We start from the raw sequence: 57,671 nt of genomic DNA on the forward strand, positions 1-57,671 counted from the left end.
CACCCCACAGATACTTCAGTCCGCGCTTGCCTTCCGGCGTCGCGCGCAGCCAGGTGTACAGAATGCCCACCACCAGCATGGCTTCGACGCTTTCGCGCCAGACGATGAAAAGAACCTGTTCCATGTAGTGCGGCCGCCTATTCCTTGGGCTTGACGATCAGGATGCCTTTGACCGCCTGGTGAAAATCATCGAAGAACGGATACTCGCCGGGGCGCGAGATGGTGATGACCACGAACGACTTGACCCCGGGACCGAGCACCTTCTCCTTGCGCAGCGGAATGCTTTCGAATTCCACCGGCTCGTTGCTTTCGTTGATCAGTTCGATCTTGAAGCGGCCGGCCGGGACTTCCAGCGTGGCCGGTTCAAAGGTGCCGTCCGGCTTGAACGTCAAGGTGAAGGTAGGCAGTTCGTCCGCCTGCGCGGGCGCCATGCCGGCCAGGCCAGCCAGGCTGATCAGCAGCGCGGTGATGACGCGGGACAGGCGACGCACGATCAGTAACCGCCCTTCTTGCCGGTGCCGGCGTAGACGAAGTCATATTCGAGTTCGATCGGCTTGAACCAGTCGCCCACTCCGGTTTCCTTGTCGATGTGGCGACCGAAGTGGTTCATCTTGTTGGCCGTCGGCGGCAGGATGGTGTACTTGAGCTTGTACTTGCCCGGGCCTTCGAGCTTGATGTTTTCGCCGTAGTGCGGGCCATCGTTGGCCACCATGGGCATGAGCTCGCCCTTCTGCACGTTCTGGCTGCCGACCTTCTGGATCTCGTAGTTCACGACCAGGTAGGGCATCCATTCGCCTTCCGGGAAACCGGTGGGGTTGCCGGCGGTGGCGTGGATGTCGGCTTCCAGGTGGACGTCGGAATCCTTGGCGGGACGCATCATGCCCGGCGGGTCCATTTCGATCGGCTGCAGGTAGACCGCGCCGATTTCCATGCCGCCTTTTTCCACGGGCTTGCCGATGGGGTATTCGGCCGCTTGGGCGGCGGACACGCTCAAAGCGACAATGGCCAGGGCCAAGGCTTTCTTCATCATGTGGGTCATCCTCAAAGCTCGATTGAAACGACGGCGTTCAAAACATAAACAAGAACCGTTTGCATTAATGTAACGAAAAAATCTGACATCCCCCTGAATCGGAATAGTCCGAAACAAGAGGATGCTTGCGTCCGGTCAAGCCAAAAGAAAGCCGGCGGCGCAATCGCGCCGCCGGCTGGCCGGTGTTCTGGTCCGCGGCCAGGCCGCGGTCCGGAGGATCCGCTACGGCTTGCGGCCGCCGCCCTGCGAACCGCCCGGCGTGAACGGGAAGTTCGAGAACATGGCGCGGGTCTGGTCTTGCATCTGGTCCTGCATCTGCACGAACAGGTTTTTGCTCTGGTCGATGTAGTTGTTCATCATGTTCTGCAGCATCGGCGTCTGCACGTTCATGAACTGGGTCCAGGCCTCGGGGCCGAACTGGCTGCCGTACAGGCCCTTGGACTGCTCGGCCATGCGTTGCTGGATTTCCATGAAGGCCTGGATGTTCTTTTCCAGGTACGAGCCCATGATGCCCTGCATCGCGTGGCCGTAGAAACGGATGATCTGCGACAGCATGTTCGACGAGAACATGGGCATGCCGCCGCTTTCCTCTTCGAGGATGATCTGCAGCAGGATGCTGCGCGTGAGGTCCTCCGCGCTCTTGGCGTCGACGACCTGGAATTCTTCATTGGCCAGGACCAGTTGCTTGACATCCGCGAGGGTGATGTAGGTGCTGGTCCGGGTGTCGTACAGACGACGGTTGGGGTACTTTTTAATCAGGCGCAGGCTGGCGCCGGTTTGTGCTTGCGTCATGGTTGTCCCCGGATCGGGCGATCTCTAAGACTTCGAATAGGGTGAAGTGTAATGCCGCGGCGCCTTCTCCCCGAAGCGCCGCGGCCTGGAAAGGCCACCCCGCGGGCGGCCCGCGATGCGTCAGCCCATGTGCAGGCCGCCGTTGAGCGAGAAGTCCGCGCCGGTGGAAAAGCCGGATTCGTCGGAAGCCAGCCATGCCGTCATCGACGCGATTTCCTCGGGCGTGCCGAGGCGGCGCACCGGGATCGTGGCGACGATCTTTTCCAGCACGTCCGGGCGGATGGCGCGCACCATGTCGGTCCCGATGTAGCCGGGCGAGATGGTGTTGACGGTGACGCCCTTGCTCGCGACTTCCTGGGCCAGCGCCATGGTGAAGCCATGGATGCCGGCCTTGGCCGTGGAGTAGTTGGTCTGGCCGAACTGGCCCTTCTGGCCGTTCACCGAGCTGATGTTGATGATGCGCCCCCACTGGCGCTCGACCATGCCGTCGATGACCTGCTTGGTCACGTTGAAGAGGCTGTTCAGGTTGGTGTCGATGACCGCGCGCCAATCGTCGGCGGTCATTTTCCGGAACAGGCCGTCGCGGGTGATACCCGCGTTGTTGACCAGCACGTCGACCTGGCCGAGTTCCGCCGTGATGCGCTCGAAGGCGACGACGGTGGAATCCCAGTCGGACACATTGCCGACGGAAGCATGGAAGGTATATCCCTGCGCCGCCTGTTCATCCAGCCATTGCTGGTAATTGCGGCTCGGGCCGCAGCCTGCCACGACGCGAAAGCCCTCTTTGGCCAGGCGTTGGCAAATAGAGGTGCCGATCCCGCCCATCCCGCCTGTAACGTAAGCCAGTTTTCCGCTCATTGGACTTCCTCCTGTGTGCGACGGACGCCTCGTTGATTGACTTCTACTTCTTATTGGCCTGGGACCCGCCGCAAGCGCGGCTTCAGGCGGCCCTGACCTTCACATACCTGCCAGGCGCCGGCTCGATCGGCCGGTAGCTGGCGTTACCTGATTTTGCCCGAGCCTTGACCTGCTTGCCGGAATGCCCGGCCAGCCAGCCCGCCCAGTCGGGCCACCAGCTGCCCGGTTTTTCCTGCGCCTGCGCCAGCCAGGCATTGGGATCGCCTGGCAGCGGCTGGCCCGCGCCGCCCATATTGTCCGCCACCCAGTAGCTGCGGCGCTTCTTGGCCGGCGGATTGACCACCCCGGCGATGTGGCCCGATGCGCCCAGCACGAAACGCTGCGGACCGCGCAGCACCTGGGTCGAGGCGTAGGCCGAGACCCACGGCACGATGTGATCTTCGCGCGAACCGAAAATATACGCCGGCATCGTCAGACGCGTCAGGTCCAGCGGCAGGCCGGCGGCCTGGGCCCGGCCCGGCACCTTGAGATTGTTCTCGAGGTACGTGTTGCGGAAGTACCAGGAAAAGAACGGACCCGGCAGGTTGGTGCTGTCGCCGTTCCAGAACAGCAGGTCGAAGGCCGGCGGCTTCTGGCCCTTGAGGTAGTTGCCGACGACGTAGTTCCAGACCAGCTCGTTGGGCCGCAGGAACGAAAAGGTGGTGGCCAGGTCGCGTCCGGGCATCAGCCCGCCGGCGCCCAGCTGATGGTCGCGCAGCAAGGCGTGGGCCTCGTCGACGAAGACGCCCAGGATGCCGGTGTCGTGGAAATCGAGCAGCGAGGTCAGCAGCGTCAGCGCCGCGACCGGATGTTCGCCGCGCGCCTCGGCCAGCGCCAGCGCCGAGGCCAGCATGGTGCCGCCGACGCAGAAACCGAGGGCGTTGACCTGCGGCTGGCGCGTGATGTCGCTGGCCACGCGCAGCGCCTGCAGCACCGCGTCGTCGAGATAGTCGGACCAGGTAGCGCGATCGACGCCGTCGGTATCGCTGGTCAGCGGATTGCGCCAGGAGATCAGGAAAACGGTGAAGCCCTGCTCGACCGCGTGGCGCACGAACGAGTTGTCGGGCTGCAGGTCGAGGATGTAGAACTTGTTGATGTTCGGCGGCACGATCACCAGCGGCACCTCGTGCACCGTGGCGGTGGTGGGCGCGTACTGGATCAGCTGGAACAGCGCGTTCTCGAACACCACCTCGCCGGGCGTCACCGCCACGTTGCGGCCGATCTCGAACTGGGTCTCGTCGGTCTGGGTGATGCGGCCTTTCTTGACGTCGCCCAGCAGATTGGCCAGGCCCTCGTTCAGGGCGCGGCCGGCGCTTTCGACGATGGACTGCTGGGCGTCGGGATTGAGGGCCAGGAAGTTCGAGGGCGACAGCGCGTCGACCCACTGCATGATCGAGAAGCGCAGCCGGTCGCGCATCGGTTCACTGACCTGGGCGGCGTCGACCATGCGCGACATGGCGCGGGCCGACAGCAGATAGGTATGGGCCATCAGCAGGTGCTGGCCATTGGCGGCCCAGGCCTCGCCGGCAAAGCGCCGGTCGGCCAGCGGGGTCAGCGCGCCGCGGCGGGCGTCGTCGCACAGCCGCTGCCATTCGCGCGAGAATTCAGCCTGGATATCGGCCAGGACGTCCGGAGCCACGCTCACCGGAAGGGGCCCTGAGGCGGAGAGATTGGCATTCACTTCGACACCTTGTTATCGAGACTTCCCGATTGATGTTGCATGTCGGGTTCAGCGCTGTCAATGCGGGTATTCAATGAGGCCAGCAAGGCTAGCCGCCCGCGCGTGCGGCCGCTTTGCGCTGGATCAGTCCGGATCGAGCCAGGCCAGCAACGCCATCCTGCCGGTCTCGCTGTCGCGGCGGTAGGAAAAGAAGCGCCCGGCGTCCGCCACCGTGCACAGGCCGCTCAGCGTGACGTCCTGCACGCCGGCGCGCCGCAGGCGGAATTCGGCCAGGCCGGCCAGGTCGGCCAGCCATTTGCCCGGCACGCCCGGCCGCGGCCGGAAATAGCGTTCTGCGGCGGGATCGTCCGCCATGAAGGCGTCCAGCACGTCGCGGCCGACCTCGAAGGCGTCCGGCCCGATGCCCGGGCCGACCCAGGCGCGCCAGGCGCTTGCGTCCGGCGCCTTGGCGCGCATGGCGGCCAGGGTGTTTTCCAGCACGCCGCCGGACAGGCCGCGCCAGCCGGCGTGGGCCGCGCCCAGGACACGGCCGTCGGCGTCGGCGATGACCACCGGCAGGCAGTCCGCCACCATCACGGCCAGCACGCGGCCCGGCTGGGCGGTGACACTGGCGTCCAGCGCCGGCTCGTCGGGCAGGTCAGTGGCGTCGGCGTCGATCACGTCGCTGCCGTGCACCTGGCGCAACCACAGCGGCTCGGCCGGCAGCGCCGCGCGCAGGCGGCGGCGGTTCTCGGCCACGGTGTCGGGATCATCGCCGGCGCGGCGGCCCAGGTTGAGGGTGTCATGCGGCGCCACGCCCACGCCGCCGGCGCGGGTGGTGCAGAAGTAGTTGACGCCGGCCCAGGCGGGGCCGGTCACCACGGGCAAGCCTTCAATCACGCGTTCCATGCGATCACTTCCTGGACCAGGGTCATGTCCGCCGGCACCGGCGCGGCGAACTGGACCTCGCCGCGCCCGCCCGGATCGTCGAAATGCAGGGCGCGGGCGTGCAGCATCTGCCGCTGCGCGCCCGCGATGTTCTTGCCACCATAGATGGTGTCGGCCAGCAACGCATGCCCGAGGCTGGCCAGGTGCACCCGGATCTGGTGAGTGCGGCCGGTTTCCAGGCGACAGACCACCTCGGTGACGCGGCCGCCGGGATCGACCTGGCCGCGGCGCGCGGGGGCATAGTGGGTGATGGCGGGCTTGGGCGCCACCGGCCGCTCGACGCTCATGCGCACCGGCACGCGCGGATCGCGGCCGATCGGCCGGTCGACCTTGCCGGCGGCGGCCAGCCAGCCATGCGCCAGGGCGACGTATTCGCGCCCCATGCTGCGCGCCTGCAGCTGGCGCACCAGGTGGGTCTGCGCGATTTCATTGCGCGCCACCACCATCAGTCCGGAGGTGTCCTTGTCCAGCCGGTGAACGATGCCGGCGCGGGCCACCTGCGCCAGTTCCGGGTAGCGGTGCAGCAGGCCATTGAGCAGCGTGCCGCTCCAGTTGCCGGCGCCGGGATGCACCACCAGGCCGGCGGGCTTGTTCACCACGATCCAGTCGGCGCTTTCGTCCACCACGGGGAAATCGATCGGTTCAGGGGCGAAAGCCAGGGTTTCGGGCGCCGGTTGGGCCCAGACCGTGATTTCGTCGCCAGGCCCCACCGTCTGGCGGACCTTGCCGGGCGCGCCGTTGACGTGGACGTTGCCGGCCTCGATCCAGCCTTGCAGCCGGCTGCGGGAATGGTCCGTCAACAGCCCGGCCAGCACCTTGTCCAGCCGGTCGGCGCGGGTGCCCGCGGGCACCGTTACAAGTTGCGGTTCGCCGCGCGGATTTTCGCCGGGAAGGCTCAGGAGTTCATCGTCGGAAACGAGATCTGCGCTGATGGCTGTATCAGACATGGAGACAAATCATATAATCAGCCTGCCATGCTAACACCAAGGATACGATTCTCGTGATTCACCACTCCGCAGCTCCCTTGAACCCCGCCTCCCGAAGCGGGTCGGTTTTGCGCGTGGTTATCGCGCTATTTGCCGTCATCGCGATCGCTGGTTGCGGTTCGACCAACAGCAAGTACGACAAGACCACCAACTGGAGCGCCGAACAGCTCTACGCCGACGCCAAGGCCGAAATCTCCTCGGGTGGCTGGAAAGAAGCGCGCGAGCGCCTGACCGCCATCGAGAGCCGCTATCCCTTCGGCGTCTACGCCCAGCAGGCCCTGCTCGAGCTGGCCTACGTCAACTGGAAGGACGGCGAAAACGAACAGGCGCTGGCCGCGATCGACCGCTTCCAGCAGCTCTACCCGAACCATCCCGGCACCGACTACGCGCTGTACCTGAAGGGCCTGATCAACTTCACGCCGGCCAGCGCGTTCATGAGCAACATCACCGGCCAGGATCCGGCCGAGCGCGACCCCAAGGGCCTGCGCGCGTCCTATGACGCGTTCAACGACCTGATCAAGCGCTACCCGGACAGCAAGTACACCCCGGACGCCATCAAGCGCGTCGCCTGGCTGGTCAACACCATCGCCATGAACGAAGTGCACGTGGCCCGCTACTACTACGAGCGGGGCGCCTACATCGCCGCCGCCAACCGCGCGCAGACCGTCATCACCGACTTCGAGGGCGCCCCCGCCACCGAAGAAGCGCTCTACCTGATGGTGCAGTCCTACGACAAGCTCGGCATGACCGAACTGAAGAACGATTCGCAGCGCGTGTTCGACAAGAACTTCCCCAACAGCTCGTTCAAGGGCAAGGGCCTGAAGGCCGACAAGAGCTGGTGGAATCCGTTCGACTGAACACCGCCCGCATGGGAAAAGCCCCTCGATCTCTCGAGGGGCTTTTTTTGTCCGCCGTCCTGGCGTCCGATTCTTGCGGCGTGACGCGCCGCCGTCCTATTCCTGCTTGCGGCGGTAGAAGGCCAGCACCTCTTCCAGCTCGCGCGTCCGCGCGAACGGCGGCAGGCCGCGCCACAGGCGCTTGCCATAGGGCTTCTCGACCAGGCGGGCATCGCCCACCATCAGCACGCCCCAGTCCGATTCCGTGCGGATCAGGCGGCCGGCGCCCTGCTTGAGCGAGATCGCGGCCTCGGGCAGCTGGTATTCCGAGAACGGATTGCCGCCGTGGGCGCGACAGGCCCGCAAGCGCGCCTCGATCACTGGATCATCGGGCGGCGCGAACGGCAGTTTGTCGATCGCCACCAGCGTCAGCACGTCGCCGGGCAGGTCGATGCCCTCCCAGAAGCTGGCGCTGCCCACCAGCACCGGGTGCGTCAGCTTGCAGAAGCGGTCCAGCAGGTCGCGGCGCGTGCCCTCGCCCTGCTTGAGCAGCGGCCAGTCGTGGCCGGCGTCATCGAAGGCGTCTGCCAGCAGATTGGCGACCTTGTCCACGGCGCGCAGCGTGGTGCACAACACCAGCGTGCCGCCCGGGCTGGCTTCCAGCAGCGGCAGCAGCGTCTGCACGAAGCGCTCCAGGAACTGCGGCGATTGCGGCTCGGGCATGCCGCGCGGCACGAACAGCAGCGCCTGCTCGGGGTAGTTGAAGGGCGACTCCCACTTGCCGGTGCGGGCGCGATCCAGGCCCAGCTGGCCGGTGAAATGGGTGAACTCGCCGTTCACCGACAGCGTGGCCGAGGTCATGATCCAGGCCTGGCCCGGCTTGCGGTATTTGGAGAACGCCTGCGCCACCGACAGCGGCGCGGAATGCAGCCGCACGTGATGCTGGCCATGCTCGACCCAGCGCACCGCCGGGCCGGTCCATTCCACCGCCGCGGCCGCGCCCTCGAGAATCGCGGCGGGCGTGGCCAAGCCGTCGCCCAGCGCCGATTGCGGCGCCGGCGCGGGCGCCTGGTCGTCGCGGCCCCAGCCTTCGTCGTTGAAACCGGCGCCATCGCGGCCTGGCGTGGCCCAGCGCTTGAGACGCACGGCGATCTCGGCGCCGCTGCGGGTGGCGGCCACCAGGTCGGGATGGCGTTCGGCGACCGAGCCCAGCGCGTTGGTGGCGATGTCCACCGCTTCGCGCAGCACCGCCAGCGCGGCATCGAACTCGTCGGCGTTGGGAATGGCCTCGAACGTGGCCTTGCGGCCCGGGAGCCGCTCGAGCGGCGCACAGGCCAGGCGCAACTCGCGCGTGGCCGTTTCCAGGTGGCGCGCCACATCGCTCCATTTGGTGGCTTCACGCGCGTACGCCAGGCCGGCGGCCTCGAGCGCGCGGCCGAAGTCCAGCAACTGGTGGGTGGACACGCTGCTGCCCAGGAAGCGGGTGGCCGTGTCGGGCAACTGGTGCGCTTCGTCGAAGATGACGGTGTCGGCCTCGGGCAGCAGGTCGGTGACGCCCTCTTCGCGCAGCACCAGGTCGGCCATGAACAGGGCGTGGTTGACCACCACCACGTCGGCCTCCTGGGCCTGGCGGCGGGCCTTGACCACGAAGCAGTCGCGGATGCGCGGGCACTCCTGGCCCAGGCAGTTCTCGCGCGTCGAGGTGACGCGCTGCCAGATGTCGGCGTCTTCGGGCACCTGCGCCAGGTCGCCGCGGTCGCCGGTCTTGGAAATGCCGGCGAACACCTGGATCTGGCGCAGTTGCTGGATCTCGGTGCGCGACTTCAAGGCGCGTTCGTCGCCCTGCAGGCGTTCCAGGTGGTAATGGCAGACGTAGTTGCCGCGGCCCTTGAGCAGCGCGGCGGTGACCGGCGCGGCCAGCGCCGCGCGCACCCGCGGCAGGTCGCGGGCGAACAGCTGATCCTGCAGCGTGCGCGTACCGGTGGAAATCAGCACCTTGCCGCCCTGGATGAAGGCGGGTACAAGGTAGGCCCAGGTCTTGCCGATGCCGGTGCCGGCCTCGGCCACCAGCGTGGCGCGATCCTGGATGGCCTCGCCAATGGCCTGCGCCAGTTCCACCTGGGACGGGCGCGGCTTGTAGCCGGGCATGGCCGACGCGAGCGGGCCGTCCTCGGCGAAGAATTCGGAGATGTCCAGGTCCAGCATTGAAACAGCCTGGCGTCGCGATCGACCGCGCGGGTCGACGGTCGGGACGCCAAGCCCTGAGTAGGGTGGGAAAGGACCAAATGATACCCGCTGGCGCCGCCCTTTTCCGCCGATCGCGTCGCAAACGCCACCTCCCATGGGGACGGATGTGTCCCGCCTGGCACGTTCTGTAACAGCGGCTTATGGCACAATCCGCCCCTTGTTTTTCCTTTTTTGCCGTCGTATCGAGATGTCTGAAACTTCCGTTATCACGAACGTCGCCGCCGGCGTCGACAATGCCCGTATCGTTGCCCAGCTCGCCACCGAGCTCGGCGCACGCGCCTCCCAGATCGCCTCCGCGGTGGAACTGCTGGACGATGGCGCCACCGTGCCCTTCATCGCGCGCTACCGCAAGGAAGCCACCGGCGGCCTGGACGACACCGTCCTGCGCAACCTGGAAGTGCGCCTGGGCTACCTGCGCGAGCTCGAAGAACGCCGCGGCTCGATCCTCGAATCGATCTCGCAGCAGGGCAAGCTGACGCCCGAACTGCAGCAGGAAATCGCCAGCGCCGATACCAAGCAGCGCCTGGAAGACTTGTACGCGCCGTACAAGCCCAAGCGCCGCACGCGCGCCCAGATCGCCCGCGAGGCCGGCCTGGAGCCGCTGGCCGACGCCATCCTGGCCGACCCGGCCTGCGATCCGGCCGCGCTTGCCGCGCAATACCTGAATCCCGAAGCCTCGATCAACGACGCCAAGGCGGCGCTGGACGGCGCCCGCGACATCCTGGCCGAGCGCTACGCCGAGAACGCCGACCTGCTGGCCGACATGCGCGAGCACCTCTGGTCCACCGGCTATCTGTATTCCAAGATGGTCGACGGCAAGGAAACCGAAGGCGCCAACTTCCGCGACTGGTTCGACTTCAACGAGCCGCTGCGCACGCTGCCATCGCACCGCATCCTGGCGCTGCTGCGCGGCCGCCAGCAAGGCGTGCTGGAAATCCGCCTGGGCCTGGAAACCGAGCTCGAAGCGCAACTGCCGCACCCCTGCGTGGCGCGCATCGCCGGCTTCCTCAAGCTCGGCAACGGCCTGTTCGCGCTGGACGCCTCGCCGCGCGCGCGCTGGCTGGGCGAAGTGTGCCGCTGGACCTGGCGCGTCAAGCTGGTGACGGCCTTTGAAAGCGAACTGGTCGGCCGCCTGCGCGAGACCGCCGAGGCCGAGGCCATCCGCGTGTTCGCCGCCAACCTGAAGGATCTGCTGCTGGCCGCGCCGGCCGGCCCCAAGGCCGTGCTGGGCCTGGATCCCGGCATCCGCACGGGCTGCAAGGTGGCCGTGATCGACCAGACCGGCAAGGTGGTCGATACCTCCACCGTCTACCCGTTCGAACCGCGCCGTGACCGCGAAGGCACCATCAATACGCTGGCCGCGCTGGTCGCGCGCCACAAGGTCGACCTGATCGCCATCGGCAACGGCACCGCCTCGCGCGAAAGCGAGAAGCTGGTGGGCGACATGCAGGAACGCTTCCCCGACCTGAAGGTGACGCGCGTGGTCGTGTCCGAGGCCGGCGCCTCGGTGTATTCGGCCTCGGAAACCGCTGCGCTCGAATTCCCCGATCTCGACGTGACGCTGCGTGGCGCCGTGTCGATCGCGCGCCGCCTGCAGGATCCGCTGGCCGAACTGGTCAAGATCGATCCCAAGGCCATCGGCGTCGGCCAGTACCAGCACGACGTCAACCAGCGCGAGTTGGCGCGTTCGCTGGACGCGGTGGTCGAGGATTGCGTGAACGCCGTGGGCGTCGACGTCAACACGGCCTCCGCCGCGCTGCTGGCGCGCGTGTCGGGCCTGAACTCGCTGCTGGCCAAGAACATCGTGGCCTGGCGCGACGAGAATGGCGCCTTCCCCACCCGCGAACTGCTGCGCAAGGTGCCGCGCTTCGGCGACAAGGCCTTCGAGCAGGCCGCCGGCTTCCTGCGCATCCCCAACGGCGACAACCCGCTGGACGCCTCGTCGGTGCACCCGGAAGCCTATCCGGTGGTCGAACGCATCGTGGCCAAGATCAAGGCCGAGGTCAAGCAGATCATCGGCCAGCGCGATGCGCTCAAGGGCGTGTCGCCGTCTGACTTCACGGACGAACGTTTCGGCCTGCCGACGGTGCGCGACATCTTCGCCGAACTGGAAAAGCCCGGTCGCGATCCGCGCCCCGAGTTCAAGACCGCCCAGTTCAAGGAAGGCGTCGAGACGCTCAACGACCTGTATCCCGGCATGGTGCTCGAAGGCGTGGTGACCAACGTCGCCAACTTCGGCGCGTTCGTCGACATCGGCGTGCACCAGGACGGCCTGGTCCACATCTCGGCGCTGGCCGAGAAGTTCGTGAAGGATCCGCGCGACGTGGTGCGCGTGGGCCAGACGGTCAGCGTGAAGGTGCTGGAAGTGGACGTGGCGCGCAAGCGCGTGGCACTGACCATGCGCATGAACGACGCCGCCGTGCCGGCCCGGCGCGGCGCCGACGCCGCCCCCAAGGGCGGCGATCGCGGCGGCCGCCGCCCGCAAGGCGACAGCGGCCGCGGCAACGCCGGCGGTAGCGCCGCGATGAACAGCGCCATGGCCGACGCGTTCGCCAAGCTCAAGCGTTGAGTCCCCTCCCCTGGCCGCTCCCCGCGGGAGCCGGCCAGGCGGCATCCGCAAGTCCCTCCAACCGGCGCCCAGGCGCCGGTTGTCATTCAGGGTTGTCATTCAACTAAGGACTTTCCCTCAAAGCCTCCCCTTCCTTGCGTTGCCTCAAGCCGAACGCAACAAAAACAAGGGAAAATATCGAATTGTGTCCAAATAATAATAAGCCGGCGGATCGGGCATGCACGGCGGAAGCAAACCCATGATCAGGCGAGCTGCGGCGCAAGCGTCTATCGGGTCGAAGCACAAGAAAAACAGCGCCATACCTGAGAGACCGGAGATCCGCCCCGCCATGCGCAACACGATTACGCTTGCCGCCAACGAAACGGCAATCATCACCGAGAAAGAAGCCAGCCTGAGCGGCGCCTACAACGAAGTCACCCTCGGCCAATATGCCCACCTGACCGTGGACGGCGCCGAAGTCACCTTCAAGCACATCACCCTGGAACGCCTGGGCAGCCGGATCATCGAACTGGCCAACGGCGCGCAATTGCACGTCGGCGCGCTGGGATTCGCCAGCATGGGCGCCAGCATCATCTACCGCATCGGCGCCGGCTGTGCGCTGACCTTCGACGCCAGCCAATGGGATCCGGAAGTCGTGGCCAACACCACGTTCGATTTCGTCAGCCAGGGCAGCGGCACGCTCAAGTACTTCCCGTTCATCAACCCCGAGTGGCTCGACTGCCCCACCGTGACGGGCTATTCGGAAGGCGACATGCTGGAAATCGCCGGCCAGGGTAGCGCGCAACGATTCCAGGTGCGCGACGGCCGTATCGTCTCCGCCAACGCCCGCTAGGCGCGGCGCCCGACGCATGGCAAGTTTTTCCGCAGCACAAACGACAAGGGCGGCGCGATGGCGCCGCCCTTGCCTTGCTGCCTGCGCGGCGTTATTCCTGCGCCATCGAGCGCAGCGCGTCACGCGCCTTCGTCAGCTGCGCCTGGACGTCGCCCTGGGCGCCGGCGGGCGCCGTCGCCACGGTGGCGCCGTCCAGCACCGCCGCCAGGCCTTCGGCCGTGGCTTGCAGCAGGGTCTCGGGCGATTCCGCCTGCAGGCGACGCATCAGCGCGCCGGCTTCCTTGGGATCGGCGAAGCGTTGCGACAGCAGCAGTTCCTCGCCATCGGCGGCCAGGAAGCGGAAACGGAAGCCGCCGTCCTCGTCGCGGAAGCTGACGAAACGCGCGCCCTTGCCCTTTTCCTTCTTGGCCGGCGCGTCCTTGCCCGGCGCCTGCGCATTCAGGTTGCGCAGGCCCACGGCCTCGCGCAGTTCGCGCATCATCGGCACCGCCAGCTTGCGCGCCTTGGCGGCGCCGGCCTGCAGCACGTCCTCGATGCGCCCGGGGTTGGCCATCAGGTCGAAGTAGCGCTCGCGCATCGGCGCCAACAGGTTCTCCAGGTGGTCGTAGAGCGCCTGCTTGGCCTCGCCCCAGCCCAGGCCTTCCTCGAGCTGCTTGCGGAACGCCGCGGCCTGTTCGTGCGTGGCGAAGGCGCGGTAGATGGTGTACAGGTGCGAGCCCTCGGCGTCCTTGGGTTCGCCCGGTTCGCGCGAGTCGGTGACGATGCGCATGATCGAGGCGCGCAGCGCCTTGGCGCCGCCCTCGAACAGCGGAATGGTGTTGTTGTAGCTCTTGGACATCTTGCGGCCGTCCAGGCCCGGCAAGGTGGCCACGTCTTCCTCGATGGCGACCTCGGGCAGCGTGAAGTACTCGCGGCCGTACAGGTGATTGAAGCGCTGGGCGATGTCGCGCGCCATTTCCAGGTGCTGGATCTGGTCGCGGCCCACCGGCACCTTATTGGCGTTGAACATGACGATGTCCGCGGCCATCAGCACCGGATACGAGAACAGGCCCATGGTCACGCCGTCGTCGGGATCCACGCCCTTGGCCACGTTCTGGTCGACCGAGGCCTTGTAGGCGTGCGCGCGGTTCATCAGGCCCTTGGCCGTGACGCAGGTCAGCAGCCAGCTCAGCTCCGGGATCTCGGGGATGTCCGACTGGCGGTAGAAGGTCACGCGTTCGGGATCGAGGCCCACCGCCAGCCAGGTGGCGGCGATTTCAAGCCGCGAGCGGGCCACGCGGGCCGGATCGTCGCACTTGATCAGCGCGTGGTAGTCGGCCAGGAAGAAAAACGCGTCGACACCCGGTTGCGTGCTGGCCTGGACCGCCGGGCGGATCGCGCCAGCGTAGTTGCCGAGGTGAGGGGTTCCAGAGGTGGTGATGCCAGTAAGGACGCGGGTGTTCATGGACGATGCAGGCGTTTGCTTGGTGAAACGCCCAGTGTAACGTGCCACGCGGGCGCCGCGCTTACAGGACGGCCAGCAGCGGCGCGGCCAGCGCGCACAGCCCGCCGGCCGTCAGCGCGGCGCGTGGCCGGAAGGTCAGGAACCAGATCAGCAGCAGGCCGGCGATGCTGAGGATGCCGATCCATTCGATGGTGCCGTAGCTCCAGCCCCAGACCGCGGCCGAGGCGCACAGCGACAACGCCAGCGCCAGCCAGCCGAAGGTGCGCAGCGGCACGCGGTGGCGGCGCGGCAAGGCGCGGTCGAACAGGTCCTCGTAGTGACGATCCATGCCCAGGCACAGGGCGGAGAATCCCGCGTAGGCAAGGCAGAAGGCGGCGAGCGTCATGGCGTATCACCTCGGTTCATAGGCGGCTTCGGAAGGGGAATGCGAGGGCGTCAGGTCGGGCGTGGCGGGACGGGTCCGAGCCTGCGCTTGCGCTTGCACCGGGGCGGGCGTTTCGGCGGCCGTCGCGGCGCGGGCGCGGGCTGGCGCCTTGGTGGCGCCCTTGGCCGGCGCCTTGCGCGCGCGGGCGGCCTTGCGCGCCATCCAGCCCAGGAGCAGCGCGCCGGCCAGGCAGGTCAGGTCGAAACCGGCCATGACCCAGTCGCCCGCCGGCAGCGACACGCCGAGGTGGCGCGACGTGGTCAAGGCGTTGACCACCGGCACCAGCGCCAGCGAGGCCGCGGCCAGCGTCAGCAGGTCGACCCACTTGCGCTTGTGGAACAGGAACGCGTACACCAGCGACAGGCCCCAGGCGCTGAAGAACGCGCGCACTTCCCACAACTGGCGGCCCGGCAGGTCGGCCGGCACCAGGCGGTTGGTCCAGAAGAACGCGGCGACCGCGATGAAGAGGCCGGCGATGGTGCCGGCGTTCAGGCCGTCCACCAGGCGCAGCGAGAAGGCCTCGCGCGCGCCGGGTCGCGCCTTCTGGCGGCGCTTGGCGATCCACAGCACCAGGCCGGAACCGACCATGCCCGTACCCGCCAGGCTGACCAGGAAATAGAACCAGCGCAGCAACGGCTCGGCGAACAGCCCCAGGTGCAGTCCGATGACCACGCCGGCGGTGCGCATGGTGGGAGTCAATTCGTCCTGCCCTTCCTGGAAGGCGCCGGTGACGCCGTCGAACCTCGCATACGGCGCGAGCCGGCCGTAGGACACGCCGTCCGCCGCATCGCGCGCCAGGGTCACCGTGGCGCCAGCATCGCCAGGATTGTTGACCGTGACGCGGCCGACCCGCCCATGCCAACGCTGCTCGACCTGTTCGACCAGCGGAGCAAGCGCCACCAACGGCGCCGGCTCATTGCGAGGCGGCGAGACCTTGAAGCCCGGGAACATGTCGTCGGCGTACTGGCGCGGGTTTTCGTAGGCGGCCAGGATGCCGGCCGGCAGCAGCATGCTGGCGAACAACAGCAGGCCACTGAACGTGATCATCAAATGGAACGGCAACCCCAGCACCGACAGCGCGTTGTGGCCATCCATCCAGGCCCGCTGGCCGCCCTTCTTCGGGCGGAAGGTGAAGAAGTCGGCGAAGATCTTCTTGTGCGTGATGATGCCGCTGATGATGGCCACCAGCATGAACATGCCGGCGATGCTGGCGAGCCAGCGCCCCCACGGGAACGCCGTCTCGAGTTCGAAATGGAAGCGGTAGAAGAAGTCGCCGCCGCGCGTCTCGCGACCCTCGACGGCCTGGCCGGTCAGTGGGTCGAGCTTGGCGCGCACGAAGCCGCGCTCGCCCGGCTTGGGTTTCTGCACCTGGTACAGCAGCAGGATCTCCGGTTCGCGGTCGGAGGGCGGCGTGATGAACCAGCGCTTGGCGTCGGGCGCGTGCTCGGTCAGGTAGCGCTGCGCCATGGCCACGGACTCGAGCGTGGGGGCGGCCTTCACCTGGATCTCGGGCTGCATCCAGCGGGTGATCTCGGGACGGAAGAACGACAGCGTGCCGGTCAGGAACATCGCGAACAGCACCCAGCCGAGGATCAGCCCCGACCAGGTGTGCAGCCACGACATGGATTGGCGCAGGCCTTCGCCTTGCGCTTTTCCGGTACTCGGTTTCATGCGCCCCCCACCATGCGGCCGATCAGGAACAGGCCGCCGAACAGCGCCGCCGGCAACAGAATGCCGGCCCAGGCGCGCCAGGCGTTGCGGGTGGCGAACACCCAGATGACGCCACAGGTGTAGACCACGAAGGCCGACATCTGCGCCGCGACGACGGCGTCGGCGCGCTGCATGGGCAGCCAGACGGCCAGGCAGGCCGCAGCCGCCGAGGCCAGGCCGTAGCCGCCGAGGATGGCGGCCAGGGCCCGCGAGGCCACGGCCAGACGGTAGCGCATCATGCCTGCGCCGGCTGCGGGAGCTTTCACTTGGTCACGTTGAAGGTCAGGGTGGAAACGTAGCGGATCTTGGTATAGGCCTTGCCGTCGGCCTCGCCGGCCTTGTCCTCGACGTGGGCGGCTTCCAGCACGTACTGGCCCGGCCACGGCGTGGTGATCTCGATGCGGCCGTTCTCGTCGCTGTGGAAACGCTTTTCCCACTTGGGCGGGCCGAACACGGTGACTTCGGTCTTGGCGAGCGGCTTGCCCTTGAAATGCAGCACGAAGGTGTTGCTGCCCGCGGCGGCCGGCACCAGCTCCAGGTCGAGCTTGCCCTGGGTGTCTTCGCGGCCGGCCTTGGCGCCGTACTGCATCAGCGTGTCCTTGAACTGGATCGGCTGCGACAGGCGCACGTCGCCCTTGCCGCTGGTGGCGAACTCGACGAAATCCGCGCCCTCGGCCGACGCCTTGAGTGCCTTGCCGTCAGCGCCGGTCACCACCGGCGCCACCAGGACCTTGCCCAGGAGGCCGTCGCGCTTTTCACGCAGGTCGTCCGCCCATTCGCCGAAGTACGCCTTTGCCGGCCCCTGGTCGGCCCGCTCGAGCCAGACGAAGTGCGCCTGCGCCGCGCCGGCGCTGCCCAACAGCGCGATGGCTGCCAAAGTCCTTGCGAATTTCATTGTCGATCTTCCTGTTATGAACGCCGGTCCGGAACCGCCCCCGCGGCGGTTACCGTATCGGCAGGGTCTGAATTATAACCATTCTCACTACGATGTGAGGCTTTGCGTGCCTGCCCGCCCACGGCCGCGCCGCGAACGGGCAGTCTGATTTACCAGCGATACCGCAGGCTGGCCTTGATCGAGCGCTGGTAGCCGTACCAGCACCAGGAATCGCCCGAGCACGAGGCGATGTATTCCTTGTCGAACAGGTTCTGCACGTTCAGCGCCACCTGCATGCCCTTGAGCGACGGCGACACGCGGCCCAGGTCGTAGTCCAGCATCAGGTCGAACAGCGTGACCGACGGCACCTTCATGGTGTTGGCCTCGTCGCCGTACGACGACCCGATGTAGCGCACGCCGCCGCCCACGCCCAGGCCGGCCAGCGGGCCGCCCTGCAACTGGTAGCGGGCCCAGGCCGAGGCCTGCTGCGACGGCACGCCCACCGGCGCCTTGCCCTTGAGGTTCAGTCCCGTGGTGCCGGGATTGGCCTTGGAATAGGCGTTGTCCAGCAGCGAATAGCCGGCCATCAGCGTCAGGCCGCGCAGCGGTTCGGTCTTGGCCTCGAGTTCGATGCCCTGCGTGCGCAGCTCACCGGACTGGATCTGGCAGCGCGCATTGGACGTGCCGCACAGGTGCGTCGGGTCCGGATCGGTGGTCAGCATGTTCTCGCGGCGGATGTCGAACGCGGCCACAGACAGCAACGTCTCGCTGCCCGGCGGCTGGTACTTGATGCCGACCTCGTACTGGTTGCCCTCGATCGGCTTGAACGGCGCGTTGTTCCAGCCGGTGCCCGACTGCGGCTCGAACGATTCGGAATAGCTGAAGTACGGCGCCACGCCGTTGTCGAAGTTGTAGATCACGCCGAAACGGCCGGTGAAGGCCTCGGCGCGCAACGACGAAGGCGTGGTGCGACCGGTGGCGATGGCGGTGCTCTCGCCGACGTTGCGCGACCAGTCGTAGCGGCCGCCCAGCAGCACCGAAAGGCGGTCGATCTTGATCTGGTCCTGGAAGTACAGGCCGGCCTGGTACTGCGTGGTGGTGGCGTCGGTGGAGAAGGCCGGCGCCGGAATGTTCTGGTGGTTGTCCGGGTTCATCACGTCCAGCGCGGGCGCGTTGCCGAAGCCCGACAGCGTGTCGGTCTTGACGTGCTGGTAATCGAAGCCCAGCAGCACCGTGTGGCCGAAGGCGCCGGTGTCGAAGCGCGCCTGCAGGTTGTTGTCGATGGTCAGCGCGCCGACCTCGACGTCGGTCGCGATCGCGGCGCGCTGCTGGTAGAGGTAGCGGCTGTCGGTGTAGCCGTAGAAACGGCTGGACGCGCCGTAGATGCTGCGGTACTTGGCATCGGAATGAGTCCAGCGCAGGCTCTGCGTCGCCTTCAGGCTGTCGCTGAAGCGGTGGTCCAGCACATAGCCGAGCGAATAGCTCTTGCGGTCGCTCTTCTCGAAATTGGCGTCGCCATCGTAGTAGCTCGGCGACAGGCGGATGCCATCCGGGGCCGACAGCAACGAACGCATCGGCGGCACGGCGCCGTAGGAACCCATGTCGGGATCGCGCTGGAAGTTCGTCAGCACGGTCAGCGACGTGTCGCCATTGGGCTTCCAGGTGAACGCCGGCGAAACGAAGTAGCGACGCTCCTTGGTGTGGTCGATCTGGCCGTCGGCCATGTAGCCCGATCCCGCCAGGCGGTACAGGTACTTGCCGTCCGCATCGAGCGGGCCGCCGAAATCGAAGTTGGCGCGCCGGTAGTCGTAGTTGCCGACCTGCAGCTCGACTTCATGCAGGGCTTCTTCCAGCGGCCGCTTGCTGACCTGGTTGACCACGCCGCCGGGGCCGCCCTGCCCGTACATCACCGAGGCCGGCCCCTTCAGCACGTCCACGCGCTCCAGGCGGTAGGCGTCCACCTGCGGCAGGGCATCGCGCCCGCCGAACACCCGCAGGCCGTCCAGGTAGGTCGACGCGGAAAAGCCGCGCACGCTGAACTGGTCCAGCCGCGTGGCGGTGGCGCCGCGCGTTTCGGTCGCCACGCCGGGCGTGTAGCGCAGCACCTGGTTCAGCGTCTGCGCGCCCTGCTCGGCGATCTGCTCGCGCGTGACCACGGACACCGATTGCGGCGTCTCGATCAGCGGCGTGTCGGTCTTGGTGGCGCTGACGCTGGCGCCGGCCACATAGCCCACGGTTGGCGCCAGCGCGCTGAGGGAATTGCCCGACACCGTGACCGGCGCCAGCGTATGCGCATCGCCCGCCTGCGCGGCCGGGGCCGCCACCAGCGTCCAGGTGTTGCCGGACTGGGCGCGCGCCTGCAGGCCGCTGCCCGCCAGGATGCGGGCAAAGCCGGCGCCCACCGAATAGGCGCCGTCCAGGCCGCCGGAACGCAGACCGCGCACCTGGGCCGGATCGAACGACAGCACCACGCCGGCGCTGCGCGCGAACTGGGTCAAGGCATCGCCGAGCGGACCGGCGGCGATCTGGTAGGTGCGCGGCGCCTGGGCGGCGGCGGGCGAGGCTTGCGCCCAGGCGGCGGGCGCGGCGGCCAGCCAGGCGCCGGCGCAGGTCGCGGCAAGCACGGCCAGGCGGCCGGCGGTCAAGGTCGCGCGAGGGCGCGGGCAGGATGAAGCGGACACGAAAAACTCCCTGTACGTAGGTCTCTATCTCTGCCTTTCCGTACCGGGAACAAAAACCTGCAATGCGTCGAGCGAGAAAATTGTAACGATCAGGCCGTGCGTGGCTCGACTTGCAGCCAATACTGCGTGTGGCGCGTCACCACGATGGGCAGGGCCGGCTCCAGCGCCCTGAGCGCGCGTTCGGCGTCGTCCAGCGGAAAGACGCCCGACAGCCGCAGGGCGGCCACCGCCGGGTCCACGCGGATCACGCCGATCCGCTGGCGCGCCAGGTAGTGGGCGAAGGCATCCAGGCGCCAGTCCTTGGCCACCACCAGGCCATCGACCCAGGCCAGGCGGTCCGGGTCCGCGGCATGCCGCTCGACGCTCCCCTGCGCGCCATAGGTCAGGCGTTCGCCCGCCTCGACCTGGGCCTGCTGCCCATCGCGCAGCAGCGCGACGCTGCCGTGGTAGACCCCCAGCCGCGCGCCGTCGTCGGTGCGCCGTACGTCGAAGCGCGCGTTCTCGGCCAGCAGCACGCCATAGCCCGTATCCACCCGCAGCGCCGCCGCGCCCGGTCGCGCTTGCGCGTGGACCAGGATCTCGCCGCGCAGCAGGTCGATGCCGCGCGCGCCGCCATCGAGCCGCAAGCGCAGCGCGCTGTCGCTGTTCAAGGTGACGTGCAGGCCATCGGCCACGGCGACCGCGCGCCGTTCGCCAACGCCGGTGCTCAGGTCCGCCGCCAGCCGTTGCCACGGCGTGTGCCGGTATCCGGCCCATCCCGCCACCCCGACACCCGCAAGCGTCAGCATGGCGCGCAAGGCGCGGCGGCGACCGGCCGGATCCGGAGCGTCCAGCGCCGCATGCGCCAATGCCGCGGGAACCCGGCGCGCATCGCGGCCGATCATTTCCAGCCGTTCCCAGGCCTGCCGGTGCAGGGGATCCCGCGCCAGCCAGGCATCACAGGCGTCGCGGTCGCGCGCATCGGCCTGGCCGGATTGCAGGCGGGCCCACCAGGCGATGGCTTCGCGCACCACGGACTCCGGCGGCCTGCCGATGGCGCTAGTCATAGAGCGCCGCATAGCAGGCGGACATGGCGCGCACCATGTACTGCTGCACGGAACTGAGCGACACGCCGAGCCGCTGCGCGATTTCAGGATAGGTCAGGCCGTCCAGCTGCGACAGCAGGAACGCCGAGCGCGCCTTGGGCGGCAGGCTGTCGAGCAGCCGGTCGAGCCGCATCAGGGCCTGCATCTGCTCGGCCTGCGTTTCGGGCGACGGCGCATGGGCCTCGGGCATTGAGGCCAGGTAGGCCAGGTAGGCGTGCTCAAGCGCCGCGTGCCGTTGGTGATCGACCACCAGGCCCTTGGCGATGGTGGTCAGCAGGGCTCGAGCATCAGCCGTGCGCACCGCCTTGCGGCCCTGGATGACGCGCACGAACACGTCCTGCGCCAGGTCCTCGGCGCGGTGCGCGCAGCCGAGCTTGCGGCGCAGCCAGCCGAACAGCCACGGCCGATGGTCGCGGTACAGGCCATCGACGGGCGTGACGGACGCATCGGCGCAAGAGACCGAAGACGGGATGAAGGGGGAAGACACTTGAAGACTGCGGTACGGGACCTGAAGTCTTCGGATCTTAATTGATAATGACTTGCATTACTAACACTAACCACGCAAACCGCCCCGCTCGCGTCCACGAGACAGGCGCTTGCGGCATAACTACAACGTTACGGTCAGGCGGCGTTCGGATTCCAGGTATTCGCGCGACTGCATTTCGAGAATGCGCGAGACCGTGCGGTGGAATTCATTGGCCAGCACGCCCTCGGTATAGATTTCCTCGGGTTCGCACTCGGCCGACATGATCAGCTTGACGCGATGGTCGTAGAACACGTCGATCAGCCAGGTGAAGCGGCGCGCCTCGGAGGCCTGGCGCGGCCCCATGCGCGGCACGCCGGACAGGATCACGGCATGGAAGCGGTTGGCCAGCTCCAGGTAATCGTTCTGCGAACGCGGGCCGCCGCACAGCGTGGCGAAGTCGAACCACACCACCGAACCGGCCAGCGCCAGCGCGCGGATCTCGCGATGCTCGATGTGCAGCACCGGCTCCTGCGGCGGCGTGTCGGCCAGGCTGTCGAACGCCTGCTGCAGCGCCTGCTGCGCATGCTCATCGAGCGGCGAGTGGTAGCACTGCACCTGCTCGAGCGAACGGCGGCGGTAGTCGACGCCGGCGTCCACGTTCATTACGTCCATGCGCGCCTGGATCAGCTCGATCGCCGGCAGCACGCGGTCGCGGTGCAGGCCGTCGGGATACAGCGTCGACGGCTCGTAGTTGGAGGTCATCACGAACGAGGTGCCGTACTCGAACAGCTTGAACAGCAGGCGGTGCAGGATCATCGCGTCCGCCACGTCCGACACGTGGAACTCGTCGAAACAGATCAGGCGGTAGCGCTTGGCCACGCGCTTGGCGACCTCGTCCAACGGGTCCTGCATGCCCTTCACTTCTTCCAGCTCGCGGTGCACGCCGCGCATGAACTCATGGAAGTGCAGGCGCGTCTTGCGCACCACCGGCACGGTGGCGTAGAACGCGTCCATCAGGAAGCTCTTGCCGCGCCCCACCCCGCCCCACAGGTACACGCCGCGCGGCACGTCGGGACGGTTCAACAGCTTCTTGAGCGCGTTCGAGCGCAACGCCTTGAACTTGATCCATTCGTCGTAATAGCGCTGCAGCCGGTCGATCGCCTTTTTCTGGGCGGCGTCGGGCTGGTAGCCGCGTTCGGCCAGGGCTTGTTCGTAGTATTCGCGGACGTTCATGGAAGAGGCAGGTCAAGCAAGTGAAAAAAAGGGCGGGTCCGAGAACCCGCCCCTTTGGCCAAGCCGCAGCGCGGTGCCGGATCAGAAGTTCAAGGCGCGCTTGTCAACGGCCAGGGCGGCTTCCTTCACGGCTTCCGACAGCGTCGGGTGCGCATGGCAGATGCGGGCGATGTCTTCGGCGGCGCCGCGGAATTCCATGATGGTCACGGCTTCCGAGATCAGCTCCGAGGCCATCGGGCCCACGATGTGCACGCCCAGGACTTCGTCGGTCTTGGCATCGGCGATCACCTTGGCGAAGCCGGTGGTGTCACCCAGCGCGCGGGCACGGCCGTTGGCCAGGAACGGGAAGCTGCCGGCCTTGTACTCGCGGCCTTCGGCCTTGAGCTGCTGCTCGGTCTTGCCGACCCAGGCGATTTCCGGCGAGGTGTAGATCACCCACGGCACGGTGTCGAAGTTGACGTGGCCGTGCTGGCCGGCGATGCGCTCGGCAACCGCCACGCCTTCTTCCTCGGCCTTGTGCGCCAGCATCGGGCCGCGCACCACGTCGCCCACCGCCCAGACGTTGGGCAGGTTGGTCTTGCAATCGCCGTCCACGGCAACGAAGCCGCGCTCGTCGAGCTTCAGGCCCACCGCGTCGGCGTTCAGGCCGCCGGTGTAGGGCACGCGGCCGATCGAGACGATCAGCTTGTCCACCACCAGCTTCTGCTCGGCGCCCTTGGCATCGACGTAAGGCACGGTCACCGACTTGGCGGTCGCCTTGATCTCGCCGATCTTGACGCCCATCTGGATGTTCAGGCCCTGCTTGGTGAAGGCCTTCAGGGCTTCCTTGGCCACTTGCTGGTCAGCGGCGGCCAGGAATTCCGGCATCGCCTCCAGGATGGTGACGTCGGCGCCCAGGCGGCGCCACACGCTGCCCATTTCCAGGCCGATGACGCCGGCGCCGATCACGCCCAGCGACTTCGGCACGGCGCCGATGTTCAGCGCGCCGTCGTTGGACAACACGACCTTTTCATCGAACGGCAGGCCGGGCAGCTCACGCGCCGACGAACCGGTGGCGACCACCACGTGCTTGGCGACCAGGTCTTCCTCGGCGGTGCCGGTGACCTTGATGGCCCAGCCGCCTTCGACCTGGCCGACGAACGCGCCCTTGCCATGGAAGAAGGTGACCTTGTTCTTCTTGAACAAGTACAGGATGCCGTCGTTGTTCTGCTTGACCACCGAGTTCTTGCGGCCGATCAGCGTGTCGAGCTTCAGGCTGACGCCCTTGACTTCGATGCCGTGCTCGGCGAAGTGGTGGTTGGCTTGTTCAAAGTGCTCGGACGATTGCAGCAGCGCCTTGGACGGGATGCAACCGACGTTGGTGCACGTGCCGCCGGGAGCCGGGCCGCCTTGGCCGTTTTGCCAGGCGTCGATGCAAGCCACCGACATGCCGAGCTGCGCGGCGCGGATGGCGGCGATGTAGCCGCCGGGGCCCGCGCCGATGACGACGACGTCGAATTGTTTGGACATAGTGTTCTCGCGAATGAGGAGGGAGTGAAACTCGCCCCGGCCCGCGCGAGCCGGCCCGTGGGGCCGGCCGGGCGCCGCCGGCCCGAAGGCCGCGGCGGCGCCGGGCTCAGGGCGCCGAGATTACAGGTCCAGCAACAGGCGCTGCGGATCTTCCAGGGCGTCCTTCATGGCGACCAGGCCCAGGACGGCTTCGCGGCCGTCGATGATGCGGTGGTCGTAGGACAGGGCCAGGTAGTTCATCGGGCGGATGACGATCTGGCCGTTTTCCACCACGGCGCGATCCTTGGTGGCGTGCACGCCCAGGATGGCCGATTGCGGCGGGTTGATGATCGGGGTCGACAGCATCGAGCCGAACACGCCACCGTTGGAGATCGAGAACGTGCCGCCGGTCATCTCTTCGATGCCCAGCTTGCCGTCGGCGGCGCGGCGGCCGAAGTCGGCGATGGTCTTTTCGATTTCAGCGATCGACAGCTGGTCGGCGTTGCGCAGGATCGGCACCACCAGGCCACGCGGGCTGCCGACAGCGATACCGATGTCGAAGTAGCCGTGGTAGATGATGTCCTTGCCGTCGATCGAGGCGTTGATCAGCGGGAACTTCTTCAGCGCGGCAACGGCGGCCTTGACGAAGAACGACATGAAGCCCAGCTTGATGCCATGTTCCTTCTCGAACTTGTCCTTGTACTTGTTGCGCAGATCGATGACCGCTTGCATGTTCACTTCGTTGAACGTGGTCAGGATCGCGTTTTCCTGCTGCGATTGCAGCAGGCGCTCGGCGATGCGGGCGCGCAGGCGGCTCATCGGCACGCGCTGTTCCGGACGGCCGTCCAGCGACAGCGTGGTCGGAGCGGGCGCGGCGGCGGCCTTGGCCGGGGCGGCCTTGGCGGCGGGGGCGCTGGCGTTCAGGGCGTCGCCCTTGGTGACGCGGCCGTCACGGCCGGTGCCGGCGACGTTGGCGGCGTCCACGCCCTTCTCGGCGAGGATCTTGGCGGCGGCGGGCGAAGCCACGCCAGCGGCGGCGGTCGAGGCGGGAGCGGCCGGGGCGGCGGCGGCTTGCGCGGCGGCCTTGGGCGCTTCGGCGGCGGGGGCGGTCGCCGGGGTGGCGGCGGCCTTGCCGGCGGTGTCGATACGGGCCAGGACTTCGCCCGAGGTGACAGTGCTGCCATCGCCCTTGACGATTTCAGCCAGCACGCCCGAGGCGGGAGCCGGCACTTCCAGCACGACCTTGTCGGTTTCGACTTCGATCAGGATTTCGTCCGCTTCGACGGCAGCGCCGGGCTGCTTCTTCCAGGTCAGCAGGGTCGCTTCGGAGACGGATTCGGAGAGTTGAGGGACGACGACGTCGGTGATAGCCATTTTGTTTATTCCGTAAAGTGTGTGTTCTGGACCGCGCGGCGCGGGCAAAGTTCGAAAACGGGTTTCCGCAACTTGCCGCGCGCCGCGCGCGCATCGGGTTGATTACTTGGTCAGCATGACCTTGAACTTGGGCGCGAACGCCGTTTCGATCAGGGCCTTCTGCTGCTCCTGGTGCTTGGCCAGGTAGCCCACGGCCGGCGATGCCGACGCGGCGCGACCGGCGTAGCCCAGCTTCTGGCCTTCGACCATGTTCTCGTACACGTGATGCTGAACATAGAACCAAGCGCCCTGGTTCTGCGGCTCGTCCTGGACCCAGATCACTTCGGTTGCCTTCGGGTACTTGCGCAGTTCGGTCTCGAACGACTTGTGCGCGAACGGGTACAGCTGCTCGACGCGGACGATGGCGACGTTGTCGACGCCACGTTCACGGCGGGCATTGACCAGATCGTAGTAGACCTTGCCCGAGCAAGCCAGCACGCGCTTGACCTTGGCGGCGTCGATGGCCTCGTCGACCTCGCCGATGACCGGGCGGAAGCTGCCGCCGGCCAGGTCGGTCAGGGGCGAACCGGCGTCCTTGTTGCGCAGCAGCGACTTGGGCGTGAACAGCACCAGCGGCTTGCGGAACGGGCGGATCATCTGGCGGCGCAGCACATGGAAGATCTGCGAGGCCGAAGTCGGCTGGATCACTTGCATGTTGTTGTCGGCGCACAGCTGCAGGAAGCGCTCGATGCGGCCCGACGAGTGCTCGGGGCCCTGGCCTTCGTAGCCGTGCGGCAGCATCATGGTCAGGCCCGACTGGCGGCCCCACTTGGCTTCGCCGGAGCTGATGAACTGGTCGATCACGACCTGAGCGCCGTTGACGAAGTCACCGAACTGGCCTTCCCAGATGGTCAGCGTGTTGGGTTCGGCGCTCGAGTAGCCGTATTCGAAGGCCAGCACGGCCTCTTCGGAGAGCACCGAGTCGATCACGGTGAACGGGGCCTGGCCTTCCGAGACGTTCTGCAGCGGAATGTAGGTGCCGTCGTTCCAGCGTTCGCGGTTCTGGTCGTGCAGCACCGCGTGGCGGTGCGTGAACGTGCCGCGGCCCGAGTCCTGGCCGGTGATGCGGATCGAATAGCCCGACGATACCAGCGTGGCGAAGGCGAGGTGTTCGCCCATGCCCCAGTCCAGGTTCATCTCGCCCTTGGCCATGGTGCGGCGGTCGTTCAGCAGCTTGGCGACCAGCGGGTGCACCGTGAAGCCTTCCGGCACCGTGGTGATGCGCTCGCCGATGCGCTTGAGCTCGGCCAGCGGCACGGCGGTGTCGGCCTGGTCGGTCCACTTGGCGCCCAGGAACGGCGACCAGTCGATGGCGTACTTGCTCTTGTAGTCGGTCAGCACCGGTTCGATGGTGCGCTGGCCGTCTTCCATCAGCTGGCGGTAGTCCTTGACCAGTTGGTCGGCTTCGCCTTCGGCCAGCACGCCTTGCGTGGTCAGCTTGTCGGCGTACAGCTTGCGCGTGCCGGGGTGGTGGCCGATGCGCTTGTACATCAGCGGCTGCGTCAGCGACGGGGTGTCCTGCTCGTTGTGGCCCAGCTTGCGGAAGCAGACGATGTCCACGACGATGTCGTGGCGGAACTGCAGGCGGTAATCCAGGGCCAGCTTGGTGACGAACACGACGGCTTCGGGATCGTCGCCGTTGACGTGGAACACCGGCGCTTCGATCATCTTGACCACGTCGGTGCAATACAGCGTCGAACGCGAATCGCGCGGATCCGACGTGGTGAAGCCGATCTGGTTGTTGATGACGATGTGCAGCGTGCCGCCCGTGCCGTAGCCGCGGGTCTGCGCCAGGTTCAGCGTTTCCATGACCACGCCCTGGCCGGCGAAGGCCGCGTCACCGTGCACCAGCACCGGCAGCACTTGCTTGCCTTCGGCGTCGGCGCGGCGTTCCTGGCGAGCGCGCACGCTGCCTTCGACCACGGGGTTGACGATTTCCAGGTGGGACGGGTTGAACGCCAGCGACAGGTGCACCGGACCGCCACGGGTCGACAGGTCGCTCGAGAAGCCGTTGTGGTACTTCACGTCGCCGTCGGTCAGGCCTTCGGCGTGCTTGCCTTCGAACTCGGCGAACAGGTCGCCGGGCATCTTGCCCATGATGTTCACGAGCAGGTTCAGGCGGCCGCGGTGGGCCATGCCGACCACGATTTCCTGGACGCCGTTTTCACCGGCGTGGTTCACCACTTCGTCCATCGAGGCGATGAAGCTTTCGCCGCCTTCCAGCGAGAAGCGCTTCTGGCCGACGTACTTGGTGTGCAGGAAGCGCTCGAGGCCTTCGGACTCGGTCAGCTGCTGCAGGATGTGACGCTTTTCCTCGACCGAGTAGGTCGGCGCGCCCAGCGTGGTTTCCAGGCGTTCCTGGATCCAGCGCTTGGCGGCGGGGTCGGAGATATGCGTGAATTCGGCACCGATGCTGCGGCAGTACGTGTCGCGCAGCGCCTTCAGGATGTCGCGCAGCGTCATGGTGCTGGCGGTCGTGAAGTAGGTGTTGGTGGCCGAGTAGGTCTGGTCCAGGTCGGCTTCGGTCAGGCCGTAGAAGGCCGGGTCGAGTTCGGGGATCGGGGGACGTTCCTGGCGCTTGAGCGGATCCAGGTCGGCCCAGCGCGAACCGAGCGAGCGGTAGGCGGCGATGAGCGATTGCACCGAGACTTGCTTGGAGGCGACGCTCAGGTCGGGTTCGGCGGCGCGTTGCACGAAGGCATTGGCCTTGGCGCGCTGGGCGAACGATTCGACGATGGGAGCGTGGGCCTGGTCGCGGGTGGATTCCTGGCCGTCGGTGGCGGGAGCGTGCTGCAGCTGGTCGAAGTATTCGCGCCAGTTGTCAGGTACCGAACCGGGGTTGTCGAGGTAGGCTTCGTAAAGCTCCTCAACGTAGGGGGCATTTCCCCCAAACAAGTAAGACGTGGATAGGGATTCTATTTCCGAAGACATAATCGCTTCACCTTTACGAGTGCTTCACTCGATTACGATGCAGGAAAACCTTCCGCGACACGGGCTTCCCGTTTAGCGGATAGCAGGGGCAGAAGGCGCGTACAAGCCTTGAAAGCCGTATGGATGAAAGTATAACCCTTTGAGTTTATGGGCGTCTTCTTGCGATTGCGTGACGCAAAAGCGCAAGCGGAATGGCTCCATGCGGGTTTGGAATGTCCGCTCAACCCCTGCAATTACGCCGTCTACTCACCACCAATTTCCGCTAACGAAAAATGCCGCATTGCGGCATTTTTTTCGGCCCGCGCACCGGGTGTTGCGCAATTGCCTCGTCAGAGCGGCAGCTCGGTGGTCGACAGGATCTCTTTCAGGACGAAGAAAGTGCGGATCTGGCGCACGCCGGGCAGCTTGATGATCTCGCCCGCGTGCAGCTTGTTGAAGCGCTCCAGGTCGCGGATGCGCAGCATCAGGAAGTAGTCGAACTCGCCCGCCACCAGATGGCATTCGAGGCAGCCGCTGATGCCGCGCGCCGCCGCCTCGAAGTCGGTGAAGGACTCGGGCGTGGAGCGGTCCAGCACCACCCCGACGATCACCAGCGTGGCCATCTCGACCTCGGCCGGCTCGAGCAGCGCCACGGTCTTCCGGATGATGCCCTCGGCCTTGAGCTTTTCCACCCGCCGCAGGCAGGCGGCCGGGCTCAGGTGCACGCGCGCGCTCAGGTCCAGGTTGGTGATCTGGGCGTCCTGCTGCAGCAGGCGCAGGATCTGGCGGTCGATGCGATCCAGCCCGGCAATGGCGGCCATTCAGTATGTCCCTATAAAATTTAATTTGGTTTTTATTTTTTATTCATAAATATTAAATCCAAAAATCCAATTTCCAAAAAATTTAAATGGAAGAAACTCAAAAAATACGCAATTGACCAACAATCCGACGGGTTCCTATGATTTTTCCATCCGCGGCGCCGTCCGCCCGGACCGTTTCCCCCAGGAGCCCGCATGGATCTGCAACGCTTTCCCCGCCATCGCCTGACCTTCGGCGACACCCCCATCGAGAAGCTCGAGCGCCTGTCCGCCCACCTCGGCGGCAAGGTCGAGATCTACGCCAAGCGCGAGGACTGCAACAGCGGCCTGGCGTTCGGCGGCAACAAGCTGCGCAAGCTGGAATACCTGATTCCGCAGGCGCTGGAACAGGGCTGCGACACGCTCGTCACCATCGGCGGCATCCAGTCCAACCACACTCGCATGGTGGCGGCCGTGGCCGCCAAGCTCGGCCTGGCCTGCGTGCTGGTGCAGGAGAACTGGGTGGACTACTCGGACGCCGTCTACGACCGGGTCGGCAACATCATGATGAGCCGGCTGATGGGCGCCGACGTGCGCCTGGTGGACCAGGGCTTCGACATCGGATTCCGCCGCAGCTGGGAAGAGGCGCTGGAGGACGTACGCAAGCGCGGCGGCAAGCCCTATGCGATTCCGGCCGGCGCCTCCGACCATGAACTGGGCGGGCTGGGCTATGTGGGCTTCGCCGAGGAGGTGCGGCGGCAGGAGGCCGAGCTGGGCTTCAAGTTCGACTACATCGTGGTCTGCGCCGTCACCGGCAGCACGCAGGCCGGCATGGTGGTGGGCTTTGCCGCCGACGGCCGCGCCGACCGCGTGATCGGCATCGACGCCTCGGCCACGCCCGACCAGACCCGCGCGCAGATCCTGCGCATCGCCCGCCGCACCGCGGACATGGTGGGCCTGCAGCGCCCCATCGCCGACAGCGACGTGGTGCTGGACACGCGCTACGCCTACCCGGCCTACGGCCTGCCCTCGGCCGAGACCAACGAGGCCATCCGCCTGTGCGCCCGCCTCGAAGGCATGATGACCGACCCGGTCTACGAGGGGAAATCGATGCAGGGCATGATGGACATCGTGCGGCGCGGCGAAATCCCCGCCGGCTCCCGGGTGCTGTACGCGCATCTCGGGGGGGTACCGGCGATCAACGCCTACAGCTTTCTCTACCGCAACGGCTGACGGCGGCTACGGCGCCAGCGCCTGGCCCTGCGGCGACCTGCGCTGAACCGCCCTTTTTTCGATGTTCCCCGAACACCCCGCCGGCAGCGCATGCCGGCGGGGTGTTCGCTTGATGGCGGCCGGCCTTGCCTGATGTATTAGGGTCATCACTAATGATGTACATAAATTGTATACAGACAATGCGGTTTACCTTATCGTGTCGAACACGATGTCCACGCCCGCCCCGCCATGAGCACCTACGACGCCACCCAGCCCTACCCGCGTGACCTGATCGGCTACGGCCGCAATCCGCCGCACGCGCAATGGCCCGGCGGCGCCCGCATCGCGGTGCAGTTCGTACTCAATTACGAGGAAGGCGGCGAGAACTGCGTGCTGCATGGCGATGCGGGGTCCGAGCAGTTCCTGTCCGAGATGTTCAACCCGGCCAGCTACCCGGAACGCCACCTCAGCATGGAAGGCATCTACGAGTATGGCGCCCGCGTCGGCGTCTGGCGCATCCTGCGCGAATTCGAAAAGCGCGGCCTGCCGCTGACGGTGTTCGCCGTCGGCATGGCCTTGCAGCGCCACCCCGAGCTGGCCGCGGCGCTGGTCGAGCTGGACCACGAGATCGCCTGCCACGGCTGGCGCTGGGTGCACTACCAGCACGTGGACGAAGCCACCGAGCGCGAACACATGCGCCTGGGCATGGACGCCATCGCCCAACTGACCGGCGCCCGCCCGCTGGGCTGGTACACCGGCCGCGACAGCCCGCGCACGCGCCGCCTGGTGGCCGACTACGGCGGCTTCGAATACGACAGCGACTACTACGGCGACGACCTGCCCTTCTGGATGCGGGTGCAAAAGAGCGACGGCAGCGTGGCGCCGCAACTGATCGTGCCCTACACGCTGGACTGCAACGACATGCGCTTCGCGCTGCCGCAGGGCTACTCGCATGCGGATCCGTTCTTCCAGTATCTGAAGGACAGCTTCGACGCGCTCTACGCCGAAGGCGACGAGGCGCCCAAGATGCTCAGCATCGGCATGCATTGCCGCCTGCTGGGCCGGCCGGGCCGCATCGTCGCGCTGCAACGCTTCCTGGATCACATCGCGCGCCACGACCGCGTCTGGGTCTGCCGCCGGCTGGACATCGCCCGGCACTGGCAGGCGCGCCATCCCTATCAACCCGCTCCCTGAACGGCGCAACCATGGCCCATACCCTCGCCCAATTCAACGACGCCGCGCCGCAAGACGCGGCCGCCATGCTGACCGACCTGTATCCGCACGCGCCCTGGGCCGCGCAACAGGCGGTGCGCGCGCGGCCGATGCACAGCGTGGCCCAGTTGCAGCTGGCGCTGCAACGCGCGGTGGACGATGCCGACGCCGCCACGCAACTGACGCTGCTGCGCGCCCAGCCCGCGCTCGATGCGGGGGCCGACGCCGCCGCGCGGATCGCCGACCATGCCGCGCGCTTCGGCTTTCCCTTCGTGCTGTCCCGCTACAGCCCCCGCGGCGCGGGCCTGCAAGACGCGCAACGGGTCCAGGCGCTGGAGCGTCGCCAGCACAACGCGCCGGACGACGAACGCCGCGAAGCCCTGCGCCAGTTGCACCGCGACGCCGAAGTGCGGCTGCACGAACGTTTCGGCGTCGAACCGGACCTGGGCAACGACATCTGGGACTGGCAGGAAAAACTCAGCGCGCACAGCGACCCCGGCTATGCCGAGAACGGCCAGCTCACCGTCACCTACCTGACCGATGCGCACCGCGCCTGCGCGCAGCGCATCTCGCACTGGATGCGCGATTGCGGCTTCGACGAAGTCGGCATCGACGCGGTCGGCAACGTGGTCGGCCGCTACCATGCGGTCCGCGCCAACGCGCCCATCCTGATGAGCGGCAGCCACTACGACACGGTGCGCAATGCCGGCAAATACGACGGCCGCCTCGGCATCTTCGTGCCGATGGCCTGCGTGCGCGCGCTGCACCGCCAGGGCCGGCGCCTGCCCTACGCGATCGAAGTGATCGCCTTTTCCGAAGAAGAGGGCCAGCGCTATCCGGCCACCTTCCTCGGCTCCGGCGCGCTGATCGGCGACTTCCAGCCGCGCTGGCTGGAACAGAAGGACGCCGACGGCATCAGCATGCGCGAGGCCATGGCGCACGCGGGGCTGTGCATCGACGACATTCCCAAGCTCAAGCGCGACCCGGCCCGTTATCTGGGCTTTGTCGAAGTGCATATCGAACAGGGCCCCGTGCTCAATGAAATGGGCCTGCCGCTGGGCGTGGTCACCTCCATCAACGGCTGCGTGCGCTACCGCGTGCGGATCCACGGCACGGCCTGCCACGCCGGCACCACGCCGATGGACCGGCGCCGCGACGCCGCCGTGGCCGCGGCCGAGCTGATCGTGTTCGTCGAAGGCCGCGCCGCGCGCGACGGCGACTCGGTCGGCACCGTCGGCATGCTGGAAGTGCCCAATGGCTCGATCAACGTGGTGCCCGGCGAATGCCGCTTCAGTCTAGACCTGCGCGCGCCCAGCGATCCGCAGCGCGATGCGCTGGCCACGGACGTGCTGGCCGAACTGGACGCGATCTGCCGGCGCCGCGGCCTGCGCTACACGCTCGAGGAAACCATGCGGGCCGCCGCCGCCCCCAGCGCGCCGGCCTGGCAGCAACGCTGGGAGCGCGCGGTCCAGGCGCAGGGCGTGCCGGTCCACTGCATGCCCAGCGGCGCCGGCCACGACGCCATGAAGCTGCACGAGATCATGCCGCAGGCCATGCTGTTCGTGCGCGGCCAGAACGCCGGCATCAGCCACAACCCGCTCGAATCCACCACCAACCACGACATGCAGCTGGCCGCGCAGGCGATGCAACGGCTGCTCGACGATCTCGCCAACGAAGCAACGAGCTGAACCATGACCGATTACGCCCGACTCGACGCCTGGGTGGACGCCCACTTCGATGAAGAAGTGCGCTTCCTGCAGGAACTGGTGCGCGTGCCGACCGACACGCCGCCGGGCAACAACGCCCCCCACGCCGTCCGCACCGCCGAACTGCTGCAGGGCTTCGGCCTGCAGGCCGAGTCCCATCCCGTGCCCGCCGACGAGGTGCGCGCCTATGGCATGGAATCCATCACCAACCTGATCGTGCGCCGCGAATACGGCGCCGGCGGCCGCCGCGTCGCGCTCAACGCCCATGGCGACGTGGTGCCGCCGGGCGACGGCTGGGAGCACGATCCGTACGGCGCCGAGATCGTGGACGGCAGCCTCTACGGCCGCGCCGCCGCGGTCAGCAAGAGCGATTTCGCCAGCTTCACCTTCGCGCTGCGCGCGCTGGAAGCGGTGGCCCGTCCGAGCCACGGCGCGGTCGAGCTGCATTTCACCTACGACGAGGAATTTGGCGGCCTGCTCGGGCCGGGCTGGCTGCTGCGCCAGGGGCTCACCCGCCCCGACCTGCTGATCGCGGCCGGCTTCAGCTATGAAGTCGTGACGGCGCACAACGGCTGCCTGCAGATGGAGGTCACGGTGCACGGCAAGATGGCGCACGCCGCCATCCCGGCCACCGGCGTGGACGCGCTGCAGGGCGCGGTCGCCATCATGAACGCGCTCTACGCGCAGAACGCGCGCTACCGCGAAATCACCTCGCAGGTCGAAGGCATCAGCCACCCCTACCTGAACATCGGCCGCATCGAAGGCGGCACCAACACCAACGTGGTGCCCGGCAAGGTCGTGTTCAAGCTCGACCGCCGCATGATCCCGGAAGAGAACGCGGCCGAGGTCGAGGCCGACATCCGCCGCATCATCGAACAGGCCGCGGCCGCCACGCCCGGCGTCCGCGTCGAGATCAAGCGCCTGCTGCTGGCCAACGCCATGCGGCCGCTGCCCGGCAACCAGCCGCTGGTCGAGGCCATTCGCAAGCACGGCCAGGACCTGTTCGGCGAACCCATCCCCGCCATGGGCACGCCGCTCTACACCGACGTGCGCCTGTATGCCGAGGCCGGCATTCCCGGCGTGATCTACGGCGCCGGACCGCGCACCGTGCTGGAATCGCACGCCAAGCGCAACGACGAACGCGTGCTGCTGGAAGACCTGCGGCGCGCCACCAAGGTCATCGCCCGCACCCTGGCCGACCTGCTGCAACCGGCATGAAAAAAGGGCATGGCGCCCACGCGCCATGCCCTTTGACCGCCACGCGGCAGCGCTACGCCAGCCGCATCACGCGGCGCCAGAACAGCACCGCCACCAGCGCGAACACCGCCAGTCCCAGGAACGAAGCGGTGCGCGCGAATTCCTCGCCCGCGATCGCCAGCGGCGCATCGGTGCCGGCGGCGCCGATGATGGCGGCCATCACCACGCCCACCAGGCTCTCGCCCACGATCAGGCCCGAGGCGATCAGCACGCCGCGCCGGTTGGGGGCCTCGGCGAACGACTCGTAGTCCTTGCCGGCGGCCGCGGCGCGACGGCGCAGTGCCCGCTCCAGCAGCCAGGCCAGCAGCGCGCCGGCCACGATCGGCGCCGCCACGGTCGGCGGCAGGTAGATGCCGATGCCGACCGCCAGCACCGGAATGCGAGCCACCTTGCAGGTGCGCTTGAGCACCTCGTCCAGCGCGATCAGGCCGACGCCGACCGCCATGCCGATCAGGATCATGGTCCAGTTCAGCTGGTGCGTGAAGATGCCGCGCGCGATCGCCAGCATCAGCGTGGCTTGCGGCGCGGACAGCGCCTGCGCCGGGTCCATGCCTTCGCGCGGCATGGCGTCGGCGAAACCGTAGGCGTTGTACAGCAGCTCCAGCACCGGCGAGATCACCGCCGCGCCGACCACGCAGCCGATCAGCAGCGCCACCTGCTGGCGCCAGGGCGTCGCGCCCACCAGCCAGCCGGTCTTCAGGTCCTGCAGGTTGTCGTTCGAGATCGACGCCACCGCGACCACCGCCGAGGTGCTGAAGATGGCCAGCGCGATCGTCATCTGCACGCCGTTCTGCACCGCCAGCAACTCGCCGCCCAGTGCCAGCATCAGCAGCGACACCAGCACGATGGCAACGATGCCCACGCCCGAGATCGGGCTGGTCGACGAGCCCACCAGGCCCGCCATGTAGCCGCAGGCCGCGGCCACCAGGAAGCCGAACACGAAGGCAAACAGCACTGCGTAGGCCACCAGCTTCCAGATGGCCGCGGCCGACAGCGGCGCGCCCGCCAGGAACACCTGGAAGGTGATCACCAGCACCGCCACCAGCACCAGCGTGACCACCGAGATCCAGCCGGCCGACAGGTCGCGCTCGGTGCGCGGGGCCTTGCCGGCGCGCGCCGCGCCCGCGCGGGTCAGCGCCGAGAACGAGGCCTTGACGCCGCGCGCCATCGGCACGAACAGCGTCGCCAGCGTCCAGATGGCGCCCACGCCGATCACGCCGGCGCCGATGAAGCGCACCTGCGACGACCACAGCCCGGTGGCGAACTTCGCCAGCGTCATGCCGGCGGGCATCTCGGTCATGGAGGTCAGGATTGGCACCGCGATGCCCCACGAGATCACCAGCCCCGTCAGCATGGCCAGGCCGGCCACGATGCCGATCAGGTAGCCGGCGCCGAGCAGCGCCAGCGAAAAGCCCATCGGCAGCCGGAACACCGCGCCGCCCAGCGCGAACCAGCCGCTGACGCCGTCGCCCAGCACCCGCAGGCCGCTGGCGGCGAAGCTGACCGCCGCCGCCACCACGCCGCCGCTGACGATGTCGCCCATGCCGGTGGCGGCCGGCTTGGCCGGCGCCCGCCCGGCCTCCTCGGCCGCATCCTGCGCGCGCTCGGCGCTGCCGACCCGCAGGATCTCGGCCGCCGCCACGCCTTCGGGATACGGCAGGTCGCTCTGCACCACCATCACGTGGCGCAGCGGAATCGTGAACATCACGCCCAGCATGCCGCCGGCCGCGCAGATGCCCAGGGTCTGCCAGAACGGAAAGCCCTGCCAGTGACCCATCATGACCAGGGCGGGCAGGATGAAGATGATGGAGGACAGCGTGCCGGCCGCCGAGGCCTGCGTCTGCACCATGTTGTTCTCGAGGATGTTGGCGTCCTTGAACAGCCGCAACACCGACATGGAAATGACCGCCGCCGGGATCGCCGACGAAAAGGTCAGGCCGACCTTGAGCCCCAGGAACACATTGGAGGCGGTGAAGATGATGGTGATCACTGCGCCCAACAGCACGCCGCGGAACGTCAGTTCCGGTAGCGTGACCTCTGCCGGGACGGTGGTGGGTTGAGTCATTGAAGTCTCCTTCTACGCCGGGGTCGACCCGCCGCGGGAGCGGGACGGCCACGGCTTTCAGGGCGTTTACGCCCTGTTGGTTGCCGGTTTGTTTTTTCTGAAGCGCGAATTCTAGCGCCTCGGCGTCCAGCAGGTGGTCACCACCGGTAAGCGGCCCATCGCAGCAGATCCTGCCGCCCACCCAAAAAACGGCGGACGATTATGCTGAAAACCCGGGTTCGCCCCCGGCTTTTTGATTACCCATGCCCCAGGGACAGGACTAGCATGGCGCTTACAAGGAGACAAAACCATCATGTGCGACGCCAGCCATTCCCCCGCCGGAGCAGACCCCCGGCATGACGCCGATCCCGCCGAGACCGCCGAATGGCGCGACGGCCTGCAGTCCCTGGTCGAGGCCTCGGGCGCCGACCGGGCGGGCTATGTGCTGGACAACCTGCTGGGGCATGCCGCCACGCTGGGCCTGCGCGCCAACAGCCAGACGCGCACCGCCTACCTGAACACCATCCCCGCCGACCAGGAGCCGCCCTTCCCCGGCAACCTGGCGGTCGAGGAACGCATCGCCCGCATCAACCGCTGGAACGCGCTGGCCATGGTGGTGCGCGCCAACCAGGCGCATGGCGAACTGGGCGGCCACATCGCCAGCTACGCCTCGGCCGCCGACCTGTTCGAAGTGGGCTTCAACCACTTCTTCCGCGCCGCCGGCGCCGACGGCCCGGGCGACCTGGTCTACATGCAGCCGCACTCGGCGCCCGGCGTCTACGCCCGCGCCTACCTGGAAGGCTTCCTGAGCGATGACGACCTGGCCCACTTCCGCCAGGAAATCACCGCCACCACGCGCGGCCTGCGCGGCCTGTCGTCGTACCCGCACCCGTGGCTGATGCCGGATTTCTGGCAGTTCCCGACAGGCTCGATGGGCATCGGCCCCATCAACGCCATCTACCAGGCGCGCTTCATGCGCTACCTGGAACACCGCTCGCTGGTGCCGGGCGGCGACCGCAAGGTCTGGGGCATCTTCGGCGACGGCGAAATGGACGAGCCCGAATCGATCGCCGCGCTGACCCTGGCCGCGCGCGAAAAGCTCGACAACCTGGTGTTCGTGGTCAACTGCAACCTGCAGCGCCTGGACGGCCCGGTGCGCGGCAATGGCCGCATCATCGACGAACTCGAAACCCTGTACGCCGGCGCCGGCTGGAACGTCATCAAGCTGGTCTGGGGCAGCGACTGGGACGCCCTGCTGCGCCGTGACACCAACGGCGCCCTGGCGCGCGCTTTCGCCAACACGGTGGACGGCCAGTTCCAGACCTTCGCCGCCAATGACGGCGCCTTCAACCGCGCCCACTTCTTCAACCAGAATCCCGAGCTGGCCGCGCTGGTGGCCGACTGGACCGACGAGGCCATCGACCGCCTGCACCGCGGCGGCCACGACATGGTCAAGATCCATGCCGCGTACCACCGCGCCGCGCATCATCGCGGCCAGCCCACCGTGATCCTGGCGCAGACCAAGAAGGGCTTCGGCATGGGCACGGCCGGCCAGGGCAAGATGACCACCCACCAGCAGAAGAAGCTGGACGACGAGGCGCTGCTGGCGTTCCGCGACCGCTTCGCGCTGCCGATCTCCGACGCCGACTGCCTGGCGCTCAAGTTCTACCGTCCGGCCGAGGACAGCGCCGAGCTGCGCCACCTGCAGGCGCGCCGCGCCGCGCTGGGCGGCCACATCCCCCGGCGCCAGACGCAGGCGCCACGACTGGCGCCGCCGGCGGTCGATCAATGGGCCCGCTTCGCGCTCAGCGCCGACGGCAAGGAAATGTCGTCCACCATGGCCATCGTGCGCATGCTGACGGCGCTGCTGAAGGACCCGCAGGTCGGCCCGCGCATCGTGCCCATCGTCGCCGACGAAGCCCGCACCTTCGGCATGGCCAACCTGTTCCGCCAGATCGGCATCTATTCCGCGCAGGGCCAGCTGTACCAACCCGAGGACATCGGCTCGGTGCTGTACTACCGCGAGGCGCGTGACGGCCAGATCCTGGAAGAAGGCATCACCGAGGCCGGCGCGATCTCGTCGTGGACGGCGGCCGGCACCAGCTACTCGGTCAACGGCCTGCCGATGCTGCCCTTCTATATCTATTACTCGATGTTCGGCTTCCAGCGCATCGGCGACCTGATCTGGGCGGCGGCCGACCAGCGCACGCGCGGCTTCCTCATCGGCGCCACGTCCGGCCGCACCACGCTGGGCGGCGAAGGCCTGCAGCACCAGGACGGCTCCAGCCACATCATGGCCGCGGCCGTGCCCAACTGCCGCGCCTATGATCCGGCCTACGCCTACGAGGTCGCCGTGATCGTCGAGTACGGCATGCGCCGCATGCTGGACGAACAGCGCGATGAATTCTTCTACCTGACCGTCACCAACGAGAACCTGGCGCAGCCCGACCTGCCGCGCGACGGCGTCGCGGCCGAAGGCATCCTGCGCGGCATGTACCGCCTGCGGCCGGCCCGTCAGCAGGCCGCGGTGCGCCTGCTGGGCGCCGGCCCCATGCTGCGCGAAGCGGAAATGGCCGCCGAGCGGCTGCACGCGGAATACGGCGTCGATGCCGAAGTCTGGAGCGTGACCAGCTTCTCCGAACTGGCGCGCGACGGCCGCGAGGCCGAACGCGCCCGCGCGCTCGGCCTGGCCAGCGCGCCGGACGCGGACTGGGTGCGCGCCTGCCTGGGCGGCAGCGACGCGCCGGTGGTGGCCGCGACCGACTACGTGCGCGCCGTGCCCGAACAGATCCGCGCCTGGGTGCCCGCGCCCTACCGCACGCTGGGCACCGACGGCTTCGGCCGCAGCGACACCCGCGCCCGCCTGCGCGACTTCTTCGAAGTCAGCGCCGACTGGATCGTGCTGCACGCGCTGGACAGCCTGGGTCGGCAGGCGCAGGCCGACGCGTTGCGCCGGAAACTCGGCGCCGCCGACCGCGCCACGCCGCCCTGGGCGCAATAACGCCCTGAAAGCAAAGGAGAAAAGCCCCGGTCCGGGGCTTTTCCTTTTTTCACCGGCGTCATGGCAAGGCGCGCCGGCTTGATCAAAATCGGACGATCGCTGCGCTGCAGCAACCAATTCGCGCCGCTTTCTGTTGAAATACGGGTGTTCCCTAAGCATTTCCCAAAGAATACGGCGGGCCGCGAGCCCGCTTTTTGCTTTCCGTTTTTTATCTACAGTTAGCGCCGAAAAGGCTATATCCCATGGACGAAACCCTCACCAAAATGGCGTTGGATTACCACGCCTATCCCACCCCCGGCAAAATCTCGGTCACGCCGACCAAGACGCTCGCCAACCAGGACGACCTGTCGCTGGCGTACTCGCCCGGCGTGGCCGCCGCCTGCATGGCCATCTTCGACCAGGGCGACGACGCCGCGTCCAAGTACACCTCGCGCGGCAACCTGGTGGGCGTGATCACCAACGGCACCGCCGTGCTCGGCCTGGGCAACATCGGCCCGCTGGCCGCCAAGCCGGTCATGGAAGGCAAGGGCTGCCTGTTCAAGAAGTTCGCCGGCATCGACGTGTTCGACATCGAACTGGCCGAGAACGACCCCGACAAGCTGGTCGACATCATCGCCGCGCTCGAGCCCACGCTCGGCGGCGTCAACCTCGAGGACATCAAGGCGCCCGAGTGCTTCTACATCGAGAAGAAGCTGCGCGAGCGCATGAAGATCCCCGTCTTCCACGACGACCAGCACGGCACCGCCATCATCTCGTCGGCCGCCATCCTGAACGGCCTGAAGGTCGTGGGCAAGGACATCGGCTCGGTCAAGCTGGCCTGCTCGGGCGCCGGCGCCGCCGCCATCGCCTGCCTGGACCTGCTGGTGCACCTGGGCGTCAAGCGCGAGAACATCTACGTGGTGGATTCGCGCGGCGTGATCTGGGAAGGCCGCGATGAAAACATGGAAGCCAACAAGAAGCGCTACGCGCAGAAGACCGACGCGCGCACGCTGGCCGACGTGGTCAACGCCGCCGACGTGTTCCTGGGCTGCTCGACCGCCGGCGTGCTGACCGCCGACATGGTCAAGACCATGGCCGACCGTCCGCTGATCCTGGCGCTGGCCAACCCGGAACCGGAAATCCGCCCGGAAGTCGCCAAGGCCGCCCGCCCCGACTGCATCATCGCCACCGGCCGTTCGGACTACCCGAACCAGGTCAACAACGTGCTGTGCTTCCCCTTCATCTTCCGCGGCGCCATGGATGCCGGCGCCTCGCGCATCACCGAGGAAATGAAGCTGGCGTGCGTCAAGGCCATCGCCGAACTGGCGCAAGCCGAACAGAACGATGAAGTGGCCCGCGCCTACGCCGGCCAGGAACTGTCGTTCGGTCCCGACTACATCATCCCGAAGCCGTTCGATCCGCGCCTGATCGTCCAGATCGCCCCGGCCGTGGCCCAGGCCGCCGCCGACTCCGGCGTGGCCGCCCGTCCGATCGAGGACATCGAGGCCTACCGCCAGAAGCTGATGGGCTTCGTCTACCACTCGGGCCAGCTGATGCGCCCGCTGTTCGCCCAGGCCAAGAAGGCGCCCAAGCGCGTCATCTACGCCGACGGCGAAGACGAGCGCGTGCTGCGCGCGGTGCAGACCGTGGCCGACGAAAAGCTGGCGTTCCCGATCCTGATCGGCCGCCCGTCCGTGATCGAGATGCGCATCAAGAAGTTCGGCCTGCGCCTGGTGGCCGGCCAGCACTTCGAGATCGTCGATCCCGAAGACGACAGCCGCTTCAACGAAACCTGGACCGCGTACTACCAGCTCAAGGGCCGCGAAGGCGTGACTCCGGCCATCGCCAAGGCGATGATCCGCAAGCACAACACGCTGATCGGCGCGATGCTGCTGCGCCGTGGCGATGCCGACGCGCTGCTGTGCGGCGTGGCCAGCAAGTACGACAACCAGCTCAAGTACATCGACGAAATCATCGGCAAGAAGGAAGGCCAGACCTACGCCGCCCTGAACGTGCTGATGCTGCCCGACCAGACGCTGTTCGTCACCGACACCCACGTCAACGAGAACCCGTCGGCCGAGGAAGTGGCGAACATCACCATCCAGGCCGCCGACGAGATGCTGCGTTTCGGCGTGGTGCCCAAGATCGCCCTGCTGTCGCATTCGAACTTCGGCAGCCGCGTCACGGAATCGTCGCGCAAGATGGCCGCCGCGCGCCAGCTGGTGCAGGACCGCGCGCCCGACCTGGAAGTGGACGGCGAAATGCACGCCGACTCCGCCCTGTCGGAAAAGATCCGCGTGCAGGCCTACCCGGACAGCACCCTGAAGGGTCCGGCCAACCTGCTGGTCATGCCGACGCTGGACACCGGCAACATCACGTACAACATGCTGAAGATGACCGGCAGCAATGGCGTCGCGATGGGCCCGATCCTGCTGGGCGCCGCGCGTCCGGTGCACATCCTGACGACCAGCGCCACCGTGCGCCGCATCGTCAACATGACCGCCCTGGCCGTGGTCGATGCGCAGCAGGAAGCCGCCGAGGCCGCCAAGAAGCGCCGTTGATCGCATTGCACTGATCGGCAGGCACGGGACGCCCCACGGGGCGTCCTTTTTTTTGTGCGGCTTGATGGCGTGATGGTGCGCGGCGACGGGCGGATGGTAAAAACGGGGCGGAGATTCCCCTCGACCCTTTCCTTACTGGAGCCCGACCCTATGCTGCTCGACGCCTTCCTGGCCTGGTTTCACTTCCTGGCCATCTTCGTGCTGGTGGTGGTGCTGACCGCCGAAGCGGTGCTGCTGCGCCCCGACCTGACGCCGGCCACGCTCAAGCGCCTGGTGGTCTATGACCGCCTGTATCTGCTCAGCGCGATCCTGGTGCTGGTCACCGGCGTGCTGCGCCTGATGCTCGGCGCCAAGGGCGCGGCCTTCTACATGGGCAACCCGTGGTTCCACGCCAAGATCACGCTGTTCGTCATCATCGGCCTCTGTTCGGCCCCGCCCACGCTGGCCTTCCTGCGTTGGGCAAGACAGGCACGCCAGCAGCCCGCCTTCGTGCCGGACGCCGCGCAGATCAAGCGCGCGCGCCGCTGGGTGATGATCGAATCGCACCTGTTCATCTTCCTGCCGCTGTTCGCCGTGCTGATGGCGCGCGGCATCGGCGCGTAACGCGCGCCGCGACCCGCGCGGCCCGCCCTGCTCAGGGACAGCGCGCGCGGGTCGGCTGGGGCGCGTCGTCGCTCACGATGATGGTGGCGAAGTGGAACACGCCCACGGCGTCGTTCTTGACCACGTCGATGACCTCGCCCGACAGCGTCTGCCTCACCGACATGCCCTCGGGCACGTCGGCCTGGCCGTCGCGCCTGGCGACGTCGCCATTCCACGGACTCAGCACCAGCACGCCCGGGAACGGCTCGCGGCCATCGCCGCGGCCGCGCCGCATGGTCTGGACCTGCGTGCCGGCGGCGTAGCGGACGCCGCCGAAGGTCGTCGGGCAGGCCAATTCGGCATCGCTGACGCGCAGCAGGCGCCGCTCGCCATCGAGGTAGAGCCGGGGCTCGCTCAACGGCAATCCGAACACCTTGACCGCCACCGGATCCTTGACCTCGATGCGCCATTGGTCCGGGTCGCGCGAGCCATCGGTATAGACGGTGCCGCCCGATCCATACACGATGGAGCCGGGCGCAAGATCGAGCGCATCGACCCGGTTGCCCGGGCCCAGCACGCACGTGTTCAGCGCCTTCATGGCGCCATCCTGCATCACGTCGAACTCGATGTCCTGGGTGGCGTCGCACTGCCAGCCCTGCACCGCCTGGCTGCCGGCGCCCCGCAGCAGGACGGTGCGCGGATGCCGGCCGCGCAGCGCGTAGGTCTCGCTGTCGTACTCGGCGTCCAGATAGCGCCGCGCGCTCGACGCCTGCACGCCGTACATGGCCACCGGCCGCGGGAACTCGGCCTCGACGTAGGTCTCCAGTTGCCCCTCGTCCTGCAGCTTCAGGCGCGTGCCGGCCGGCATGGCAATGCCGCCCACCGTGGTCGTCGCCGCGAGGGTGACATTGCGGGCGGCCTCGGCGCGATCGCCTTCGCGCTCCACCTGCCAGATCACCGCCTGGACCCAGGCATAGAAGGCAAAGGGAACCGCCAGCACCACGAACAGCAGGCTGGAGGTCTTCCAGTACTTGCGCACCGTGCGGCGCGCGCCGCCGCTGGCGACCAGCACCAGTGCCCAGCCAAGCAGGATAAGCCCCGCCAGGAAGCCCAGGGAAACGAAGATATAGAAGCCCGCGGAGGGCAGTGCTATGGGAATCATGGCAAGGATGATAAACGCCAAAGCGCCCGGCCGCGACGGCGCGCTCGACGGCGGCGCGAGCAGGCAACAAAAAACCGCCCGAAGGCGGTTTCTTGTTCAAGCCAGGCAGCGTATCAACGCTTGTCCATCGGCGGCACGTCGCGCGTGACCGAACCGGTGAACAGCTGGCGCGGACGGCCGATCTTGTAATCGGGATCCGACAGCATTTCGTTCCACTGGGCGATCCAGCCCACCGTGCGGGCCAGCGCGAAGATGGCCGTGAACAGCGAGGTCGGGATGCCGATGGCGCGCTGGACGATACCCGAGTAGAAGTCCACGTTCGGGTACAGCTTGCGCTGCACGAAGTACGGATCCGACAGGGCGATGCGTTCCAGTTCCATGGCCAGCTTGAACAGCGGGTCGTTTTCCAGGCCCAGGGCCGAGAGCACTTCCTTGCACGTTTCCTGCATCAGCTTGGCGCGCGGGTCGTAGTTCTTGTAGACGCGGTGGCCAAAGCCCATCAGGCGCACGCCCGAGTTCTTGTCCTTGACCTTCTCCATGAACTCGCCGACCTTGGCGATGCCGCCGTTGGCTTGCAGCTCTTCCAGCATCTGCAGGCAAGCTTCGTTGGCGCCGCCGTGGGCCGGGCCCCACAGGCAAGCCACGCCGGCCGAGATGGCGGCGAACGGGTTGGTGCCCGACGAACCGCACAGGCGGACCGTGGAGGTCGAGGCGTTCTGCTCGTGGTCGGCGTGCAGGATGAAGATGCGGTCGAGCGCGCGCTCGACGACTTCATTGACCTTGTAGTCTTCGCACGGCGTGGCGAACATCATGCGCAGGAAGTTGCCCGTGTAGGACAGGTCGTTCTGCGGGTAGATGAACGGTTGGCCTTGCGAGTACTTGTACGCCATCGCGACCAGCGTCGGCATCTTGGCGATCAGGCGGATGGCCGAGATGTGGCGATGTTGCGGGTTCGTGATGTCGGTCGAGTCGTGGTAGAACGCCGACAGCGCGCCCACCAGGCCCGTCAGGACGGCCATCGGGTGGGCGTCGCGACGGAAGCCGCGCAGGAAGAAGTGCAGCTGTTCGTTGACCATCGTGTGATGGGTCACTTGCGAATCGAAGTCGGCCTTCTGTTCCTGGTTCGGCAGTTCGCCGTTCAGGATCAGGTAGCAGATGTCCATGAAGTCGCAATTGACGGCCAGTTGCTCGATCGGGTAGCCGCGGTACAGCAGCTCGCCCTTGTCGCCGTCGATGTAGGTGATGCCCGATTCGCAGGCGGCGGTCGACATGAAGCCGGGGTCAAACGTGAACATGCCCGTCTGGCCGTACAGCTTGCGGATGTCGATCACATCCGGACCGACCGTACCCTTGTAAACAGGGAACTCAATGGGTGCGCTGCCGTCCGAGAAGGACAGAGTGGCTTTTTTGTCAGACAGGTTCATGTTTTTTCCTCTCAATTAATCAGAGCGACCGCATCTGGCCGATGATGCCGCGGAGTCGGGGCGTGTCGAGTTCGCCCTCGAGTTCCTTGCGGGCCAGCAGCAGGTCGAGAAGATCGTTGTCTCCCAACTCGAAGAGCTGCGTCAATGCCGTCACGTCATCGTCGGTAAGCTCGGCTTCGTGGGCGTCGAGATACCGGGTGATGATCAAGTCGTTTTCGAGCAGGCCCCGGCGCGCCCGCCAACGCAGACGCGCCCGTTCCAGTTCAGTAAGCCTGCTCATCATTACACCTTAAATACACCAAACTACTAGACCGTCCGACGGACCATCAGTTCCTTGATCTTGCCAATGGCCTTGGTCGGGTTCAGCCCCTTGGGACAGACGTCGACGCAGTTCATGATGGTATGGCAACGGAACAGGCGGTACGGGTCTTCCAGGTTGTCCAGACGCTCGCCGGTGGCTTCGTCGCGGCTGTCGGCGATGAAGCGGTAGGCTTGCAGCAGGCCGGCGGGGCCGACGAACTTGTCCGGATTCCACCAGAACGACGGGCAGGAAGTGGAACAGCACGCGCACAGGATGCACTCGTACAGGCCGTCCAGCTCTTCGCGCGCCTCGGGCGACTGCAGGCGCTCTTTCTCGGGCGGCGGCGTGTCGTTGATGAGGTACGGGCGGATCGAGTGGTACTGGTTGAAGAAGTGCGTCATGTCCACGATCAGGTCGCGGATCACGGGCAGGCCCGGCAGCGGGCGCAGCACGATCGGTTCCTTCAGCTCGCGCAGGTTCGTCGTGCAGGCCAGGCCGTTCTTGCCGTTGATGTTCATGGCGTCCGAACCGCACACGCCTTCACGGCACGAGCGGCGCAGGGCCAGGCTGTCATCGACGTCGTTCTTGATGCGCACCAGCGCATCGAGCAGCATCTTGTCGGTGGGCTGGAGTTCGACTTCCAGCTTCTGCATGTACGGGCGCTCGTCCTTGTCCGGATCGTAGCGGTAGATTTCGAACTTGACGATTCTCTTGGTGCTCATAGTAGGCTCTATCCGGACTTAGAAGGTACGCGCCTTGGGCGGGAAGGACTCGACCGTCAGCGGCTTCATCTGCACAGGCTTGTAATCCAGGCGGCTGCCTTCGGAGTACCACAGCGTGTGCTTGAGCCAGTTCTCGTCGTCGCGGGTCGGGTGGTCGTCCAGCGCATGGGCGCCACGGCTTTCGGTGCGGTTGGCGGCCGACTTGATGGTGGCGCGGGCCACTTCGGTCATGTTGGCCAGTTCCAGCGCCTCGACGCGCGCGGTGTTGAACACCTTGGACTTGTCCTTGAAGTAGATGTTGTCGGCTTGCTTGGCCAGGTCTTCGATCTGGGTCACGCCTTCGTTCAGCAGTTCCAGCGTGCGGAACACGCCGCAGTGGCGCTGCATCGAGAAGCGGATGGCGTTGCCGATGTCCTGGGTCTTCTCGCCCGAAGTGCGCGATTCCAGCTTGTTGACGCGGTCCAGCGAGAATTCGACGGCTTGCTGCGGCACGGGCTGGTGCGCGTGCTGGCGTTCCGGATGCGAATTGACGATGTGGTTGCCGGTGGCGCGACCGAACACGATCAGGTCCAGCAGCGAGTTGGTGCCCAGGCGGTTGGCGCCGTGCACCGACACCGCGGCGCATTCGCCGATGGCGTACAGGCCGTTGACGATCTTGTTCTCGCCGTTTTCGCGCGTCAGCACCTGGCCGTGGTAGTTGGCCGGGATGCCGCCCATCTGGTAGTGGATGGTCGGGACGACGGGGATCGGTTCCTTGATCGGGTCGACGTTGCCGAACTTGATGGCGATTTCGCGGATCGAGGGCAGACGCTTGTTGATGACGTCGGCGCCGAGGTGATCGAGCTTGAGCACCACGTAGCTGCCGTCCGGACCGCAACCGCGGCCTTCCTTGATTTCCTGGTCCATCGAGCGCGACACGAAGTCACGCGGGGCCAGATCCTTCAGCGTGGGCGCGTAGCGTTCCATGAAACGCTCGCCGTCCTTGTTCAGCAGGATGCCGCCTTCGCCGCGCACGCCTTCGGTGATCAGCACGCCGGCGCCGGCCACGCCGGTCGGGTGGAATTGCCAGAATTCCATGTCCTGCAGCGGGATGCCCGCGCGGGCGGCCATGCCCAGGCCGTCACCGGTGTTGATGAAGGCGTTGGTGGACGCGGCCCAGATACGGCCGGCGCCGCCGGTGGCCAGCACCGTGGTCTTGGCTTCCAGGATGTAGATTTCGCCCGTTTCCATTTCGAGGGCGGTCACGCCCAGGACGTCGCCGGCTTCGTTGCGCAGCAGGTCCAGCGCCATCCATTCGACGAAGAACTGGGTGCGGGCGGCAACGTTGCGCTGGTACAGGGTGTGCAGCAGCGCGTGACCGGTACGGTCGGCAGCGGCACAGGCGCGCTGGACCGGCTTTTCACCGAAGTTGGCGGTGTGGCCGCCGAACGGACGCTGGTAGATGGTGCCGTCGGGGTTGCGGTCGAACGGCATGCCGAAGTGCTCGAGCTCGTACACGGCGTTCGGGGCTTCGCGGCACATGAATTCGATGGCGTCCTGGTCGCCCAGCCAGTCCGACCCCTTGACGGTGTCGTACATGTGCCAGTACCAGTTGTCTTCGCTCATGTTGCCCAGCGAGGCGCTCACGCCGCCTTGTGCGGCCACGGTGTGCGAACGCGTGGGGAACACTTTGGACAGCACTGCAACGGACAGGCCCGCTTGGGACAGTTGCAGCGAACAACGCATGCCGGCTCCGCCGGCGCCAACGACCACCACATCAAACTGGCGGCGCGGCAAGGATTTCAGGACAGAGACCACGGCTTAGATGCTCCAGAGGATTTGCGCGAAGTAAACGACCGTACCGATCAACCAGAGGATCGTCAGCACTTGCAGCAGCAGGCGCAGGCCCACCGGCTTGACGTAGTCCATCCAGATGTCGCGCACGCCAATCCAGGCATGCCAGGCCAACGCAAAGAAGGCAAGGGAGGCCAGGATCTGGCCAACCGGAATGAAGCCCACGTAGAAATTGAACAGCTTGACCCAGTGTTCGTACGTGAAGGCGGGCATCGTCAGGATGCCGATGAGCAGCACCAGCGTGTACACGGCCATGATGACGGCGGTGATGCGCTGGATGATGAAGTCCATGACGCCATAATGGGCGCCGACGACCAGGCGCTTGGGTCCGTAGTTTTTAGCGGCGGCCATTTACAGCACTCCGAACAGTTTGAGACCGAACACCAGCGTCAGCGCCAGGCTGACACCGAAGACCACGCCGGCGCTTTTCTTGGCCGACAGCTTGTCGATACCCAGGTGCAGGTCCAGCAGCAGGTAGCGGATGCCGGCACAGAAGTGGTGCAGGTAGCCCCAGATCAGGACCAGGAAGACCAGCTTGACGATCGGGTTGGCCGCGATGGAGGCGATCCATGCGAACGACTGCGGCGCGGCCACGCTCGCTGCGAACAGCGGAACGATGACCAAGGGCAAACAGAGGAACAGCAGTATGCCGCTGATGCGGTGCAGGATGGACAGCTTGCCGGCCAGGGGCAGGCGATAGGAGAACGCAACTTGGGCAAGCCCAATATTGCGAAACTGCGGACGTGGCTTGGCAGCGGTGTCGGACATGACGGCCTCGGTGTTTCGGAACTAGGGAATCGTGACGGCGCTAATGCCGTGGCCCTTGCGGGCAAACACGGTATTTTCGCCCAGAGATTGGGTTGGTATCAAATCGTAGATAAAAAGCTCATCAATTCAGACTATTGCGGTAGTGGTAGCGATCGGTCAAGTACAAGCCCCGGCGAATTTCCATGGGGCGGTCACCATACGTGTACGACACACGATCCACCTGCAACAACGGCGCGCCGGCGGCAACATTAAGCCACGTACAGACTTCGGCCGGCGCCGCCACGGCGCGCAGCTTTTCGTCCGCGCGCACCATGCTCACGCCGAACTCGGATTCAAACAGGCCATAGAGCGGCGCCTTGTTGGCGGTCAGCAGCTCCTGGGTGAGGCCGCGGAAGATCGATCCGGGCAGCCAGATGTCGTCCAGCACGGTGGGCACCTGCCCCATGCACAGCAGCCGGCGGATCGAGATCACGGTTTCGCCGGCGCGCAGATCGAGCGCGCGCGCGATCTCGGCCGGGGCGCGCAGGCGACGGCACTCGAGGATGCGGCTTTCCGCCCGCACGGCCTCGCCCTCTTCATCGGGGGCCAGGCGCAGGAAACGGTAGCGCACGCGGGCTTCATGGTGGGTGGCGACGAAGGTGCCCTTGCCCTGGCGACGCAGCAGCAAGTGTTCGGCGGCCAGCTCATCGACCGCCTTGCGCACCGTGCCCTGGCTCACCTGGAAACGGGCGGCCAGATCGATTTCGCTGGGGATGAGTTCGCCGGGCTTCCATTCGCCGCGGTCCAGGCTCTGCACGAGCAGGTCCTTGATCTGGCGGTACAGCGGACTGAAAGCGGCCCCCTCGCCCGTCGGACGGGCGGCGCGTGTGCGTAGGGGAGTTTCGGGCCGGGGGTCTGCCATGGATCGTCTTGGAAGTGTCATGTTCATCCGGAGAATGGAAAGGCAGCGCAAACGATGCGGTTTCCATTCGCATGCGCTGCTGCGTTGCCGGTGTTCTGGCCTGATACAGGCGCGCAGCCGGCGGTGCTGCGGCGCATTCGAACAAACGCTCTATTGTGGCATATCGGGGGCGGCGCTGTCCAACGTCTTATGTCTTATATAAGATATAAGATCAATTGACGCACCCGTAAATTAGTTCTAGGATTTCTGTCTGTCCGGCAACCTGTCCGCCCCTCGCGCGCGGAGGGTCTTCGCCGCTCAACGGATTACACTGATTGGTGAGATTTTTTTCTCGCCACACCATTACGGAGAACGTCCATGTCTAAGCCTGCCTTGCGTGTCGCCGTCACCGGCGCCGCCGGCCAAATCGGTTACGCCCTGCTGTTCCGCATCGCCTCCGGCGAAATGCTGGGCAAAGATCAGCCCGTCATTCTGCAACTGCTCGAAATCCCCGACGAGAAAGCGCAAAAGGCCCTGAAGGGCGTCATCATGGAACTGGATGACTGCGCCTTCCCGCTGCTGCAGGAAGTCACCGCCCACAGCGATCCGCGCACGGCGTTCAAGGACGCGGACGTGGCCCTGCTGGTCGGCGCCCGCCCGCGCGGCCCCGGCATGGAACGCAAGGACCTGCTGTCGGTCAACGCCCAGATCTTCACGGCCCAGGGCAAGGCCCTGAACGACGTCGCCAGCCGCAACGTCAAGGTCCTGGTGGTCGGCAACCCGGCCAACACCAACGCCTACATCGCCATGAAGTCGGCGCCGGACCTGCCCGCCAAGAACTTCACCGCCATGCTGCGCCTGGACCACAACCGCGCCCTGTCGCAACTGGCCGCCAAGTCGGGCAAGGCCGTGGCCGACATCGAGAAGCTGGTCGTGTGGGGCAACCACTCGCCCACCATGTACCCCGACTTCCGCTTCGCCACCGTCGGCGGCGAATCGCTGTCCAAGCTGATCAACGACGACGCCTGGAACCGCGACACGTTCATCCCCACCGTGGGCAAGCGCGGCGCCGCCATCATCGAGGCCCGTGGCCTGTCGTCGGCCGCCTCGGCCGCCAACGCCGCCATCGACCACGTGCGTGACTGGGTCCTGGGCAGCAACGGCAAGTGGGTCACCATGGGCATCCCGTCGGATGGCTCCTACGGCATCCCCGAAGGCATCATCTACGGCGTGCCGGTCACGACCGAAAACGGCGAATACAAGCGCGTCGAAGGCCTGGAAATCGACGCCTTCTCGCGTGAGCGCCTGGACTTCACGCTGAAAGAGCTCCTCGAAGAGCGCGACGGCGTCAAGGACCTGCTGAAGTAAGCAGTCATCAAGCAGAATTGGGCCCGTTGACGCGGGCCCAATTCGCAAGCGGACGGCGCGTCAACGGATGCGCCGTCCGCGGAACGCAAACCTGTCTCTTTGCGCCCGCGCAATGAATTGTCGCGAAGGGGACAGATTTACGTTCCGCGACCGCGGTAAGGTCGTGGCCAGGCGCCGGAGCCCGATCCGGCACGGCCACCCGCCGCAGGCCCGCAGACCCAGCCATCCCAGCCGGGGCAACGTCACGACACCCGGCCCTCTATAACGGAGACTCCTCATGTCCAGACCCGAATCCGCCGGCGCCCTGTTCCGCCGCGCGCTCGCCGAAGAAAGCCCGCTGCAGATCATCGGCGCCATCAACGCCAACCACGCCCTGCTGGCCAAGCGCGCCGGCTACCGCGCCATCTATCTTTCGGGCGGCGGCGTGGCGGCGGGTTCGCTGGGCCTGCCCGACCTGGGCATCAACACCATGGACGACGTGCTGACGGACGTGCGCCGCATCACCGACGTCTGCGACGTGCCGCTGCTGGTCGACATCGACACCGGTTTCGGCCCGTCGGCATTCAACATCGCCCGCACCGTCAAGAGCCTCATCAAGTTCGGCGCCGCCGCCTGCCACATCGAGGACCAGGTCGGCGCCAAGCGCTGCGGCCACCGCCCGGGCAAGGAAATCGTCAGCACCGAGGAAATGGCCGACCGCGTCAAGGCCGCGGCCGACGCCCGCACCGACAGCGACTTCTACCTGATCGCGCGCACCGACGCCATCGCCTCGCACGGCGTGGACGCCGCTATCGAGCGCGCGCTGGCCTGCGTCGAAGCCGGCGCCGACGCCATCTTCGCCGAAGCCGCCTACGACCTGCCGACCTACGACCGATTCGTCAAGGCCGTCAACGTGCCGGTGCTGGCCAACATCACCGAATTCGGCAAGACGCCGCTGTTCTCGGTGGAAGAGCTCAAGAGCGTGGGCGTGGGCATGGTGCTCTACCCGCTGTCGGCCTTCCGCGCCATGAACAAGGCCGCCGAGGCCGTCTACACCGCGATCCGCCGCGACGGCCACCAGAAGAACGTGGTCGACCTGATGCAGACGCGCGAAGAACTGTACGACCGCATCGGCTACCACGAATTCGAATCGCGCCTGGACGCCCTGTTCCAGAAGGGCAAGGCCTGAGCGCGCGCCACCGTATCCGGCGCCGCGGCAACCCCGCGGCGCCCCGCTTCCCCCATTGCATTGCATCGACCACCGCGAAAGGAAAGGAGTAGAGACATGAGCACGGCTCCCAAGAAGCAAGCAGCCAAGACGGACGCCCCCCCGGCCGCCAAGCCGGAAGAAAAGGCCGGCTTCAAGCCCAAGAAATCGGTCGCGCTGTCCGGCGTGGTCGCCGGCAACACCGCGCTGTGTACCGTCGGCCGCAGCGGCAACGACCTGCACTACCGCGGCTACGACATCCTGGACATCGCCCACACCAGCGAGTTCGAGGAAATCGCCCACCTGCTGGTCCACGGCAAGCTGCCCAACAAGGCCGAACTGAAGGCCTACAAGGAAAAGCTGCGCTCGCTGCGCGGCCTGCCGGTGCAACTGCAGGACGCGCTCGAAGCGCTGCCCGCCGCCAGCCACCCGATGGACGTGATGCGCACGGCCGTCTCGGTGCTCGGCTGCGTGCTGCCCGAGAAGGACGACCACAACCTGCCCGGCGCGCGCGACATCGCCGACCGCCTGATGGCCAACCTGGGCTCGGCCCTGCTGTACTGGTACCACTACAGCCACAACGGCCGCGTGATCGACGTGCAGACCGACGATGACAGCATCGGCGGCCACTTCCTGCACCTGCTGCACGGCGAGAAGCCGAGCGACGAATGGGTCAAGGCGATGCACATCTCGCTGAACCTGTACGCCGAGCACGAGTTCAACGCGTCCACCTTCACCGCCCGCGTCATCGCCGGCACCGGCTCGGACATGTTCTCGGCCATCACCGGCGCCATCGGCGCGCTGCGCGGCCCCAAGCACGGCGGCGCCAACGAGGTCGCCTTCGACGTGCAGAAACGCTACGAGACGCCCGACGAAGCCGAGGCCGACATCCGCCGCCGCGTCGAGGCCAAGGAAGTCATCATCGGCTTCGGCCACCCGGTCTACACCGTGTCCGACCCGCGCAACAAGGTCATCAAGGAAGTGGCCAAGAAGCTCTCCAAGAAGGCCGGCAGCACCAAGATGTTCGACATCGCCGAACGCCTTGAGACGGTCATGTGGGACATCAAGAAGATGTTCCCCAACCTGGACTGGTTCTCGGCCGTCAGCTACCACATGATGGGCGTGCCCACCGCCATGTTCACTCCGCTGTTCGTGATCGCGCGCACGGCGGGCTGGTCGGCCCACATCATCGAGCAGCGCGTCGACAACAAGATCATCCGCCCGACCGCCAACTACGTCGGCCCGGAAGATCAGAAGTTCGTGCCGATCGACAAGCGCAAGTAAGACGACGACATGGGCCTGCCGACGCCTTCCCCCGCGCCGCGCGGGCCCAGTGCCGCCTGTAAACACTCAGGAGAGGTACCAAATGTCTGCCCCGATCTCCAACGTCCGTCCCGAGCCCGACCAGGTCCTGGTCGATATCGCCGACTACGTACTGAACTATGAAATCCAGAGCGGCCTGGCCTACGAGACCGCTCGCAACTGCCTGATCGACACCCTCGGCTGCGGCCTGGAAGCGCTGGAATATCCGGCGTGCCGCAAGCTGCTGGGCCCGGTCGTCCCCGGCACCGTCGTGCCGCACGGCGCCAAGGTGCCCGGCACCCAGTTCCAGCTGGATCCGGTGCAAGCCGCGTTCAACATCGGCGCGATGATCCGCTGGCTCGATTTCAACGACACCTGGCTCGCCGCCGAATGGGGCCACCCGTCCGACAACCTGGGCGGCATCCTGGCCACCGCCGACTGGCTCTCGCGCACCGCCGTCGCCGCCGGCAAGCCGCCCCTGACGATGCGGGCCGTGCTGACCGGCATGATCAAGGCGCACGAGATCCAGGGCTGCATCGCGCTGGAAAACTCCTTCAACAAGGTCGGCCTGGACCACGTGGTGCTGGTCAAGGTGGCATCCACCGCCGTGGTGGCGCAGATGCTGGGCCTCACCCGCGACGAAGTCATCAACGCCGTCTCGCTGGCCTGGGTCGACGGCCAGAGCCTGCGCACCTATCGCCACGCCCCCAACACCGGCAGCCGCAAGAGCTGGGCCGCCGGCGACGCCACCAGCCGCGCCGTGCGCCTGGCGCTGATCGCCCGCACCGGCGAGATGGGCTACCCCTCGGTGCTGTCGGCCAAGACCTGGGGCTTCTACGACGTGCTGTTCAAGGGCCAGCCGTTCAGGTTCCAGCGCCCCTACGGCAGCTACGTCATGGAAAACGTGCTGTTCAAGATCTCGTTCCCGGCCGAGTTCCACTCGCAGACCGCGGTTGAATGCGCCATGCAGATCCACGACCGCCTGAAGACGCTGGGCAAGTCCGCCGACGACATCGCCAGCATCACCATCCGCACCCACGAGGCGTGCATCCGCATCATCGACAAGAAGGGCCCGCTGAACAATCCCGCCGACCGCGACCACTGCATCCAGTACATGGTCGCCGTCCCGATCCTGTTCGGCCGCCTGACCGCCGCCGACTACGAGGACGACGTCGCCGCCGACCCGCGCATCGACGCCCTGCGCGACAAGATCACCTGCGTCGAGGACCCGGCCTACACCCGCGACTATCACGACCCCGACAAGCGCTCCATCGCCAACGCCCTCACCGTCCGGTTCACCGACGGCACCCAGCTCGACGAGGTCGTCTGCGAATACCCCATCGGCCACAAACGCCGCCGCGCCGACGGCATCCCCCAACTGGAAGCCAAGTTCCGCACCAACCTCGCCCGCATCTTCCCCGCCCGCCAACAGTCCCGCATCCTGGAAGCCTCGCTGGACCAGAAAAAGCTGGAAGCGATGCCGGTCCACGAGTACGTCGACTTGTATGTGATCTAAGGCGACAAGCAAACACCTCCCCACCACCGCGCAGCGAACACCCTCCCGACGCAAACCACCACGTAAGTCAAGACCGGCCGCCCGCGCGGCCGGCCTTGACGGGCCCCGCAAACCTCTCCAGACCCCCACCGATCTGGCAGCGCACCATTTCTCGAAACCCGTAGCCCGTCGCGGTGGCGGTTTTGGGGGCGGGCAACCTCGATGCGCCCGACGGAAACCGAAGGGAGCCGAAGGCGGACGAGGTTGAGTAAGGGGCAGTCCGGAGCGAACGCTCCGGACCGCAATCGTGGGCGCCCGCCCCCAAAACCGCCACCGCGACGGGCGACCTACGAAGAACCACCCGCCCCCAGCAATTACAATCTCCCTTCCCCAAGAAAACAAAGACCGAACCCCACCATGTCCATGCTCTGGGTAAAAACCTTCCACATCGTCTTCATCGCCTCCTGGTTCGCCGGCCTGTTCTACCTGCCCCGCATCTTCGTGAACCTGGCCCAGCAATCGGATTCGGCCGTGCAGGTCACCCTGCTCGGCATGGCGCGCCGCCTCTACCGCTTCACCACCATCCTGGCGGTCGTGGCCGTGGCGCTGGGGATGTGGCTGTACCTGGGCTACGGCATCGGCGTCGGCCCCGGCAACGGCTGGATGCACGCCAAGCTCTTTTTCGTCCTGCTCGTCATCGGCTACCATCACGCCTGTGGCGTCATGCTGCGAAAATTCGAACAGGGCAAGAACACCCGTTCGCACAAGTTCTATCGCTGGTTCAACGAAGTTCCCGTCTTGCTGCTCTTGGTGGTGGTGGCGCTGGTCGTCGTCAAACCCTTCTGATTCCCCCTACCTTTGCACATTCGCCAGGATTCGTATGTCCGCTGATGACCAGGACCGCCCGCGCAAGACGCTGACGATCAAGAAGACCGCGCGCGACGCGCATGCCGAAGCCGCGCCCAAGCGCGTGCGCACCGGCGCCCGTGCCCGCCTGGTCGCCCAGAACGAGCGCGCCAAGGACAACGTCGAACGCCAGAAGGACCCCGAGGGCTACCAGCAGCGCCAGGCCGCCGCCCGCGCCACGCGCCGGCCGGACGACCGTGAACGCGGCGACGGCCCGCGCCGCGCAGACGGCCCCCGTGGCGACAATCCGCGTCGTGGCGACGGCCCGCGCAGCGACAGCCCGCGTCGCGGCGATGGCCCCCGCAGCGACAGTCCGCGTCGCGGCGATGGACCGCGCAACGACCGCCCCCGCCGTGGCGATGACGCCCGCAACGACAGTCCGCGTCGCGATGCCGCGCCGGCGCCGCGGTCGGGCCGCACGCCGCAGCGCGCGCCGCGCCTGGACGACCAGTACATCGCCCCGGCCACGCCCGCCGGCCGTTTCTACGATCCGTTCGAGGACGACGGCCCCGCGCCCGAGTTCGCGCCGGAACCCGATTACGACGACGACGCGCCGATCCATGCCGGCCCGGCCCGCGACGACAACGCGCCGCGCGACCACGCGCCCGCCGTCGAGATCCGCGAACGCCGCCCGCGCGAACCGCGCCAAGCAGAGCTTTTCAAGGTCTTCGCCCCCTGCCCGCAGGGCCTGGAAGAAGCCCTGACCGCCGAGATGCAGGCCCTGGGCTACGACGACGCCGAAGCCGGCCGCGCCGGCTGTTCCTTCACCGCCGACTGGACTGGCGTGCAGCGCGCCAACCTGTATTCGCGCCTGGCCACCCGCATCCTGGTGCAGGTTGCCCACGCCGAGATCTCGCACGAAGACGACATCCTCGACCTGGCCCGCGACACCCCCTGGGAACGCTGGTTCGGCGCCGAGCAGACGCTGCGCGTGGACACCTCGGCGATCAAGAGCCCGGTGCAGAGCCTGCAGTACTGCAACCTGCGCGCCAAGGACGGCATCTGCGACCGCTTGCGCGAGCTGGAAGGCGAACGCCCCAGCATCGACACGGTCCGCCCGGACGCGCGCGTGCACCTGTTCCTGACCGGTCACACCGCCACGCTGTACCTGGACACCTCGGGCGAATCGCTGTTCAAGCGCGGCTGGCGCCTGGACAAGGGCGACGCGCCGCTGCGCGAGAACCTGGCCGCCGGCATGCTGGCGCTGGCGGGCTGGGACCCGGCCGCGCCGCTGCTGGACCCGTTCTGCGGTTCCGGCACCATCCTGATCGAAGCCGCCTGGATCGCGCTGGGCGTGCCTCCCGGCATCTCGCGCCCGTTCGGCTTCGAGCGCCTGCGCGGCCACGACGCCTACCGCTGGCGCGACCTGAAGGACGACGCCCGCGCGCGCATCCTGCCGCAGCTGGACGCCCCGCTGGTCGGCTACGACCTGGACCCGCAGGCCATCG

At 66.9% G+C, this 57,671-nt stretch carries 47 protein-coding genes (2 of these 47 only partly in view); 16 read left to right on the forward strand and 31 right to left on the reverse strand.

Annotated elements, in window-relative coordinates; all coding sequences use genetic code 11:
- The 8 genes from I6I07_RS30895 to I6I07_RS30930 all read right to left on the reverse strand — a co-directional run.
- A protein-coding gene (locus I6I07_RS30895; RefSeq protein WP_198484961.1) for an FTR1 family iron permease crosses the window boundary here: on the reverse strand, positions 1–124 show its 5' portion. 725 nt of this gene lie to the left of the window's left edge; only the first 124 of its 849 coding nucleotides appear in the window; it begins with the start codon at positions 122–124; the stop codon falls past the left edge of the window.
- Positions 125–137: 13 nt separating this feature from the next.
- Positions 138–431, reverse strand: coding sequence for a cupredoxin domain-containing protein (locus tag I6I07_RS30900; protein ID WP_232626151.1), 294 nt, complete (start codon positions 429–431; stop codon positions 138–140).
- Between the two features lie 62 nt (positions 432–493).
- On the reverse strand, positions 494–1,030 hold the full coding sequence (locus I6I07_RS30905) for an iron transporter (RefSeq protein WP_006393588.1): 537 nt from the start codon (positions 1,028–1,030) through the stop codon (positions 494–496).
- A gap of 222 nt (positions 1,031–1,252) precedes the next feature.
- Positions 1,253–1,822 (reverse strand): polyhydroxyalkanoate synthesis repressor PhaR, encoded by a 570-nt coding sequence (gene phaR / locus I6I07_RS30910; protein ID WP_006393587.1) that lies wholly within the window; start codon positions 1,820–1,822, stop codon positions 1,253–1,255.
- A 120-nt stretch (positions 1,823–1,942) separates the two neighbouring features.
- Complete coding sequence (phbB, locus tag I6I07_RS30915) at positions 1,943–2,680, reverse strand: acetoacetyl-CoA reductase (RefSeq protein ID WP_198484964.1); 738 nt, start codon at positions 2,678–2,680, stop codon at positions 1,943–1,945.
- An 82-nt stretch (positions 2,681–2,762) separates the two neighbouring features.
- Positions 2,763–4,400 carry a class I poly(R)-hydroxyalkanoic acid synthase gene (phaC, locus tag I6I07_RS30920; protein WP_198484965.1) on the reverse strand — a complete coding sequence of 546 codons (1,638 nt, stop codon included), beginning with the start codon at positions 4,398–4,400 and terminating at the stop codon, positions 2,763–2,765.
- Between the two features lie 123 nt (positions 4,401–4,523).
- Positions 4,524–5,288, reverse strand: coding sequence for a peptidoglycan editing factor PgeF (pgeF, locus tag I6I07_RS30925; protein WP_198484966.1), 765 nt, complete (start codon positions 5,286–5,288; stop codon positions 4,524–4,526).
- Complete coding sequence (locus I6I07_RS30930; protein ID WP_198484968.1) at positions 5,276–6,274, reverse strand: RluA family pseudouridine synthase; 999 nt, start codon at positions 6,272–6,274, stop codon at positions 5,276–5,278. Before I6I07_RS30930 ends, pgeF begins: the two co-directional genes overlap by 13 nt.
- A gap of 107 nt (positions 6,275–6,381) precedes the next feature.
- Between I6I07_RS30930 and I6I07_RS30935 the strand changes: the two genes are divergently transcribed.
- The gene (locus I6I07_RS30935) at positions 6,382–7,170 is read left to right on the forward strand and encodes an outer membrane protein assembly factor BamD (protein ID WP_198484970.1); all 789 of its coding nucleotides are present in this window, start codon (positions 6,382–6,384) and stop codon (positions 7,168–7,170) included.
- A 96-nt stretch (positions 7,171–7,266) separates the two neighbouring features.
- Here the strand turns inward: I6I07_RS30935 and I6I07_RS30940 are convergent, their stop codons facing one another.
- Positions 7,267–9,354: an ATP-dependent DNA helicase gene (locus tag I6I07_RS30940; protein WP_198484972.1), complete on the reverse strand. Its 2,088-nt coding sequence runs from the start codon at positions 9,352–9,354 to the stop codon at positions 7,267–7,269.
- Between the two features lie 229 nt (positions 9,355–9,583).
- Between I6I07_RS30940 and tex the strand changes: the two genes are divergently transcribed.
- Positions 9,584–11,965 carry an RNA-binding transcriptional accessory protein Tex gene (gene tex, locus I6I07_RS30945; protein WP_198484974.1) on the forward strand — a complete coding sequence of 794 codons (2,382 nt, stop codon included), beginning with the start codon at positions 9,584–9,586 and terminating at the stop codon, positions 11,963–11,965.
- Positions 11,966–12,293: 328 nt separating this feature from the next.
- Complete coding sequence (locus I6I07_RS30950) at positions 12,294–12,797, forward strand: hypothetical protein (RefSeq protein WP_006393579.1); 504 nt, start codon at positions 12,294–12,296, stop codon at positions 12,795–12,797.
- Positions 12,798–12,888: 91 nt separating this feature from the next.
- Here the strand turns inward: I6I07_RS30950 and I6I07_RS30955 are convergent, their stop codons facing one another.
- The 13 genes from I6I07_RS30955 to I6I07_RS31015 all read right to left on the reverse strand — a co-directional run bounded on the left by I6I07_RS30955 (position 12,889) and on the right by I6I07_RS31015 (position 29,346).
- Positions 12,889–14,241, reverse strand: a complete 1,353-nt coding sequence (locus I6I07_RS30955; RefSeq protein WP_198484976.1) for a tryptophan--tRNA ligase — start codon at positions 14,239–14,241, stop codon at positions 12,889–12,891.
- A 61-nt stretch (positions 14,242–14,302) separates the two neighbouring features.
- Positions 14,303–14,626, reverse strand: a complete 324-nt coding sequence (locus tag I6I07_RS30960; RefSeq protein ID WP_061072123.1) for a DUF3325 domain-containing protein — start codon at positions 14,624–14,626, stop codon at positions 14,303–14,305.
- A gap of 6 nt (positions 14,627–14,632) precedes the next feature.
- Positions 14,633–16,336 carry a PepSY-associated TM helix domain-containing protein gene (locus tag I6I07_RS30965; protein ID WP_198484978.1) on the reverse strand — a complete coding sequence of 568 codons (1,704 nt, stop codon included), beginning with the start codon at positions 16,334–16,336 and terminating at the stop codon, positions 14,633–14,635.
- Positions 16,333–16,614, reverse strand: a complete 282-nt coding sequence (locus tag I6I07_RS30970; RefSeq protein ID WP_006393575.1) for a DUF3649 domain-containing protein — start codon at positions 16,612–16,614, stop codon at positions 16,333–16,335. The genes I6I07_RS30965 and I6I07_RS30970 overlap by 4 nt, the downstream gene beginning before the upstream one ends.
- Before the next feature lie 23 nt (positions 16,615–16,637).
- Entirely contained in the window at positions 16,638–17,270 is a 633-nt protein-coding gene (locus I6I07_RS30975; protein ID WP_198484980.1) for a DUF4198 domain-containing protein, read from the reverse strand.
- A gap of 149 nt (positions 17,271–17,419) precedes the next feature.
- Complete coding sequence (locus I6I07_RS30980; RefSeq protein WP_198484982.1) at positions 17,420–19,930, reverse strand: TonB-dependent siderophore receptor; 2,511 nt, start codon at positions 19,928–19,930, stop codon at positions 17,420–17,422.
- An 89-nt stretch (positions 19,931–20,019) separates the two neighbouring features.
- Positions 20,020–20,976, reverse strand: coding sequence for a FecR domain-containing protein (locus I6I07_RS30985; protein WP_198484984.1), 957 nt, complete (start codon positions 20,974–20,976; stop codon positions 20,020–20,022).
- A complete protein-coding gene (locus I6I07_RS30990; RefSeq protein WP_198484986.1) occupies positions 20,969–21,502 on the reverse strand; it encodes a sigma-70 family RNA polymerase sigma factor in 534 nt (177 codons plus the stop codon). Before I6I07_RS30990 ends, I6I07_RS30985 begins: the two co-directional genes overlap by 8 nt.
- A gap of 120 nt (positions 21,503–21,622) precedes the next feature.
- Positions 21,623–22,714 carry a cell division protein ZapE gene (gene zapE, locus I6I07_RS30995; protein ID WP_061072128.1) on the reverse strand — a complete coding sequence of 364 codons (1,092 nt, stop codon included), beginning with the start codon at positions 22,712–22,714 and terminating at the stop codon, positions 21,623–21,625.
- An 81-nt stretch (positions 22,715–22,795) separates the two neighbouring features.
- The gene (gene lpdA / locus I6I07_RS31000; protein WP_006393569.1) at positions 22,796–24,223 is read right to left on the reverse strand and encodes a dihydrolipoyl dehydrogenase; all 1,428 of its coding nucleotides are present in this window, start codon (positions 24,221–24,223) and stop codon (positions 22,796–22,798) included.
- Between the two features lie 120 nt (positions 24,224–24,343).
- Positions 24,344–25,576 (reverse strand): 2-oxoglutarate dehydrogenase complex dihydrolipoyllysine-residue succinyltransferase, encoded by a 1,233-nt coding sequence (gene odhB / locus I6I07_RS31005; protein ID WP_006393568.1) that lies wholly within the window; start codon positions 25,574–25,576, stop codon positions 24,344–24,346.
- Between the two features lie 102 nt (positions 25,577–25,678).
- On the reverse strand, positions 25,679–28,546 hold the full coding sequence (locus tag I6I07_RS31010) for a 2-oxoglutarate dehydrogenase E1 component (protein WP_198484988.1): 2,868 nt from the start codon (positions 28,544–28,546) through the stop codon (positions 25,679–25,681).
- Between the two features lie 329 nt (positions 28,547–28,875).
- Positions 28,876–29,346: an Lrp/AsnC family transcriptional regulator gene (locus I6I07_RS31015; protein ID WP_006393566.1), complete on the reverse strand. Its 471-nt coding sequence runs from the start codon at positions 29,344–29,346 to the stop codon at positions 28,876–28,878.
- Positions 29,347–29,538: 192 nt separating this feature from the next.
- Here I6I07_RS31015 and I6I07_RS31020 point away from each other — a divergent pair, with 192 nt between their 5' ends.
- From I6I07_RS31020 to I6I07_RS31035, 4 genes are all read left to right on the forward strand, one after another.
- The gene (locus I6I07_RS31020; RefSeq protein WP_116522075.1) at positions 29,539–30,555 is read left to right on the forward strand and encodes a 1-aminocyclopropane-1-carboxylate deaminase; all 1,017 of its coding nucleotides are present in this window, start codon (positions 29,539–29,541) and stop codon (positions 30,553–30,555) included.
- Positions 30,556–30,783: 228 nt separating this feature from the next.
- Positions 30,784–31,728, forward strand: coding sequence for an allantoinase PuuE (gene puuE, locus I6I07_RS31025; protein ID WP_198484991.1), 945 nt, complete (start codon positions 30,784–30,786; stop codon positions 31,726–31,728).
- A gap of 11 nt (positions 31,729–31,739) precedes the next feature.
- Positions 31,740–33,434, forward strand: coding sequence for a hydantoinase/carbamoylase family amidase (locus I6I07_RS31030; protein WP_198484994.1), 1,695 nt, complete (start codon positions 31,740–31,742; stop codon positions 33,432–33,434).
- A 3-nt stretch (positions 33,435–33,437) separates the two neighbouring features.
- The gene (locus I6I07_RS31035; protein WP_198484997.1) at positions 33,438–34,670 is read left to right on the forward strand and encodes a M20 family metallopeptidase; all 1,233 of its coding nucleotides are present in this window, start codon (positions 33,438–33,440) and stop codon (positions 34,668–34,670) included.
- Between the two features lie 52 nt (positions 34,671–34,722).
- Here the strand turns inward: I6I07_RS31035 and I6I07_RS31040 are convergent, their stop codons facing one another.
- A complete protein-coding gene (locus I6I07_RS31040) occupies positions 34,723–36,774 on the reverse strand; it encodes an OPT family oligopeptide transporter (RefSeq protein ID WP_198485000.1) in 2,052 nt (683 codons plus the stop codon).
- Between the two features lie 292 nt (positions 36,775–37,066).
- On the opposite strand from I6I07_RS31040, the gene mdeB reads away from it, so the two are divergent.
- From mdeB to I6I07_RS31055, 3 genes are all read left to right on the forward strand, one after another.
- Positions 37,067–39,754 carry an alpha-ketoglutarate dehydrogenase gene (gene mdeB / locus I6I07_RS31045; protein WP_198485003.1) on the forward strand — a complete coding sequence of 896 codons (2,688 nt, stop codon included), beginning with the start codon at positions 37,067–37,069 and terminating at the stop codon, positions 39,752–39,754.
- 242 nt (positions 39,755–39,996) lie between these two features.
- A complete protein-coding gene (locus tag I6I07_RS31050; protein WP_198485005.1) occupies positions 39,997–42,294 on the forward strand; it encodes an NADP-dependent malic enzyme in 2,298 nt (765 codons plus the stop codon).
- Positions 42,295–42,444: 150 nt separating this feature from the next.
- Positions 42,445–42,897, forward strand: a complete 453-nt coding sequence (locus I6I07_RS31055; protein WP_198485008.1) for a DUF2214 family protein — start codon at positions 42,445–42,447, stop codon at positions 42,895–42,897.
- A 31-nt stretch (positions 42,898–42,928) separates the two neighbouring features.
- Here I6I07_RS31055 and I6I07_RS31060 read toward each other — a convergent pair whose 3' ends face one another.
- From I6I07_RS31060 to I6I07_RS31095, 8 genes are all read right to left on the reverse strand, one after another.
- Positions 42,929–44,038, reverse strand: a complete 1,110-nt coding sequence (locus I6I07_RS31060) for a hypothetical protein (protein ID WP_198485011.1) — start codon at positions 44,036–44,038, stop codon at positions 42,929–42,931.
- A gap of 113 nt (positions 44,039–44,151) precedes the next feature.
- Positions 44,152–45,462, reverse strand: coding sequence for a citrate synthase (locus I6I07_RS31065; RefSeq protein WP_006393556.1), 1,311 nt, complete (start codon positions 45,460–45,462; stop codon positions 44,152–44,154).
- A 19-nt stretch (positions 45,463–45,481) separates the two neighbouring features.
- Positions 45,482–45,742: a succinate dehydrogenase assembly factor 2 gene (locus I6I07_RS31070; RefSeq protein WP_054429697.1), complete on the reverse strand. Its 261-nt coding sequence runs from the start codon at positions 45,740–45,742 to the stop codon at positions 45,482–45,484.
- A gap of 26 nt (positions 45,743–45,768) precedes the next feature.
- Positions 45,769–46,485 carry a succinate dehydrogenase iron-sulfur subunit gene (locus I6I07_RS31075; RefSeq protein WP_006389365.1) on the reverse strand — a complete coding sequence of 239 codons (717 nt, stop codon included), beginning with the start codon at positions 46,483–46,485 and terminating at the stop codon, positions 45,769–45,771.
- Between the two features lie 18 nt (positions 46,486–46,503).
- The gene (sdhA, locus tag I6I07_RS31080) at positions 46,504–48,282 is read right to left on the reverse strand and encodes a succinate dehydrogenase flavoprotein subunit (RefSeq protein WP_198485014.1); all 1,779 of its coding nucleotides are present in this window, start codon (positions 48,280–48,282) and stop codon (positions 46,504–46,506) included.
- 3 nt (positions 48,283–48,285) lie between these two features.
- Positions 48,286–48,669 carry a succinate dehydrogenase, hydrophobic membrane anchor protein gene (sdhD, locus tag I6I07_RS31085; RefSeq protein ID WP_006393552.1) on the reverse strand — a complete coding sequence of 128 codons (384 nt, stop codon included), beginning with the start codon at positions 48,667–48,669 and terminating at the stop codon, positions 48,286–48,288.
- Complete coding sequence (gene sdhC / locus I6I07_RS31090; RefSeq protein ID WP_006393551.1) at positions 48,670–49,086, reverse strand: succinate dehydrogenase, cytochrome b556 subunit; 417 nt, start codon at positions 49,084–49,086, stop codon at positions 48,670–48,672.
- 121 nt (positions 49,087–49,207) lie between these two features.
- Positions 49,208–49,987, reverse strand: a complete 780-nt coding sequence (locus I6I07_RS31095) for a GntR family transcriptional regulator (RefSeq protein ID WP_104021582.1) — start codon at positions 49,985–49,987, stop codon at positions 49,208–49,210.
- Positions 49,988–50,344: 357 nt separating this feature from the next.
- On the opposite strand from I6I07_RS31095, the gene I6I07_RS31100 reads away from it, so the two are divergent.
- The 6 genes from I6I07_RS31100 to I6I07_RS31125 all read left to right on the forward strand — a co-directional run.
- The gene (locus tag I6I07_RS31100) at positions 50,345–51,334 is read left to right on the forward strand and encodes a malate dehydrogenase (RefSeq protein ID WP_054429535.1); all 990 of its coding nucleotides are present in this window, start codon (positions 50,345–50,347) and stop codon (positions 51,332–51,334) included.
- Between the two features lie 277 nt (positions 51,335–51,611).
- Positions 51,612–52,502, forward strand: coding sequence for a methylisocitrate lyase (gene prpB / locus I6I07_RS31105; RefSeq protein WP_006393548.1), 891 nt, complete (start codon positions 51,612–51,614; stop codon positions 52,500–52,502).
- 96 nt (positions 52,503–52,598) lie between these two features.
- Positions 52,599–53,804, forward strand: coding sequence for a bifunctional 2-methylcitrate synthase/citrate synthase (gene prpC, locus I6I07_RS31110; protein ID WP_198485017.1), 1,206 nt, complete (start codon positions 52,599–52,601; stop codon positions 53,802–53,804).
- A gap of 82 nt (positions 53,805–53,886) precedes the next feature.
- On the forward strand, positions 53,887–55,338 hold the full coding sequence (locus I6I07_RS31115; RefSeq protein ID WP_198485019.1) for a bifunctional 2-methylcitrate dehydratase/aconitate hydratase: 1,452 nt from the start codon (positions 53,887–53,889) through the stop codon (positions 55,336–55,338).
- Between the two features lie 396 nt (positions 55,339–55,734).
- The gene (locus tag I6I07_RS31120) at positions 55,735–56,163 is read left to right on the forward strand and encodes a CopD family protein (protein ID WP_006384749.1); all 429 of its coding nucleotides are present in this window, start codon (positions 55,735–55,737) and stop codon (positions 56,161–56,163) included.
- A 34-nt stretch (positions 56,164–56,197) separates the two neighbouring features.
- On the forward strand, positions 56,198–57,671 hold the 5' portion of the coding sequence (locus I6I07_RS31125; protein WP_198485022.1) for a THUMP domain-containing protein. The gene runs 350 nt beyond the window's last position; 1,474 of the gene's 1,824 nt are visible here — the first part of the coding sequence; it begins with the start codon at positions 56,198–56,200; the stop codon falls past the right edge of the window.

The organism is Achromobacter deleyi (assembly GCF_016127315.1).
GTDB lineage: Bacteria > Pseudomonadota > Gammaproteobacteria > Burkholderiales > Burkholderiaceae_B > Achromobacter > Achromobacter insuavis_A.

Bases quoted from the DNA above. Each gene is read 5' to 3' on its own strand.
- lpdA (WP_006393569.1), bottom strand. From the start codon at position 24,223: ATGTCCAAACAATTCGACGTCGTCGTCATCGGCGCGGGCCCCGGCGGC.
- I6I07_RS31065 (WP_006393556.1), bottom strand. From the start codon at position 45,462: ATGAACCTGTCTGACAAAAAAGCCACTCTGTCCTTCTCGGACGGCAGC.
- I6I07_RS30940 (WP_198484972.1), bottom strand. From the start codon at position 9,354: ATGCTGGACCTGGACATCTCCGAATTCTTCGCCGAGGACGGCCCGCTC.
- I6I07_RS31035 (WP_198484997.1), top strand. From the start codon at position 33,438: ATGACCGATTACGCCCGACTCGACGCCTGGGTGGACGCCCACTTCGAT.
- I6I07_RS31040 (WP_198485000.1), bottom strand. From the start codon at position 36,774: ATGACTCAACCCACCACCGTCCCGGCAGAGGTCACGCTACCGGAACTG.
- I6I07_RS31020 (WP_116522075.1), top strand. From the start codon at position 29,539: ATGGATCTGCAACGCTTTCCCCGCCATCGCCTGACCTTCGGCGACACC.
- phbB (WP_198484964.1), bottom strand. From the start codon at position 2,680: ATGAGCGGAAAACTGGCTTACGTTACAGGCGGGATGGGCGGGATCGGC.
- I6I07_RS31050 (WP_198485005.1), top strand. From the start codon at position 39,997: ATGGACGAAACCCTCACCAAAATGGCGTTGGATTACCACGCCTATCCC.
- I6I07_RS31030 (WP_198484994.1), top strand. From the start codon at position 31,740: ATGGCCCATACCCTCGCCCAATTCAACGACGCCGCGCCGCAAGACGCG.
- I6I07_RS31100 (WP_054429535.1), top strand. From the start codon at position 50,345: ATGTCTAAGCCTGCCTTGCGTGTCGCCGTCACCGGCGCCGCCGGCCAA.
- I6I07_RS31095 (WP_104021582.1), bottom strand. From the start codon at position 49,987: ATGGCAGACCCCCGGCCCGAAACTCCCCTACGCACACGCGCCGCCCGT.
- I6I07_RS30960 (WP_061072123.1), bottom strand. From the start codon at position 14,626: ATGACGCTCGCCGCCTTCTGCCTTGCCTACGCGGGATTCTCCGCCCTG.
- I6I07_RS31060 (WP_198485011.1), bottom strand. From the start codon at position 44,038: ATGATTCCCATAGCACTGCCCTCCGCGGGCTTCTATATCTTCGTTTCC.
- prpC (WP_198485017.1), top strand. From the start codon at position 52,599: ATGAGCACGGCTCCCAAGAAGCAAGCAGCCAAGACGGACGCCCCCCCG.
- sdhD (WP_006393552.1), bottom strand. From the start codon at position 48,669: ATGGCCGCCGCTAAAAACTACGGACCCAAGCGCCTGGTCGTCGGCGCC.
- I6I07_RS31010 (WP_198484988.1), bottom strand. From the start codon at position 28,546: ATGTCTTCGGAAATAGAATCCCTATCCACGTCTTACTTGTTTGGGGGA.
- I6I07_RS30905 (WP_006393588.1), bottom strand. From the start codon at position 1,030: ATGATGAAGAAAGCCTTGGCCCTGGCCATTGTCGCTTTGAGCGTGTCC.
- I6I07_RS31115 (WP_198485019.1), top strand. From the start codon at position 53,887: ATGTCTGCCCCGATCTCCAACGTCCGTCCCGAGCCCGACCAGGTCCTG.
- I6I07_RS30930 (WP_198484968.1), bottom strand. From the start codon at position 6,274: ATGTCTGATACAGCCATCAGCGCAGATCTCGTTTCCGACGATGAACTC.
- pgeF (WP_198484966.1), bottom strand. From the start codon at position 5,288: ATGGAACGCGTGATTGAAGGCTTGCCCGTGGTGACCGGCCCCGCCTGG.
- phaR (WP_006393587.1), bottom strand. From the start codon at position 1,822: ATGACGCAAGCACAAACCGGCGCCAGCCTGCGCCTGATTAAAAAGTAC.
- I6I07_RS30965 (WP_198484978.1), bottom strand. From the start codon at position 16,336: ATGAAACCGAGTACCGGAAAAGCGCAAGGCGAAGGCCTGCGCCAATCC.
- I6I07_RS31075 (WP_006389365.1), bottom strand. From the start codon at position 46,485: ATGAGCACCAAGAGAATCGTCAAGTTCGAAATCTACCGCTACGATCCG.
- odhB (WP_006393568.1), bottom strand. From the start codon at position 25,576: ATGGCTATCACCGACGTCGTCGTCCCTCAACTCTCCGAATCCGTCTCC.
- mdeB (WP_198485003.1), top strand. From the start codon at position 37,067: ATGTGCGACGCCAGCCATTCCCCCGCCGGAGCAGACCCCCGGCATGAC.
- tex (WP_198484974.1), top strand. From the start codon at position 9,584: ATGTCTGAAACTTCCGTTATCACGAACGTCGCCGCCGGCGTCGACAAT.
- I6I07_RS31070 (WP_054429697.1), bottom strand. From the start codon at position 45,742: ATGAGCAGGCTTACTGAACTGGAACGGGCGCGTCTGCGTTGGCGGGCG.
- I6I07_RS31055 (WP_198485008.1), top strand. From the start codon at position 42,445: ATGCTGCTCGACGCCTTCCTGGCCTGGTTTCACTTCCTGGCCATCTTC.
- I6I07_RS30975 (WP_198484980.1), bottom strand. From the start codon at position 17,270: ATGAAATTCGCAAGGACTTTGGCAGCCATCGCGCTGTTGGGCAGCGCC.
- I6I07_RS30985 (WP_198484984.1), bottom strand. From the start codon at position 20,976: ATGACTAGCGCCATCGGCAGGCCGCCGGAGTCCGTGGTGCGCGAAGCC.
- I6I07_RS30955 (WP_198484976.1), bottom strand. From the start codon at position 14,241: ATGAACACCCGCGTCCTTACTGGCATCACCACCTCTGGAACCCCTCAC.
- puuE (WP_198484991.1), top strand. From the start codon at position 30,784: ATGAGCACCTACGACGCCACCCAGCCCTACCCGCGTGACCTGATCGGC.
- I6I07_RS30900 (WP_232626151.1), bottom strand. From the start codon at position 431: ATGGCGCCCGCGCAGGCGGACGAACTGCCTACCTTCACCTTGACGTTC.
- zapE (WP_061072128.1), bottom strand. From the start codon at position 22,714: ATGAACGTCCGCGAATACTACGAACAAGCCCTGGCCGAACGCGGCTAC.
- I6I07_RS30970 (WP_006393575.1), bottom strand. From the start codon at position 16,614: ATGATGCGCTACCGTCTGGCCGTGGCCTCGCGGGCCCTGGCCGCCATC.
- I6I07_RS31120 (WP_006384749.1), top strand. From the start codon at position 55,735: ATGTCCATGCTCTGGGTAAAAACCTTCCACATCGTCTTCATCGCCTCC.
- prpB (WP_006393548.1), top strand. From the start codon at position 51,612: ATGTCCAGACCCGAATCCGCCGGCGCCCTGTTCCGCCGCGCGCTCGCC.
- I6I07_RS30950 (WP_006393579.1), top strand. From the start codon at position 12,294: ATGCGCAACACGATTACGCTTGCCGCCAACGAAACGGCAATCATCACC.
- I6I07_RS31015 (WP_006393566.1), bottom strand. From the start codon at position 29,346: ATGGCCGCCATTGCCGGGCTGGATCGCATCGACCGCCAGATCCTGCGC.
- sdhC (WP_006393551.1), bottom strand. From the start codon at position 49,086: ATGTCCGACACCGCTGCCAAGCCACGTCCGCAGTTTCGCAATATTGGG.